The sequence below is a fragment of the Haloplanus sp. C73 genome, from assembly GCF_051195115.1.
Lineage (GTDB): Archaea > Halobacteriota > Halobacteria > Halobacteriales > Haloferacaceae > Haloplanus.
The window spans coordinates 162,898-215,698 of the sequence record NZ_JBNTJZ010000006.1 but is presented as its reverse complement, the minus strand read 5'-3'; the positions used below and the strand labels follow the sequence as shown (position 1 = coordinate 215,698).

The 52,801-nt window shown below is 66.9% G+C and carries 62 protein-coding genes and 1 tRNA gene (2 of these 63 running past the window's edge); 33 read left to right on the top strand and 30 right to left on the bottom strand.

Annotation, left to right across the window (positions count from 1 at the left end):
- The 3 genes from ACQUSQ_RS12320 to ACQUSQ_RS12310 all read right to left on the bottom strand — a co-directional run.
- Positions 1 to 531, bottom strand: the start of a protein-coding gene (locus tag ACQUSQ_RS12320; RefSeq protein ID WP_435069599.1) for a pyridoxal-phosphate-dependent aminotransferase family protein. 633 nt of this gene lie to the left of the window's left edge; only the first 531 of its 1,164 coding nucleotides appear in the window; it begins with the start codon at positions 529 to 531; its stop codon lies beyond the left edge, outside the window.
- A gap of 117 nt (positions 532 to 648) precedes the next feature.
- Positions 649 to 885, bottom strand: coding sequence for a hypothetical protein (locus ACQUSQ_RS12315; protein WP_435069597.1), 237 nt, complete (start codon positions 883 to 885; stop codon positions 649 to 651).
- Positions 886 to 929: 44 nt separating this feature from the next.
- Positions 930 to 1,121 carry a hypothetical protein gene (locus tag ACQUSQ_RS12310; protein ID WP_435069596.1) on the bottom strand — a complete coding sequence of 64 codons (192 nt, stop codon included), beginning with the start codon at positions 1,119 to 1,121 and terminating at the stop codon, positions 930 to 932.
- 267 nt (positions 1,122 to 1,388) lie between these two features.
- On the opposite strand from ACQUSQ_RS12310, the gene ACQUSQ_RS12305 reads away from it, so the two are divergent.
- Together ACQUSQ_RS12305 and ACQUSQ_RS12300 are read left to right on the top strand one after the other, a co-directional pair.
- Entirely contained in the window at positions 1,389 to 2,168 is a 780-nt protein-coding gene (locus ACQUSQ_RS12305; RefSeq protein WP_435069594.1) for a PGF-CTERM sorting domain-containing protein, read from the top strand.
- A 214-nt stretch (positions 2,169 to 2,382) separates the two neighbouring features.
- Entirely contained in the window at positions 2,383 to 3,390 is a 1,008-nt protein-coding gene (locus ACQUSQ_RS12300) for a hypothetical protein (RefSeq protein ID WP_435069592.1), read from the top strand.
- A 121-nt stretch (positions 3,391 to 3,511) separates the two neighbouring features.
- Here ACQUSQ_RS12300 and ACQUSQ_RS12295 read toward each other — a convergent pair.
- A tRNA-Trp gene (locus tag ACQUSQ_RS12295) sits at positions 3,512 to 3,688 on the bottom strand.
- Between the two features lie 45 nt (positions 3,689 to 3,733).
- Positions 3,734 to 3,955, bottom strand: a complete 222-nt coding sequence (locus tag ACQUSQ_RS12290; protein WP_435069591.1) for a DUF5795 family protein — start codon at positions 3,953 to 3,955, stop codon at positions 3,734 to 3,736.
- A gap of 157 nt (positions 3,956 to 4,112) precedes the next feature.
- On the opposite strand from ACQUSQ_RS12290, the gene ACQUSQ_RS12285 reads away from it, so the two are divergent.
- From ACQUSQ_RS12285 to ACQUSQ_RS12270, 4 genes are all read left to right on the top strand, one after another.
- A complete protein-coding gene (locus ACQUSQ_RS12285) occupies positions 4,113 to 4,277 on the top strand; it encodes a hypothetical protein (protein ID WP_435069589.1) in 165 nt (54 codons plus the stop codon).
- An 82-nt stretch (positions 4,278 to 4,359) separates the two neighbouring features.
- Positions 4,360 to 4,935 (top strand): response regulator, encoded by a 576-nt coding sequence (locus ACQUSQ_RS12280; RefSeq protein ID WP_435069588.1) that lies wholly within the window; start codon positions 4,360 to 4,362, stop codon positions 4,933 to 4,935.
- Between the two features lie 72 nt (positions 4,936 to 5,007).
- Entirely contained in the window at positions 5,008 to 5,433 is a 426-nt protein-coding gene (locus ACQUSQ_RS12275; protein WP_435069586.1) for a DUF7475 family protein, read from the top strand.
- A 113-nt stretch (positions 5,434 to 5,546) separates the two neighbouring features.
- Positions 5,547 to 7,019, top strand: a complete 1,473-nt coding sequence (locus tag ACQUSQ_RS12270) for a DUF7289 family protein (RefSeq protein WP_435069583.1) — start codon at positions 5,547 to 5,549, stop codon at positions 7,017 to 7,019.
- Between the two features lie 3 nt (positions 7,020 to 7,022).
- Here the strand turns inward: ACQUSQ_RS12270 and ACQUSQ_RS12265 are convergent, their stop codons facing one another.
- The 7 genes from ACQUSQ_RS12265 to ACQUSQ_RS12235 are packed head-to-tail and all read right to left on the bottom strand — an operon-like array spanning position 7,023 to position 15,454.
- A complete protein-coding gene (locus tag ACQUSQ_RS12265) occupies positions 7,023 to 7,790 on the bottom strand; it encodes a DUF7289 family protein (RefSeq protein ID WP_435069581.1) in 768 nt (255 codons plus the stop codon).
- On the bottom strand, positions 7,783 to 8,250 hold the full coding sequence (locus ACQUSQ_RS12260; RefSeq protein ID WP_435069578.1) for a DUF7266 family protein: 468 nt from the start codon (positions 8,248 to 8,250) through the stop codon (positions 7,783 to 7,785). Before ACQUSQ_RS12260 ends, ACQUSQ_RS12265 begins: the two co-directional genes overlap by 8 nt.
- The gene (locus tag ACQUSQ_RS12255; RefSeq protein ID WP_435069577.1) at positions 8,247 to 9,497 is read right to left on the bottom strand and encodes a DUF7261 family protein; all 1,251 of its coding nucleotides are present in this window, start codon (positions 9,495 to 9,497) and stop codon (positions 8,247 to 8,249) included. Before ACQUSQ_RS12255 ends, ACQUSQ_RS12260 begins: the two co-directional genes overlap by 4 nt.
- Positions 9,485 to 10,078: a DUF7288 family protein gene (locus ACQUSQ_RS12250; protein WP_435069575.1), complete on the bottom strand. Its 594-nt coding sequence runs from the start codon at positions 10,076 to 10,078 to the stop codon at positions 9,485 to 9,487. The genes ACQUSQ_RS12255 and ACQUSQ_RS12250 overlap by 13 nt, the downstream gene beginning before the upstream one ends.
- 3 nt (positions 10,079 to 10,081) lie before the next feature.
- Entirely contained in the window at positions 10,082 to 10,624 is a 543-nt protein-coding gene (locus ACQUSQ_RS12245; RefSeq protein ID WP_435069574.1) for a DUF7287 family protein, read from the bottom strand.
- On the bottom strand, positions 10,621 to 12,645 hold the full coding sequence (locus tag ACQUSQ_RS12240; protein WP_435069572.1) for a type II secretion system F family protein: 2,025 nt from the start codon (positions 12,643 to 12,645) through the stop codon (positions 10,621 to 10,623). Before ACQUSQ_RS12240 ends, ACQUSQ_RS12245 begins: the two co-directional genes overlap by 4 nt.
- Position 12,646: 1 nt before the next feature.
- The gene (locus ACQUSQ_RS12235; protein ID WP_435069570.1) at positions 12,647 to 15,454 is read right to left on the bottom strand and encodes a type II/IV secretion system ATPase subunit; all 2,808 of its coding nucleotides are present in this window, start codon (positions 15,452 to 15,454) and stop codon (positions 12,647 to 12,649) included.
- A 199-nt stretch (positions 15,455 to 15,653) separates the two neighbouring features.
- On the opposite strand from ACQUSQ_RS12235, the gene ACQUSQ_RS12230 reads away from it, so the two are divergent.
- Positions 15,654 to 16,115: a cupredoxin domain-containing protein gene (locus ACQUSQ_RS12230; protein ID WP_435069569.1), complete on the top strand. Its 462-nt coding sequence runs from the start codon at positions 15,654 to 15,656 to the stop codon at positions 16,113 to 16,115.
- A 9-nt stretch (positions 16,116 to 16,124) separates the two neighbouring features.
- On the opposite strand, the gene ACQUSQ_RS12225 is transcribed toward ACQUSQ_RS12230, so the two are convergent.
- From ACQUSQ_RS12225 to ACQUSQ_RS12215, 3 genes are all read right to left on the bottom strand, one after another.
- Entirely contained in the window at positions 16,125 to 16,487 is a 363-nt protein-coding gene (locus ACQUSQ_RS12225) for a fluoride efflux transporter FluC (protein WP_435069567.1), read from the bottom strand.
- Positions 16,484 to 16,855: a fluoride efflux transporter FluC gene (locus tag ACQUSQ_RS12220; protein WP_435069565.1), complete on the bottom strand. Its 372-nt coding sequence runs from the start codon at positions 16,853 to 16,855 to the stop codon at positions 16,484 to 16,486. The genes ACQUSQ_RS12225 and ACQUSQ_RS12220 overlap by 4 nt, the downstream gene beginning before the upstream one ends.
- 76 nt (positions 16,856 to 16,931) lie before the next feature.
- A complete protein-coding gene (locus ACQUSQ_RS12215) occupies positions 16,932 to 17,225 on the bottom strand; it encodes a Sec-independent protein translocase subunit TatA/TatB (RefSeq protein WP_435069563.1) in 294 nt (97 codons plus the stop codon).
- 181 nt (positions 17,226 to 17,406) lie between these two features.
- On the opposite strand from ACQUSQ_RS12215, the gene ACQUSQ_RS12210 reads away from it, so the two are divergent.
- Both ACQUSQ_RS12210 and ACQUSQ_RS12205 read left to right on the top strand, forming a co-directional pair.
- Positions 17,407 to 17,880 (top strand): redoxin domain-containing protein, encoded by a 474-nt coding sequence (locus ACQUSQ_RS12210; RefSeq protein ID WP_435069560.1) that lies wholly within the window; start codon positions 17,407 to 17,409, stop codon positions 17,878 to 17,880.
- Between the two features lie 39 nt (positions 17,881 to 17,919).
- A complete protein-coding gene (locus ACQUSQ_RS12205; protein WP_435069558.1) occupies positions 17,920 to 18,726 on the top strand; it encodes an HD domain-containing protein in 807 nt (268 codons plus the stop codon).
- Here ACQUSQ_RS12205 and ACQUSQ_RS12200 read toward each other — a convergent pair.
- The 3 genes from ACQUSQ_RS12200 to ACQUSQ_RS12190 all read right to left on the bottom strand — a co-directional run bounded on the left by ACQUSQ_RS12200 (position 18,723) and on the right by ACQUSQ_RS12190 (position 20,210).
- On the bottom strand, positions 18,723 to 19,625 hold the full coding sequence (locus ACQUSQ_RS12200; protein WP_435069556.1) for a mechanosensitive ion channel family protein: 903 nt from the start codon (positions 19,623 to 19,625) through the stop codon (positions 18,723 to 18,725). The genes ACQUSQ_RS12205 and ACQUSQ_RS12200 overlap by 4 nt on opposite strands.
- Positions 19,622 to 19,870 (bottom strand): YhbY family RNA-binding protein, encoded by a 249-nt coding sequence (locus ACQUSQ_RS12195; protein ID WP_435069553.1) that lies wholly within the window; start codon positions 19,868 to 19,870, stop codon positions 19,622 to 19,624. Before ACQUSQ_RS12195 ends, ACQUSQ_RS12200 begins: the two co-directional genes overlap by 4 nt.
- Before the next feature lie 64 nt (positions 19,871 to 19,934).
- Complete coding sequence (locus tag ACQUSQ_RS12190) at positions 19,935 to 20,210, bottom strand: ribonuclease P protein component 4 (protein WP_435069552.1); 276 nt, start codon at positions 20,208 to 20,210, stop codon at positions 19,935 to 19,937.
- A 91-nt stretch (positions 20,211 to 20,301) separates the two neighbouring features.
- Between ACQUSQ_RS12190 and ACQUSQ_RS12185 the strand changes: the two genes are divergently transcribed.
- Positions 20,302 to 21,375 (top strand): glycosyltransferase family 4 protein, encoded by a 1,074-nt coding sequence (locus ACQUSQ_RS12185; RefSeq protein ID WP_435069550.1) that lies wholly within the window; start codon positions 20,302 to 20,304, stop codon positions 21,373 to 21,375.
- Between the two features lie 24 nt (positions 21,376 to 21,399).
- Positions 21,400 to 22,509, top strand: coding sequence for a glycosyltransferase family 4 protein (locus ACQUSQ_RS12180; protein ID WP_435069548.1), 1,110 nt, complete (start codon positions 21,400 to 21,402; stop codon positions 22,507 to 22,509).
- Here ACQUSQ_RS12180 and ACQUSQ_RS12175 read toward each other — a convergent pair.
- Positions 22,506 to 22,916, bottom strand: a complete 411-nt coding sequence (locus ACQUSQ_RS12175; protein WP_435069545.1) for a hypothetical protein — start codon at positions 22,914 to 22,916, stop codon at positions 22,506 to 22,508. The genes ACQUSQ_RS12180 and ACQUSQ_RS12175 overlap by 4 nt on opposite strands.
- Before the next feature lie 97 nt (positions 22,917 to 23,013).
- On the opposite strand from ACQUSQ_RS12175, the gene ACQUSQ_RS12170 reads away from it, so the two are divergent.
- Complete coding sequence (locus tag ACQUSQ_RS12170; RefSeq protein WP_435069543.1) at positions 23,014 to 23,328, top strand: hypothetical protein; 315 nt, start codon at positions 23,014 to 23,016, stop codon at positions 23,326 to 23,328.
- A gap of 1 nt (position 23,329) precedes the next feature.
- Here ACQUSQ_RS12170 and ACQUSQ_RS12165 read toward each other — a convergent pair whose 3' ends face one another.
- Both ACQUSQ_RS12165 and ACQUSQ_RS12160 read right to left on the bottom strand, forming a co-directional pair.
- A complete protein-coding gene (locus ACQUSQ_RS12165; protein WP_435069541.1) occupies positions 23,330 to 24,082 on the bottom strand; it encodes a DUF2797 domain-containing protein in 753 nt (250 codons plus the stop codon).
- A gap of 35 nt (positions 24,083 to 24,117) precedes the next feature.
- Entirely contained in the window at positions 24,118 to 25,047 is a 930-nt protein-coding gene (locus tag ACQUSQ_RS12160; protein ID WP_435069539.1) for an NAD-dependent epimerase/dehydratase family protein, read from the bottom strand.
- An 85-nt stretch (positions 25,048 to 25,132) separates the two neighbouring features.
- On the opposite strand from ACQUSQ_RS12160, the gene ACQUSQ_RS12155 reads away from it, so the two are divergent.
- From ACQUSQ_RS12155 to ACQUSQ_RS12145, 3 genes are read left to right on the top strand one after another with little or no spacing between them, the layout of a single operon-like run.
- A complete protein-coding gene (locus tag ACQUSQ_RS12155) occupies positions 25,133 to 25,672 on the top strand; it encodes a tRNA (cytidine(56)-2'-O)-methyltransferase (protein WP_435069537.1) in 540 nt (179 codons plus the stop codon).
- A 56-nt stretch (positions 25,673 to 25,728) separates the two neighbouring features.
- The gene (locus ACQUSQ_RS12150; RefSeq protein WP_435069534.1) at positions 25,729 to 26,886 is read left to right on the top strand and encodes an SPFH domain-containing protein; all 1,158 of its coding nucleotides are present in this window, start codon (positions 25,729 to 25,731) and stop codon (positions 26,884 to 26,886) included.
- A 55-nt stretch (positions 26,887 to 26,941) separates the two neighbouring features.
- Entirely contained in the window at positions 26,942 to 27,571 is a 630-nt protein-coding gene (locus ACQUSQ_RS12145) for a winged helix-turn-helix transcriptional regulator (RefSeq protein ID WP_435069531.1), read from the top strand.
- On the opposite strand, the gene ACQUSQ_RS12140 is transcribed toward ACQUSQ_RS12145, so the two are convergent.
- Positions 27,559 to 27,804 carry a DUF7123 family protein gene (locus tag ACQUSQ_RS12140; RefSeq protein WP_435069528.1) on the bottom strand — a complete coding sequence of 82 codons (246 nt, stop codon included), beginning with the start codon at positions 27,802 to 27,804 and terminating at the stop codon, positions 27,559 to 27,561. The two genes, ACQUSQ_RS12145 and ACQUSQ_RS12140, sit on opposite strands and share 13 nt — an antisense overlap.
- A 212-nt stretch (positions 27,805 to 28,016) precedes the next feature.
- On the opposite strand from ACQUSQ_RS12140, the gene ACQUSQ_RS12135 reads away from it, so the two are divergent.
- Positions 28,017 to 29,369: an alkaline phosphatase family protein gene (locus ACQUSQ_RS12135; protein WP_435069527.1), complete on the top strand. Its 1,353-nt coding sequence runs from the start codon at positions 28,017 to 28,019 to the stop codon at positions 29,367 to 29,369.
- Position 29,370: 1 nt separating this feature from the next.
- Here the strand turns inward: ACQUSQ_RS12135 and ACQUSQ_RS12130 are convergent, their stop codons facing one another.
- Positions 29,371 to 30,444 carry a tubulin/FtsZ family protein gene (locus ACQUSQ_RS12130; protein WP_435069525.1) on the bottom strand — a complete coding sequence of 358 codons (1,074 nt, stop codon included), beginning with the start codon at positions 30,442 to 30,444 and terminating at the stop codon, positions 29,371 to 29,373.
- A gap of 87 nt (positions 30,445 to 30,531) precedes the next feature.
- Between ACQUSQ_RS12130 and ACQUSQ_RS12125 the strand changes: the two genes are divergently transcribed.
- The 13 genes from ACQUSQ_RS12125 to ACQUSQ_RS12065 all read left to right on the top strand — a co-directional run bounded on the left by ACQUSQ_RS12125 (position 30,532) and on the right by ACQUSQ_RS12065 (position 44,743).
- Positions 30,532 to 31,155, top strand: coding sequence for a DUF7310 family coiled-coil domain-containing protein (locus ACQUSQ_RS12125; protein ID WP_435069523.1), 624 nt, complete (start codon positions 30,532 to 30,534; stop codon positions 31,153 to 31,155).
- Positions 31,152 to 31,586, top strand: a complete 435-nt coding sequence (locus ACQUSQ_RS12120; protein WP_435069521.1) for a DUF7311 family protein — start codon at positions 31,152 to 31,154, stop codon at positions 31,584 to 31,586. The genes ACQUSQ_RS12125 and ACQUSQ_RS12120 overlap by 4 nt, the downstream gene beginning before the upstream one ends.
- A 32-nt stretch (positions 31,587 to 31,618) precedes the next feature.
- Positions 31,619 to 33,508, top strand: coding sequence for an ATPase, T2SS/T4P/T4SS family (locus tag ACQUSQ_RS12115; protein WP_435069519.1), 1,890 nt, complete (start codon positions 31,619 to 31,621; stop codon positions 33,506 to 33,508).
- Positions 33,505 to 35,217 carry a type II secretion system protein gene (locus ACQUSQ_RS12110; protein ID WP_435069516.1) on the top strand — a complete coding sequence of 571 codons (1,713 nt, stop codon included), beginning with the start codon at positions 33,505 to 33,507 and terminating at the stop codon, positions 35,215 to 35,217. The genes ACQUSQ_RS12115 and ACQUSQ_RS12110 overlap by 4 nt, the downstream gene beginning before the upstream one ends.
- Before the next feature lie 38 nt (positions 35,218 to 35,255).
- A complete protein-coding gene (locus ACQUSQ_RS12105; RefSeq protein WP_435069514.1) occupies positions 35,256 to 35,723 on the top strand; it encodes a DUF7283 family protein in 468 nt (155 codons plus the stop codon).
- Positions 35,704 to 36,102 carry a DUF7285 family protein gene (locus ACQUSQ_RS12100; RefSeq protein WP_435069512.1) on the top strand — a complete coding sequence of 133 codons (399 nt, stop codon included), beginning with the start codon at positions 35,704 to 35,706 and terminating at the stop codon, positions 36,100 to 36,102. Before ACQUSQ_RS12105 ends, ACQUSQ_RS12100 begins: the two co-directional genes overlap by 20 nt.
- The gene (locus ACQUSQ_RS12095) at positions 36,093 to 36,956 is read left to right on the top strand and encodes a DUF7284 family protein (protein ID WP_435069510.1); all 864 of its coding nucleotides are present in this window, start codon (positions 36,093 to 36,095) and stop codon (positions 36,954 to 36,956) included. Before ACQUSQ_RS12100 ends, ACQUSQ_RS12095 begins: the two co-directional genes overlap by 10 nt.
- A complete protein-coding gene (locus ACQUSQ_RS12090) occupies positions 36,953 to 40,000 on the top strand; it encodes a DUF7286 family protein (RefSeq protein WP_435069508.1) in 3,048 nt (1,015 codons plus the stop codon). Before ACQUSQ_RS12095 ends, ACQUSQ_RS12090 begins: the two co-directional genes overlap by 4 nt.
- Positions 40,001 to 40,031: 31 nt before the next feature.
- Positions 40,032 to 40,463 (top strand): DUF5791 family protein, encoded by a 432-nt coding sequence (locus tag ACQUSQ_RS12085; RefSeq protein WP_435069506.1) that lies wholly within the window; start codon positions 40,032 to 40,034, stop codon positions 40,461 to 40,463.
- Positions 40,463 to 41,326: an SDR family oxidoreductase gene (locus tag ACQUSQ_RS12080; protein ID WP_435069504.1), complete on the top strand. Its 864-nt coding sequence runs from the start codon at positions 40,463 to 40,465 to the stop codon at positions 41,324 to 41,326. Before ACQUSQ_RS12085 ends, ACQUSQ_RS12080 begins: the two co-directional genes overlap by 1 nt.
- Positions 41,327 to 41,392: 66 nt before the next feature.
- Entirely contained in the window at positions 41,393 to 42,550 is a 1,158-nt protein-coding gene (locus ACQUSQ_RS12075) for a DHH family phosphoesterase (RefSeq protein WP_435069502.1), read from the top strand.
- Between the two features lie 44 nt (positions 42,551 to 42,594).
- Positions 42,595 to 43,617 (top strand): hypothetical protein, encoded by a 1,023-nt coding sequence (locus ACQUSQ_RS12070; protein ID WP_435069500.1) that lies wholly within the window; start codon positions 42,595 to 42,597, stop codon positions 43,615 to 43,617.
- A gap of 37 nt (positions 43,618 to 43,654) precedes the next feature.
- The gene (locus ACQUSQ_RS12065; RefSeq protein ID WP_435069498.1) at positions 43,655 to 44,743 is read left to right on the top strand and encodes an aldo/keto reductase; all 1,089 of its coding nucleotides are present in this window, start codon (positions 43,655 to 43,657) and stop codon (positions 44,741 to 44,743) included.
- Here the strand turns inward: ACQUSQ_RS12065 and ACQUSQ_RS12060 are convergent, their stop codons facing one another.
- Positions 44,744 to 44,914, bottom strand: coding sequence for an HVO_0758 family zinc finger protein (locus ACQUSQ_RS12060; RefSeq protein ID WP_435069495.1), 171 nt, complete (start codon positions 44,912 to 44,914; stop codon positions 44,744 to 44,746). It abuts the gene before it with no gap.
- A 334-nt stretch (positions 44,915 to 45,248) separates the two neighbouring features.
- Between ACQUSQ_RS12060 and ACQUSQ_RS12055 the strand changes: the two genes are divergently transcribed.
- From ACQUSQ_RS12055 to ACQUSQ_RS12045, 3 genes are read left to right on the top strand one after another with little or no spacing between them, the layout of a single operon-like run.
- On the top strand, positions 45,249 to 46,343 hold the full coding sequence (locus tag ACQUSQ_RS12055; protein WP_435069493.1) for a glycosyl transferase family 2: 1,095 nt from the start codon (positions 45,249 to 45,251) through the stop codon (positions 46,341 to 46,343).
- Positions 46,340 to 46,822 (top strand): DUF7109 family protein, encoded by a 483-nt coding sequence (locus tag ACQUSQ_RS12050; protein WP_435069491.1) that lies wholly within the window; start codon positions 46,340 to 46,342, stop codon positions 46,820 to 46,822. Before ACQUSQ_RS12055 ends, ACQUSQ_RS12050 begins: the two co-directional genes overlap by 4 nt.
- Before the next feature lie 40 nt (positions 46,823 to 46,862).
- Positions 46,863 to 47,462, top strand: coding sequence for an NUDIX hydrolase (locus ACQUSQ_RS12045; RefSeq protein WP_435069651.1), 600 nt, complete (start codon positions 46,863 to 46,865; stop codon positions 47,460 to 47,462).
- Between the two features lie 17 nt (positions 47,463 to 47,479).
- On the opposite strand, the gene ACQUSQ_RS12040 is transcribed toward ACQUSQ_RS12045, so the two are convergent.
- From ACQUSQ_RS12040 to ACQUSQ_RS12030, 3 genes are read right to left on the bottom strand one after another with little or no spacing between them, the layout of a single operon-like run.
- A complete protein-coding gene (locus tag ACQUSQ_RS12040; RefSeq protein ID WP_435069489.1) occupies positions 47,480 to 47,911 on the bottom strand; it encodes an Hsp20/alpha crystallin family protein in 432 nt (143 codons plus the stop codon).
- Complete coding sequence (locus tag ACQUSQ_RS12035) at positions 47,908 to 48,066, bottom strand: DUF7559 family protein (RefSeq protein WP_435069487.1); 159 nt, start codon at positions 48,064 to 48,066, stop codon at positions 47,908 to 47,910. The genes ACQUSQ_RS12040 and ACQUSQ_RS12035 overlap by 4 nt, the downstream gene beginning before the upstream one ends.
- Before the next feature lie 47 nt (positions 48,067 to 48,113).
- Positions 48,114 to 49,448, bottom strand: a complete 1,335-nt coding sequence (locus ACQUSQ_RS12030) for a cytochrome P450 (protein WP_435069485.1) — start codon at positions 49,446 to 49,448, stop codon at positions 48,114 to 48,116.
- A 409-nt stretch (positions 49,449 to 49,857) separates the two neighbouring features.
- Here ACQUSQ_RS12030 and ACQUSQ_RS12025 point away from each other — a divergent pair, with 409 nt between their 5' ends.
- Complete coding sequence (locus tag ACQUSQ_RS12025) at positions 49,858 to 51,579, top strand: radical SAM protein (RefSeq protein WP_435069484.1); 1,722 nt, start codon at positions 49,858 to 49,860, stop codon at positions 51,577 to 51,579.
- Between the two features lie 56 nt (positions 51,580 to 51,635).
- Here the strand turns inward: ACQUSQ_RS12025 and ACQUSQ_RS12020 are convergent, their stop codons facing one another.
- The 3 genes in view from ACQUSQ_RS12020 to ACQUSQ_RS12010 are tightly spaced (at most 52 nt apart) and all read right to left on the bottom strand, a layout consistent with a single transcriptional unit that may run on beyond the window.
- Positions 51,636 to 52,037 carry a TRAM domain-containing protein gene (locus ACQUSQ_RS12020; protein WP_435069483.1) on the bottom strand — a complete coding sequence of 134 codons (402 nt, stop codon included), beginning with the start codon at positions 52,035 to 52,037 and terminating at the stop codon, positions 51,636 to 51,638.
- 52 nt (positions 52,038 to 52,089) lie between these two features.
- The gene (locus ACQUSQ_RS12015) at positions 52,090 to 52,749 is read right to left on the bottom strand and encodes a YkgJ family cysteine cluster protein (RefSeq protein ID WP_435069481.1); all 660 of its coding nucleotides are present in this window, start codon (positions 52,747 to 52,749) and stop codon (positions 52,090 to 52,092) included.
- Between the two features lie 37 nt (positions 52,750 to 52,786).
- Positions 52,787 to 52,801, bottom strand: the end of a protein-coding gene (locus ACQUSQ_RS12010; protein WP_435069479.1) for an MBL fold metallo-hydrolase. It continues 765 nt past the right edge of the window; 15 of the gene's 780 nt are visible here — the last part of the coding sequence; its start codon lies beyond the right edge, outside the window — the gene reads right to left on this strand; its stop codon occupies positions 52,787 to 52,789.

Genomic DNA, 52,801 nt, shown 5'->3' with positions numbered 1-52,801 from the left:
ACAGTCCGCGATGACGAGCGCGTCGTGGTCGTGTGCGATGTCGGTGAGTTCCGGCACGTCGGGCTGGCAGACGCCGGTACTCGTCTCGGCGTGGATGAACCCGAACACGTCGGGCTGGTGCTCGTCGAAGGCGTCTGCGACGTCGGCGGGGTCGAGCGGTTCGCCCCACGGCGCGTCGACGGTCACGACGTCACCGCCGGCGCGACGGGCGAGTTTCCCCATCCGGTCACCGAAGTAGCCGTTGGTGGGCACCAGCATCGTGTCGCCGGGTTCGACGATGTTGCCGATGGCCGTCTCCATGGCCGCGGTGCCCGTCCCACTCGTGGCGAGCGTCCACTCGTTGTCGGTCTGGAACGTGTATCGAAGCAGTTCCTGGATGTCGTCCATAATCTCCAGGAACGACGGGTCCATGTATCCGAGCGCCTGAGTCGACATCGCACGGAGAACGCGCGGGTCGATCATGCTCGGGCCGGGACCCATCAGAATTCGCGACGGTGTATCGAGTTCACTCGTCTCGGGTGGACTCCTCATATCTCGGGTGAAGGCCGAACGGAATAAAAACCTGCGTGTTGGTGGCAATATATTGTCGAAGCGGAGTTCGACGAGTGTCGTGTGTTACCGCGTATTGTGGGAGCAAGCGTCACGAACTCAGAGCAGTTTCGGGACCACGCGTCGCCAGACGACAGTTAGGACGACGACGACGAGATACGCGCCGGCGAGGGAGCCAACGAAATACAGCGCGAGTCGGTCGAGCGGCATCGAGGCGGCGGAGACGGCGGCGCTGACGCTGTAGGCGACGGCGAGTGCGTGGTGGTACCAGCTCAGGAATCGGTCCGACGGCTCGTCGTCGAGAACCGAATCGGGTGCGACCGGGTCAGACGTCATACGTTGCGTGGGGTCGCTGGCCTCAAAAGACACGGGGCGACACGCTATCCCGACTCAGTCGAGTCGTAACTGTCGAACACGCAAAACCCCAGCATCGACGCGACGAGAACGATAGCGAACGTACGAGCCACGAACACCGCGAACGAGGACGGGACGCCGAGGAGCAGCGTCGTCAGGATAAAGGCCGTGAGTCCGCAGCCACTCCCGACCAGATATCGAGCGGGCAACTCACTCATCGTCCGCCCGTCACTGATATCCAAGCCTAAGCTCGGGGGGTAATCAGTTAGGCGAGCGGCCGTCGGACGGCCTGCCAACGGCCGACACCGTTATTTATCGACAGTACCGGTCCCCTAGATGGGCCGACGTGGCCTCACTTCGATAGCGGTCTCCCCCCCGGAACCCCCTCCGCTATCGGAGTGTCGACGACAGACGCTTGTGTGACAGTGGCAGTCGGTATTGACAGGGTTTATCCTCGCGCCGACCCGGTCAATGACGTTCATAAGATGCTACGAACTCAGCGCAGTTGGCGACGAGCCGGGATGGTCGTCGGCGCCATCTTCCTCACGCTCGCGGTGATGAGCGCGTCGACGCTCGCCGTAAGCGGGCTGTCCGTCACGTCACTCACGAACGCGGAGGTCGAGAGCGGGCAGTCGGCGACCCACACCCTCGAATACGAGGCCGACGGCATCAGCGCCGACGGGACGACCGACGTTCTGTTCGTCCAGTTCCCCGACGAGTACGCCGGTAACATCTCCGTCTCGGGCGCCGAGTTCGTCAACCGGACGAGCGGTCAGACCGTCGCCGTCAGTTCGAGTACGAGCATCGTCGACGGCCCCGACGACGACGGCGTGCAAGAGACGCTCCGGACCGGCATCAGCAACGACGCCGACTACGCAACCGATAATATCCGGGCGACCTACGAGTTCGGCCTGAGCCACCCCGCAGTCGAGGAGACCACCTCCTACGACGTGACGATTGTCGCCGAGGACTCCTCGACGAGCGGCGCGCGGACGACGGCCACCGACGCCATCACCGTCGTCGCCGGTAGTACGTCGACGAGTACCTCGACAGCAACGAGTACGGCTACCGCGACGAGCACGGCCACTGCAACGAGTACGGCTACCGCAACGAGCGCAATGACTGACACGGCCACCGCAACGAGTGCGATGACTGAAACCGACACGGCGACGGCCACCGAAACCAGCGGGAGCGGTCCCGGCTTCGGCGCCGTCACCGCTCTCGTCGCCGTCGTGGCGTCGCTTCTTCTGCTCCGTCGAGACTGAATCGGGCGGTCGCCACCAGTAACGTATTTTGAAGATGCGGAATCCGAGACTACGGATGATGAACTGCAGGGTGACGATTGAATTCGCCGATTTCGGGGAGAACGTTCACCGCCCTCTTTGGTATGTCTTGAAAGAAGCCGTTCGACTCCTCTTGGTTGGTCACATACCCCGATTTTCCGAAGATTGATCCTCTATGCTTACAATCTGCCGATGAATGGACTCTCCACAGACCTCGAACGGGGGTGATGTCGACGGCCCTCCGTCCTACTTCTTCGTCGCCGTCTCCACAAAGCAGAATTTAGACCTCTGTCGGGAGTACGGATTAGCTGGCTTTCCCGGCAGTCAAAACGGTGCATGGACATTCGCAGACATAGAGGTTGGCGATTACGTGTCGTTCGTATATGGCGCGAACGCGTACGATCTGTACGAAGTGGGCGACAAGCGAGCAGTTCTGAATGCTGAAGACCTTCCCCCATGGCCACCGCTGGAATTGACACGCGGTGGTACCTATCATTTCCCGTTCCGTCTCGATCTACAGCCAAAGAGGACACTGGAGGAGAATCTGGTTCGGAGTGAATTTCGATACATTGCAGAGAATCTTCTACTCCGGGGCGGATATTCACGGAGCCATTTCCAAGCCGACAAGACGACGCTACAGCAGGTGTCGCAAATGGGGAGAATCGAAACGACACGTGAAATCTCCGCTGATTGGTCGTCTGAGGAAGGAACTACTCATTGGGTGCGTCGGAGAGGCGACTTCCATCCCCCAGAGGTGAATAAGTTCATCGAGGAGATACTGCACGTCCTGCTCCGACGGCGCCTTTCGACGCAAACTGGACTTGCAGAATTTGCGCAGTTGACTGGCTTTAGCGAGGTACAAGACCAAGAGATGGAAGTTCTCGGTGAGCGTGCGCTCCCTGAAGGGCACTTGGATATTCTACTGAAGGACTCCGAACCAGTCGGCCGTTCCGTACGATTGCCGATAGAGGTGAAACTGAACAGGTGCGACGACGATGACCTCCAGCAGTTACGTAATTATATGACTCAACTCCAACCAGAGTGTCCGGGCGGCGTACTCTTAGCGGAGACAATTCCCCGTGACTTCGACGTTCCCGATGACGTTGCTCTCCTACGAGCGACGTTTTCCGGAGTCGATATGGGAGAACCCCGAACGATACCTGAGATGGAAAAGGCGCTGACCCTCGAGCGGGTCGAACGATAGGACACACTGGAGTCGGATATGCATCCAGTTGGAGGTCTCACTGACGGTAGTGCGTTCCATCCAGAATCTTCTTTTCAAAGTGAATACTCCTACCGCTCACGACGTTGGTGGCACCAGAAAGTGGGGTCGGAGGGATTTGAACCCCCGATCGACTGATATCTCCGGTTTCGCCTCGGTACTCCAGTGGGTCGTCATCGCGCGACGATGATCAGTCGCGCGCTCGGAATATCAGTCTGGAGTGTCGTCACCGAGCGTTACCTCTGGAGTCAGTCGCCATGCCGGGCTTGGCCACGACCCCTCGACAACCCCTTATTCGAAAGACTGTAAAGGGATTTCGATTCGGCTATCTATCGGTGGTCGACCAGTCACACTCTTGGCATTTGTAGCCCGTCACCAGTTCCGTCACCGACGGCATGTAGTCGACGGTGATGACGTCGCCGCCGCAGTCGGGACACTCCCGGTCGGCGTCCTCGATGTCGTCGGCCTCCATGGGCGACTCTCCTTCTATCAGTTCGGCCAAGCGCTCGGCGGTCACCATCCGCCCCTGCACGACGCGATTCGTCATGCTCCGAGGGTGGATGCGGAAACAGGTAAGCCCTGCGTCCGTGACCGGGAGTAGACGACCGGTAGATTTTGATACTATGGAGTGGTATGGACGGGTACGGATAGTTCACTATGTATGGTGGCGTACGCGGCCAATACGGTGGAAGGGTGTGGCTCCGATGACCGCACCGTATAGCTACGACGGGATGCTCCCGGTCGGACCGGAGAACGGCTCGGAGTACGTCTGCTCCCAGTGTGAGTCGACGTTCGACGACGACCACTATCTCTGTCCCGTCTGTGGAACGTTGACCATCGAGCGTCGGTCACCCTCGCTGGAGTCCTGACGAACCGAATCGAGCGACGGCGAGCACAAATATATCACGCTGCCGCCACAAGAGCGTGCCGCCGGGTGGACTCGGCGTTGCCATGACCTCGTCATCACCTTGCGTCCTCGTCGTCGAAGACGAGACTGAACTGGCCGAACTGTTCGCCGAGTGGCTCTCCGGGGAGTACGACGTGAGAGTCGCGACGACCGGGGAAGAGGCGCTCGACAAAATCGACGACAGCGTCGACGTCGTGTTGCTCGACCGCCTGATGCCCGGTATCTCGGGTGACGAGGTGCTCGAAACGATACGTGACGAGGGGTACGACTGCCGAGTCGCGATGGTGACGGCCGTCGAACCCGATTTCGACGTACTCGAGATGGGGTTCGACGACTACGTGGTCAAGCCGCTCTTTCGCGAGGATATCCACCAACTCGTCCGTGGTCTGGTCGAGCGAAACGCGTACGACAAGCGGCTCTCGGAACTGTTCGCGTCGGCGTCGAAACTCGCCGCACTCGAATCCCACAAACAACCGCAAGAACTCGAAGGGAGCGAGGAGTACCAGCGCGCCCGAGCGTCGTTCGAGCGCGCGAGCGAGCGCATCGAGGAACTCGAAGACGAGATGAGCGAGGAGGACTTCGAAGCGGTCTTTTACGATTTCGACCGAATCGACCTATAATTGCCGGGCTCGGCGCGATTTTCGAGAGTCGTACCAATCGACATTTATTTCGGGGCGTTGACAGTCTTGGATATGGCACGTGCCGAATCCAGCGCGGCAGGCGGTACCGCGAACTCGATTGTGAGCCTTCCGACGAGTCTGGTGGGCATCATCGCGAACGACTTGGCGGTGATTACGGGCGTGATACACCTGCTGTTGGCGCCACAGGTCATCGGCTTCAGCCAGACGCTCGGCATCCTCTTTGCCCTCAACGGGTTGGGCTTCCTCGGCGGTGTCGCAATCTACATGACGAGTTACTGGCGCCGCGAACTGTATCTCGTCGCCGCCGGCTACGCCCTCGTAACCTTCCTCGCCTTCTTCTTCTACGGCGGGTTCGAGGGCTTCATGTCGGCGTTCTACATGCAGGGGAGTCTCAACTGGAACGCCGTCGGCGCGAAAGTCGCGGAGGTACTGCTGGTGGTCTGTGCGCTCGTCCGGTTCTCGAACGCGGAGTCCTGAGCCGTCAGCCGGTTGGCGGCGATGGCGTGACCGCCCTACACGCCGTCGTCGTCGGCTCTCACCCCCGATAATCGGCCAGTCGGCTTTTACGTCTCGCTCACCTCTAAACGACAATGTCGCGGTCACGCGCCCCCTGGTTGTACCGGTTCGTGAGCGACCGGAGCGCCCAGGCCGAACCGGTGGGTGTCATTCTCGTTCTCGGCCTCGTCATCGTCTCGACGACGGCCGTGCTCATGTTCGGGTCGGCGGCCATCGGAGACATACAGTCACAGTCCGAAATCGACCGGGCCGAAAACGGCATGACGCTTCTCGACTCCCGACTCTCGACGGTGGCCCTCGGCGACTCCGAGAGCCAGCGCGTCGAGTTGCCCACGACGAGCGGTGGGTACACCGTCGACCCGGACGCGGGCACCATCCGCATCGTCCACCGGAACTACAACGGCGCCAACGACACGGAACTCGTTTCGAACACGTCGCTCGGCGCCATCGTCTACCGACAGGGCGACCAGTCCATCGCGTATCAAGCCGGCGGCGTCTGGAAAGCGAGCGGGAGCGGGTCGGCACAGATGGTCTCGCCGCCCGAGTTCCACTACCGCGAAGGGACGCTCACCTTCCCGCTCGTTCGAGTTCAGGGCTCGGGGAGCGCCACCGGGCAGGCGGCGGTGACCGCTCGCTCGTCCGGGCAGGGGAACCAACTCTACCCGTCGAACAAGACCTACCCCGACGACACCGAGTACACGAACCCTGTCGAGAACGGAACGGTCGAAGTCATCATCGAAAGCGAGTACGCCACGGGGTGGGGGTCGTACTTCGAGGAGCGCACCGACGGCAACGTGTCGTACCCGGCGCCGAACACGGTGGCAGTCGAACTCGTCAGCATCGGGACGCTGGGCACCTTCCAGATGCCACCGGAGACGCAGGGACTCACCGTCCGGGGGATGGACAGTGGCCACTCGCTAGAGGATTTCTCGTTCACGATTCGCCCACAGGACACCGAATCCTCCTCGTTCTCGAATCTGGACTGGTCGCTGTACGCCGAACAGGGCCAGCAACAGTTCGAGATTCACGTCGGCGGCAACGGCGCCAACTCGTGTGGTGAGGACGTCGCGCTGGCGATTTACTACAGCGACGACGGCGGTGACACACACCACGGGTGGTACAGCGACACCTACCTCCAGACCGAGTGTGGGGAGGTGAACGGCAAGCCCGCCGACGGCGACGAAATTTGGGTCGACGTCGACCTCACGCCGTCCAGCGGAACCGCGCCGATGGACTTCCAGAAGGTGAAAAACGACATGACCCACTTCAACTCGGGGTCGAAGACCCTCGCCAGCGACGCGCGGTTCGAGGAGCACAGTCCCGACCCGAACGTCACGTACAGTGGCGGCGACACGGAGGACCTCGCGCTCATCACGCGACACTACTTCGCACAGATGGGTCCCGGCTTCGACCTCGTCGTCGCGGACGGCAACAACGCCGGCATCGGCGAATCCGGCTCCTCGGGCTACATCTACTACGACGGGAGCGGCAAAGTCGTCACGTATCTTCACGTCACGGAGCACAACGTGACCGCGCGAGTCGACTGACCCTCAGCCGATGTTGGTGCGGATGGTCGTCCGCGTGATGAGGAGGTCGTCGGTTTCGAACGAACACGTGACCTCCCCGGAACCATCCAGCGGCTGACAGGGCGTCCCGTCCGACATCCCCGCGAGTTCGTCCTCGAAGTACCGCTTCCACGCGGCCGCTCGCCGCGGTTCGGTGTTGACGGAGATGGTCACTTCGTCCGATGGCTCGGTGTGTGAGAGCACCGCCGTCGTGCCGTGTTCGGTTCGGACGAGGATCGTCGTCGACCCACTCTGGCGCTGGACTGCGCCGGTCCGGGATTCGAGCGTAAGATAGTGGATGACAGTCCGGTTCTCGTCGAATTGGAACGGGGGCGTTCGCTGCATCACGGCGCCACCGGGGTCGACACGCAGGATGGCACCCATCTCGTAGACGACGCCCCGTGAGAGGTCCCCTTGGTCGGTAGCCAGCCGGAAGGTGATAGGCCTGGACTCGGTGCTGCCGACCTGCGTTCCGTCCGAAAGCGTGACCGACGAATCCAGCGGTTCGTCGAGCGTGAGCGTCGTCTCCGCGAGCTTGATTTCCGTCGCACGCGACGGCGCGCCGCCGTGGGCGATGTCGCGCTGGTTGTCCGCGAGGACGTCGAACGCGCGTTCGCCGTTGTTGATGCGCTCCGCGTTGCGGGCGTCCTGCAGACTGCCGAGGCCGAACACCGACACCGTGCCGACCGAGAGGGTGATGAGTGAGAACACGAGGACGAAACTCACCACGTCGCTGACGGCGCGGTCAGGCATTGCGCACCTCCAGCGTTCCCGCTCCCGAATCGTACTCGACGAGCAGCGACCCGCCGGCGACGCTCGTCTCGGTGACGGGGAGCCGCGTCCGGACGCTCACCGACGCCTGCACGTCGGAGCGACCGGTGCGGAGGTCGAGCCGGTAGGTGTGCTGGGGGTCCGCTGGGTCGACCTCGACCACCTCCAGAAGGTACGACTCACCGGCCACGCGTTCGGGGATGTCGATGCGCATACTGACTTCACAGGAGTCACAGTCCGCGAGACGGGCGGCACTCGCCAAGTCGTCGGCGACGGTCTGGCCGATGACCTCCAGTTCGGTTCGGGCGGACTGCTCGCGCTGATTCTGCATCACGCCACCGCCCGCGACGATGAGGCCGGTGATGAGGATGGCAGAGATGCCGAGCGAGAGCACGTAGCCGAGGGCCGTCGACGACCCGCGGCGGTCACGAGCGAGCGTCACGGCGGACACCCCCCCGTGTCGTGAAGCGTCGTCACCCGTCGGGGCGTCGTCCCGTCGGTCACGGTTCCCCGGACGTAGTACGCCGTATCGTTCGGCACGCCGGTGAACGTCGTCGAATCGGCGGTCACGGAGGTGTACGACTGGGTGTCGAACGTCGTCCCGTTGATGGCGTATTCGAGTTCGATAGTGACGGAGTCGATGTCGTCGTTCGGGTCGCTCGCCGCCCAGTCGATGGTGAACGTCTCGCCCGGCGTGACGTTGAACTCGGAGAACGTCGGCCCCGTCGCCGGCGGACCGGGTTCGTCGGGGGCCGCACGGACCGAACGCGAAAAGTCGAGGTTCTTCGTTCCGGTGTCAATCTCGGCCGTCGTGGCGTAAATCGCGGGCGCCGTGTACGGGTCGTCTCCCCGCGACGTGCCGTAAGTCGGCGGACTCGGTGGCGTACACGCGCCGGGGAAGTTCTCGATGTCGACGGCGGTCCGCAGGCCGGCCTGCTGTCGGTCGACGACGAGCGAGTACGTGGCGAGCATCTCCCCGCCGTTGACGACGGAGACGTTGACCGGTTCGTCGGGGCGGCTGTCGGCCAGCCCGCGGCAGTACTCCCCGTCGATGGACCCAGAGGTGATGTCGATACGCCCGGCGTTCAGCGCGCAGGTCGTCGTGGTTCCCGCTCGCTCGATGCGGACGCGCGCATCGCCGCTGACGCGTTCGACGATTATCTCTCGGGTCGTTCCGTTATCGATTTTGAACCGGACGGGGTCGTCGCCCGACTCGACCGATGAGACGTTGACCTGCAGCCGGAACGCCCGAACTCTGGAGTCGTTCACGAGCGTCCAGTTGCGAGCGCCGTCGCGGTTGACCACCGCCGTCGACTCGTTGGCGTCGACGATACGGGTCCCCTCGTGGATATCCTGTCGCTCGACGCCCGCGGCGACCCCGTCGGTCGCGGAGTAGTTGGCGAGCGACAGTATCAGCGCGTCCGTCGAGTTGCGATAGGCGTCGCGCCGGTCGGCGAGCGTCGTCGTGTTGCGCCGGTTGGCGTACTCGATGGCGCCGCCGAGGCCGTCGACGACGGCCGTGTGGAACGAGTTAGCCTTCTCGGCGTCCGCGTGTGTCTGTCGCGTCGCCAAGTTCTCCGTGTAGATGACGGAGTTGAGGAGCAGGCTAAGGGAGAGGAAGACGACGGCGAGCGCGAGCGCGCCCACGAGGAGCAACTGCGCCCGGTCGCGGTCGGTCACATCCGCCATACCACCACCTCCACGCGGACGGTGTTGTACAGGCCGGTGTCCGAATCCGGCGGGACGTACGTCGCGTACGACGCCGACTCGTTGACCGTCGTGTCCGTCGGATGGCCGTCGGCGTCGTAGAGCGGGTGGTCGTCGTAGAGCGCCACCGTCGTCGACGCCGTCGCGGCGTTGTCGCTGGGTTCGCCGCGGTAGATGAACGACCGGCTGACGAGCGTCCCCGTGTCAGTCGTGTACGTGAAGTAGACGTTGAACGCGACGCCGCGCGATTCGAAGGTGTCGAGCAACATGGCGCCGAACGCCGTCCGGTTGACGTCCGCGTCCGAGGTGTAGGCGCCGGCGGAGATGCCGTGGAGCGACCCGTTCGTATCGTCCCAGTAGGCGATGGCGGTGTCGAGGTCACCGGTCTCGCGGGCGGCGTCGAGGACGCCCGCCGCCGACGCCTGCTGCTGGTTCTCGATATGCTGGCTGGACGTACTCGCCGACAGCGGCGTGACCGCCGTCACCTGCAGCGCGAAGACGACACTCGCCAAGATGACGATGCTCGCGGTGATTGCCTCCAGCGTGTGAGCCTGTGCGCGCATCGGTTACCACATCCTCACGACGACTGTTGCCGTCGTCCCGTCGACGTAGATGACGCGCCGACCGATGACCGACGCCCCATCGGGCGGGAGCGATTCGCCGGTGGTGAGAGCGACACCGCTCGAACACGTCGCGTCGTCGCTAACGGTGATTCGTCCGCCGTCGGCACAGACGGCGTTCGGACCGCCACCGGGGGCGTTCGGCTCACCCGCGACGACGGTCACGTTCGCGTGTTGGCCCGTCGTGAGTGCCACCTGCTCGGAGAGCGGGTCGCTGCCGTCGAAGGGACAGCCAGCGTCGGAGCCGCCGGCAAAGAGGGCTATCGTACACTCGCGGTCGACCGTCGCCCGCCCGTTGGCGGTGCCGTCGTCGAGGAGGTCATAGACCACGGTGTCAGCGACCCGGTCGACGCCGGCGAGTTCCTCCTGTGGCCCACCGGTAAAGGGTTGGAAGATGCCGGGGATGAACGCGACGACGAACGCGACGACGATGAGGAAGACGCTCGTCCCGATGGCGAAGTCGATGGTCGTCTGGGCGCGGCGACTCATCCAACCACCAACCACACGGCGAGTGCGATGGTCTGGAGAATCACGACGAACTTGACACCCGACATGATTTTGGCCGTCCGGATGTAGCCGCTGATGACACCCGAAAGGATGGCCTGCAGCGTCACGGCGTGGAAAAACAGCAGCGACAGGAGCTGTGTATCGATGTTGCCGCCGAACTGCGAGGAGCCACCGCCGCCCCCGCCCGACGCCTGCTGGGTCAGACCGCCCATCACGTCGAGGAACTGCGTTTTCAGGATGGCCATGACACCCAGCAGGGTGAGATACGTCATCAGGATAATCGCCACCTGCATCCGGGTCCGGGACCGCCGCTCGCGCTCGATGTCGTCCTGATTCTCGCTGGCTTGGGCGGCAGTCGTCAGCACTTGCGTAATCTGGCTCGACGCCTCCTGTGCCTTGCCGATGAGTTTGACCGTCCGCGCCAGTCGCGGGACGTGGTACTTGTTGTTGAACTCGATGAGGGCGTTCCGCAGGCTCATCCCGTAGTTCACCTTGGCGTAGATGACGTCGAACTCGTCGGCGAGTTTCCCCGACGACGTGTCGGCGACGGTCTGGACGGATTCGAGCAGGGTCTGGCCCGTGTCGTTCGCGCTCGACAGTTTGCGGAGGTTGTCGGAGAGTTTGCCCGTGATTGCGGCGCGGGCGCGGACGTTCCACTCGTGGAAGACTGCGAGGGGAATGAGCGTGAGATAGAGCGGGACGTACAGCCAGATGAAGGTTCCCCAGACGGGTGCCTGAACCATGCCGTCCCACGTCGTCGGTGCCGCCCCGCTCAGCCCCGCGAAGCCGACGAGGACGAGCGCCGCGGGCGCCGTCAGTGCGAGCGTGAACAAGGGGTGGTCGCGGAAGAACAGATGCGGGTTGCGAAGCAGTTGCTTGGTCTGGAAGGTGCCTTCGCGGGATTTGATGCGGTCGAAGACGCCGAACTCGCCGATGTAGTTCTCTATCAGCCCGAGGCTGAACAGCCCCTGCGACGTCGTCTGCGTGCGGTCGCTCGTCCCCGGAGTTTCGAGGTAGCCGTCGCCGGGTTCGTCCTTTTTCACCGTCGACACCAGCACCAAGAACATCACGCCAGTGATGGGGATGAGACCGTACACCGTCGCGTACAGCATGAACGACTGCGCCTCGCCGAGCATGCTCATGATGACGAGGATGATGATGAGCAGCAGTGGGAACAGCGAGAGCGTCATGTACATCTCGCCGAACAGCTCCAGCGTGTCGAGGGTGACCTCCTGTTGCTGTTTGGCGGTCCGCATGTGCTTGTCCTTCTTGTCGGAGAGAAACGCCTGCATGTTCCCGCCGGAGTTGACGATAGAGAGCATGTCCGTCAGGAACTGCGAGAGGTCGTCGCTCGGCGTCTCGACGGCCTGTTGCTGAATCGCGTTCCGGTAGTCGGTCCCGAAGTACTCCGTCTCCTGCACGATGCTCTGGAACTCTCGGGCCACCTCGCCGTAGGTGTCGTCGGCCCGCGCCATCGCCTCCAAGATTTCGAGTTGGTTGAGCCCCCCGACCGACAGCGCGTACATGAAGGAGATGGAGTCGGAGAGAAGCATATTGATTTCGCGCTCTCGCGACGACGCGCGAGAGTACGGGATGGCGACGAGCGTCCCGAACCCCGTCGTGAACCCGATAGACCCCATGACGAGGCCGAGGATGGCGATAGCGGCCGGCACCTTGATAATCTCGATGAGGGAGACGACCGTCTCGTTGGGGATGCGAGCGCCCGTCGAGAACATCTCGGGGGAGAGCACGCCGAACGCAAAGAGGCTGTAGCCGAGGAGCGTCCCGGTTATCCAGAGGACAGCGCCGAGGAGGACGCCGACCGCCAACGCTCGCGAGAGGTAGAGTTCGACCGTCGTCGCCATCCGCGCCTGCACGAGTTTGGTCTCGACGTCGCTCACGAAGTCGCCGTCGTCGTTGAACAGCAGCTTGTAGAGCGGGTAGAACAGGTCGCCGAGGCTGTCGACGCTTCGGTCCAGTCCACTAGCTGAGTCGAGGCTCACGTCAGTCCTCCTCGGCGTCCGCGTCGGTTACGTCGCCGAATCCCCATTCGTCGACGCCCGCGTCGTCCGATTCGTCGTCCGCCGCGTCGTCGTCGGACGTGCCGTCGATGATATCGGCCGACGCGTCGTCGCCGTCAGCGGCATCGACCGGCGTGTCGTCGACCGACGACTCGCCGGCAGTGTCGTCTGGCTCGCCGAAGGAGATACCGTAGTCGTCCGTCTCACCGACGGCCCCACCGTCGTCGAAGGAAATGCCGTCGTCGACGTCGACATTGCCGGCGTCGGTGTCCGGCTCGGCACCGAGCGTCGTCGCGTCCGTCTCCGTATCTGGCCCGTCGTCGAGCGTCGTTTCGTCGGTACTCTCCGATTCGGCCTCGCCGTCGTCCCGTGTCGTCGCCGATTCGGTCTGACTGACGTCGGGCGTCACGTCGGGTTCGGGCGTCACGTTCGAGAGCGCCGTGTCGATGCCCGACACCGACTCGTTGCGGTAGTCTTCGAGGAGTTCCGTCTCCGCACGGTCGAGGATGTCGGCACACCGCGCCAGTTCCTCCTCGGTGGGGTCCGGACGCGGCACCATCGCCTCCTTCTCGGGGTCGATATCGATGAGGACGGATTCCATCTCGCGGAGGTCTTCGAGGCTCCGTTCGAGGTGGTCGTTGGCCATCAGCCCGAGGATGGTCTCCTCGTCGTTGATGAACGCCTGCACCGTCGCAGCGACCTGCGTGTAGGTGTTGAGCCCGTTCTCGATGAGGTAGGCGAGGACGGCCTGTCGCTTGAACAGTTCCTCCTCGAGCGTGGCGCGGGTCCACCCGCGGTCGAACCGAATCTCCTCCAAGGTGTTCGAGTTGCTCATCCGGAGGAACTCGTCGGTCTCGGCCTGCCACTGGTAGACGTCCTGAACGTTGATTTCGTCGTTCTCGGCGTCGTAGAAGTTGATTTCGGTGAGGTTCTTGTTCCGGCGCACCTTCCGCCCGCCGACCCGCGTCTGAGTCTGGATAGACACCAAGTCCAGCGCCGAGAACATCGTCTTCGAGACGTTTATCGGCTCCGTGGTGAAGCGCTTGAGCACCTCGCCCACGGAGTCGGCGTGGAACGTCGTCAGCGTGGTGTGCCCGGTCGACATGACCTGGAAGAGCGTCCGCCCCTCCTCGCCTCGAATCTCGCCCATGACGATGTATTCGGGACGCTGACGGAGCGCGGCCTCCAGCAGGTCGAACTCGTCGACTTCGCCCTGTTCGTCGTCGGAGAAGGAGGGACGCGTGACCGACGCCACCCAGTTGCGCTGGGGGAGTTCGACCTCCCGGGTGTCCTCGATGGAGACGATTTTGGAGTTCGAGGGGATAAACAGGGAGACAGCGTTCAGGCTGGTCGTCTTCCCGGATGCCGTCCCGCCGGCGAAGATGAGCGACTTGTTGTTCTCGATGGCGAGCCACAGGTACGCCATCTCCTCCAGCGAGAACGTCTTCCAGTTGATGAGGTCGACGGGCGTGAACGGGACGTCCTTGAACTGCCGGATGGTGTAGTTGGTCCCGTGGTCGGACACTTCCTTCCCGAGCGTGAGCTGGGCACGAGAGCCGTCGGGGAGGGTGGCGTCCACCTGCGGACGGCGCTTGCTGATACCTTTCCCCGAGCGTTGGGCGAGTTTGACGACGAAGTCGTCGAGTTCGTCGTCGCCGTGGTAGATGTTGGAGATAATCTGCTCGTAGTCGCTGTGGTAGACGAAGACGGGCGAGTGGTAGCCGTCACACGAGATGTCCTCGACGTTGATGTCGTGTTTGATGCCGTCGATGCGCTCGTACCCGATGAAATCGCGCTTGAGGTAGTAGAGCAGCTTCTCGACTTGGTACTCGGAGAGGTCGGCAGGGTCTTCCTCGATGATGGCGGGTTCGGGACGGACGCTCAGCCCGGACAGGGCTCCGTCCGAGTCCGTCGTCGTCTCCGCCGGCCGCCAGCCGAGCCGCGAGAGGAGTTTCCCGACCGTCCCGTCCGCGTCCTCGGCGCCGACGCTGCTGGCGATGGTGTCGAGGAGGCTCCGGCCCGACGTCCGGGAGTAGAGGTCGTACCGCTCCAGTAGGTCGTAGGTTTCGTCCTGAATGACGCGCTCGCGCTCGTCGAGTCCGCCCGCGACTTCGACATCGGCGTATTTGATGGCGTTCTGGAGTTTGGCCGTGAGGAACTCGAGAAGGTCGTCCTCGATGGGCGTCGTGTGGGGCTGGATGACGTAGTACTTCTTCTCGTTTTCCTTGCGCGACTGGAAGATGACAACACAGGCGTAGGGTTTGTTCACCCAGTAGCGGTCGATTTCGCGGAAGTGGCTCTTTTTCTCCAGCGGCACCGTCTTCTCCAAGTCGTAGCGGTTGGTGACCGTCGGAGTGCCGAACTCCGTCCGGAAAAAGGCGTCCTCGTCGAGGTTCTCGTCGACGTCGACCGTTCGCTCGTCGACGATATCGTCGAGTTCCGACGCGAGGTCGTTCCCGAACGACAGCACGTTCTCGGTCTGTTCGGGGTCGAATCCGAGGGCGTCGCTCGGGTCGAACGGCACCGGCTCCCCAGAGCCGTCGGTCGGGGGCGTGCCGTCGTCGTCGTAGTAGAACTCGGTCTTGTAGTCTTCCCACGTCCAGAGGTCCTTGACGACGGGAGTGCCGTCGTCGAGTTCCGGCGAGACAGCGGCGTCGAGACGTGTCGCTGCCGCCTCGCCCGCCGCGAGAAGCGTCGCGAGGTCGGCGTCGCTCTCCTCGCGACCCTCGCTGTCGACGACTGTGCCGTCGAACTCCGAAACGGGGGAGTTCTCGGCGTCGTCAATAGCCATTGCACGAATCACGGCCTTCACGAGTATAAATTCTGTTGGCCGATCTAGCCGGGTGATAATCGGACGTACGTGCGTCGTTCTACCTCGAATGATTTTTGAGGGGGAACCGCTAAGCGCCTTGCACGACCGAACCATGACATTTACTCGCAGGAAAGTCGTCGCGGCGGCAGCTGGACTCGCTGGATCACTCGCTGGTTGTATGGGCGGCTCCGAAAACGGGAACGGAGACGGCGAGGCGACCGCAACGGCGACCGAGACGGCAGAGCCGACGGCGACAGCGACGGCGACGCCCTCCGGTCCGCCAGAAGACGCGCCGACGTTCACCGTCACCAACGAGAACAAGACGTTCATCCCCATGGTCGCGGAGGTCGACCCGGGGACGGTCGTGGAGTGGACGACGGAGAGTCTCAGTTCACACAGCGTCACCTCGATGTATCCGGCGGCCGAGGAGAGCGGTCGAATGGCGTGGAACCCCGAGATTGCGTCGAACTGGGAGATGGACCAAGACCTCGGCGCCGAGCCGGTGACCCACTACTTCCCCGACCCGGGCGTCTACGAGTACAAGTGTGACTACGACTTCGGTCACATCGGCGGCTGTGCCGCCGTCGTCGTCGGCGACCAAGACTACGACCAAGAGATGCTGCCCTGCGAGCCGCAGTAAGGGCCACACTCAGCCGACGAGCGCAAACACCAACCAGATAGCCCCAACGGCGCCCGCGAGGTTGCTCACGGCGTACCACGCGGCGAGCCGTCGGGACCCCGTCTCCCACAGTCGAACGACATCGACCGAGAACGACGAGAACGTCGTGTACGAGCCACACGCACCGGTGCCGAGCAGATAGAGGGCGTCCTCGCCCGCACCGAGCGCCGTCACGAGCGCGAGTACGAACGCGCCGACGACGTTGACGGTGAAGGTGCCGTACGGGAAGCGCCGGTCGGCGAGGATACCCAGACGACCGACGTACTGGCCCGTGGCGTGGCGCAAGACGGCGCCGACGGCCGCACCCACACCAATCAGGGCGGCCGGATTCATCTTATCACCTGCGCCAGTCGGCGCCCGACGACGACGCCGGCGAAGCCGAGTACGTACGTCACGCCGACGTAGGCGAGACCGACCGCCGTCGGTGACTGGACGACTTCAAGTGCGAACGTGCTGTAGGTGGTAAAGGAGGCGAGAAACCCCGTCGCGACGACGTACCGCAGCTCGCGTGAGAGCCGGTCAGCCTCGTAGACGACGGCACCGAGTCCGACACAGCCGAGGACGTTGGCGGCAAGGGTCCCGCCGAGTCCGGGCACCGCGAGCGAGACGGCGTATCTGAGGTTGGCGCCCGCGAAGCCGCCGAGGGCGACGAGACAGCCCACCACCAGCATCCGGCGCGGGGCGGGTAGCGACTCGCTCATCGGTCGCGCGCCTCGCCAGTGTGACTACGAAGTGAAAAACGGGGAGAAAGCCGGAGAGTCGGGGCCGCGGGTGGGGTCAGTTCGATTTCTCGGTGTCGGCCGTCGTCTCGGTGTCGGTCGTCGTTTCGGACTCGGTGGCCGACTCCGTACTCGACGCGTCGGTGTCGGAACTGCCGTCCTCGGAACCCTCCTGCAGTTCTTGTTCGAGCTCCTCGCGGCCGCGTTTGAACTCACCCATGGCCTGCCCGGTCGAGCGGGCGAGCTTGGGGATTTTGTTCGCCCCGAACAGCAGGACGAGGACGAAGAGGACGATGAGCAACTCCGGCCCGCCGGGCAACCCGGGGAACAGTGGCACGATTGCGTTTTGCATCACTACCACCTGCTAACCGGTTCGCAATTATAGGCTTTTTGCTGTCCTGACTTTCGCAGAAACCGAGCCTGACGGGGCCTGCAGACGACACAGTAACCGGACGAGAAATCGACGCTCGCCTTCGTACTCGAATCGATTTCCGACAGCCGAGAGTATATACGCCGCGGGACGAAGGCCCGGTATGGTCGATATCGGCGACGACGCTCCCGACTTCACCGCCCCGCTCGCGAATGGCACCGTCGAGACGTTCACTCTGTCCGACCACCTCGACGAGGCACCCATCGTTCTCGCCTTTTTTCCCGCGGCGTTCACCGGCACCTGCACGACGGAGATGTGTACGTTCCGCGACCAGTTGGCGCAGTTCGAGGACGTGGGCGCGACGGTGTACGGCGTCAGCGTCGACCTCCCGTTCACGCTCAACGAGTTCCGCCGGCAGAACGACCTGAACTTCGGCCTCATCAGCGACGAGCGGCGGGAACTGATAGCCGCCTACGACGTTGCAGACACCTTCTCGCCGTGCGAGATGCGCGTCGCACAGCGCTCCGTGTTCGTCGTCGACGGCGACGGCACGGTGACCTACACGTGGCGCGGCAGTCCGAAAGACCAGCCGGATTACGAGGCGGTGCGCGAGGCGGCCGCCGAAGCGCACTCCTGAAGGCAGCGCACTTTTTTCTGCCGGCACGAAACGACTCGTATGAGCACCGATGACGACGACGGCCTCCGCATGTACGACCCCGAGGCGGACCACGCCTTCCCCGACGAGCGGCTGAATCGCGTCCTCGCGACGCTGGTCGAGGACCCCGAAGTGACCGCGTATCTCAGCGCGCAGAACGTCAACGCCGTCACGCGCAAGGAGTACAACGACCACGGCCCGAAACACATCAGTATCGTTCGCAACCGCGCGCTCCGACTGTACGAACTGCTGAAGCGAGCGGGCGTGTCGTTCAACGGCGCGAGCGACCAAGGCCTCGACGAGGCCGACGAACCCGTCATCGTCGCGCTCGCGGCCACGCTCCACGACGTGGGCCACGTCGTCCACCGTGACAACCACGCCTACTACTCCATCCCGCTCGCGGCTGACCTCCTCGACCGACTCCTCCCCGAGTTCTACGACACGGGCGACGTAGTGCGGGTGAAAGCCGAGACGCTGCACGCCATCCTCTGTCATCACACGGAGGAGGACCCGCTGACCCGCGAGGCGGGCGTCATCCGCGTCGCCGACGCCCTCGACATGGAGCGCGGGCGCTCGCGCATCCCCTACGAGAAAGGTGGCCGCGGCATCAACACCCTGTCGAGTCAGGCGATTCGAAACGTCACGCTGGCGGAAGGCGATGACAGGCCGGTGCTGGTCGAAATCGAGATGGTGAACGCCGCCGGCGTCTATCAGGTCGACAACCTGCTGAAAGAGAAACTCGAAGACTCGATGCTGGAGGAGTACGTCCGCATCGTCGCCATCAACACGAAAGAGGAGAGCGGGCTGGTCGAGCGAATCGAACTCTAGTCGTCTGCGGTGATGCTCTCTTCGGTGACGCCACCGAGTTCGATGGAGCCGCCGAGCGTCCGGTTGGGGTACGGGATGTTGATTCCCGCCTCGTCGAAGCGCTCTTTGACCGAGGTGACGTACTCGCCACGGGTCTTCACGAAGTCGGAGCGACTGGGGTCGTCAATCCAGACGCGGGACTTGAGGACGACCGACGAGTCGCCGAGTTCGGTCAGTCGGACCGACGGCGCGGGGTCCTCGAGGATGCCGGGGTGGTCGCGGGCTTCTTCGAGGATAATCTCGTTCGCGCGCTCGATGTCGTCGTCGTAGCCGATGCCGAAGGGTACCTGCAGTCGAAGCTGTCCCTTCGCGACGGGGTTCTTGATGACGCCGTCCGTGAGGTGGGAGTTAGGCACCGTCAGCAGTTCGTTGTCGAAGGTGCGAACTCGCGTCACGCGGAAGCTGATGTCCTCGACGATACCCGAGTTGCCGTCCCACTCTATCCAGTCGCCGATGCGGAACGGCTTGTCGGTGAAGATGAAGACGCCAGCGACGAAGTTGGCGATGACGTCCTGCATGGCGAAGCCGATGGCGAGTGTCGCCGCGGCGGCCACCGTCGCCAGCGACTGCAGGAAGTTGCCGTAGCCCGCGAACCCGAAGGCAACGGCGATGCCGACGAAGATGACGATGACCAGAACGAGTTTGCGAAGCGGGCGGCGGGCGTGGACCTCCAGCCCGCGCGAGTCCATCACCCGGTCTGCGAGCGGGATGAGGACGAGACGGCCGACGGCGTAGACGATGCCGAGCGCGACGAAGAAGGCGATGGCCGAGCCGAGAGCGTCGGCGTAGGGGACGCCGTTCCGGGCGAGCAACTGCGAAATCGCGCCACCACCCCCGGTCTGGAGCAGCGCGCCGCTCATCGATACAGGACCGCGGTGTTGCCGCGCGTCTCGACGACCGACGCGTCAGTCTGGTCCGCCAAGTCGGCGGCCAGCGTCTCCACGTCCGTCCCGCCACGCGCCGAGCGCAGGAACTTCACTTTCACCAGCTCGCGGTCTTTCAGCTGGTCGTCGCATTCGTCGACGACTGCATCGAGCCCGCTCTTGCCGACCCACACCGTCACGTCGAGGTCGTGGGCGCGCTTGCGCAGCGCTTGCGTATCCATACGCCGGAACTGGGGCCGAACCGGTTTGAAACTTTATACTACCGCGTTCGCGTGTCAGCCCGACTCAGTCGTAGGGGTAGCGGGCTGTCGCGCCGCAGTCACACCGGACGACGACGTGGCCGTCTTGGAGGCGGACGCGAGCGTTGCGACCCGGTCGGAGGTAGGCGTCGCAGGCGTCACAGGTGAATCGGCGGAACGAACGGGGGAGGGTGAGGCGGTTGCGCTCGGCGATGCGGCGGGCGAGGCGGACGTACTCGCGGGCACGGTCCTCGCGGCCCTCGGCGACGGCGGCGCGGGCGAGCGCCGCCAATCGGTCGATGCGCTCCGCGGCGATGCCCATACACGACGCGGGCCGCGCGGTGGCAAAGGCCTTCCGACCGCGAGTCGCGCTATCGGTAGCGTCAAGAGCGTCACCGCGCAATCGCCGTCCCGTGCGGGTGCTGAACTACCTCGAACTGGCGGACAGACTCGACCGGAGCGGCATCGGTACCGCCGCCGACCAGCAACGCGCCGCGCTGGCGACGACGGACGTGTCCGTCCTCACGTCGCCGTGGCGGGGCGGGTCGCCGACCGGTGCCGTCGCCGGCGCGCTCCGGGGCCGAGGCGCCATGCGCGACTACGACGTCGCCCACTGCAACATGATTGGACCGGGAACGGTCGCCGTCGCCCGCCACGCCAAGCGAACGGGGACGCCGCTGGTGTTGCACGCCCACGTCACCGCTGAGGACTTCGCCGAGAGCTTTCGGGGGTCGACCTACCTCGCCGGCCCCCTCGGTCGCTACCTCCGCTGGTTCTACTCGCAGGCCGACCTCGTCCTCTGTCCGAGCGCGTACACGAAGCGCGTCCTAGAGTCGTATCCCATCGACGCGCCGATCCAGCCGATAACCAACGGCGTCGACACCGCGTCGCTGGCGGGGTTCGAGGACCTCCGCGACGAGTACCGGGAGCGGTTCGACCTCGACGGACTGGTGGTCTTCTCCGTCGGCAACGTCTTCGAGCGCAAGGGCCTGACGACGTTCTGCCGACTCGCCCAAACGACCGGCTACGAGTTCGCGTGGTTCGGCCCCTACGACTCGGGGCCACAGGCCTCGGAGACGGTCCGGCGCTGGACGTCGAACCCGCCCGAGAACGTCACCTTCACCGGCTGGGTCGACGACAAGCGCGGCGCCTTCGCCGCCGGCGACGTCTACTGCTTCCCGACCAAAGCGGAGAATCAGGGCATCGCCGTCCTCGAAGCGATGGCCTGTGGCAAGCCCGTCGTCCTCCGCGACATCCCCGTTTTCGAGGAGTTCTACACCCACGGCCACGACTGCCTGAAATGCGAGACGGAGGCGGAGTTCCGCGAGGCGCTGGACCGACTCGCCGACGACCCGGCGCTCCGGGAGCGACTGGGCGCAAACGCGATGGAGACGGCGGCGGAGCACTCGCTGGAGCGGGTCGGCGAGAAACTCGTCGACGCCTACCGGCGGGTGCTCGACGGCGACGCGGAAGTCACAAGCGATTAACCCCTCCTCGCCGAAGCGCAGCCAATGCGTTCGGTCGCCGTCTTCACCGACACCTATCTGCCCACGGTCAACGGCGTCACCTACACGGTCAAGGCGTGGCGCGACTGCTGGGCCGAGCGCGGCGGCCGGATGGACGTCGTCTATCCCCGGACCGACGGCTACGCGCCCCGAGCGGGCGAGTACCCGGTGTCGAGTCTCCCCTTCCCCTTCTACCCCGGGTTCCGCCTTGGGGCGCCGCTGATACCCCAGCGAGTGCGCGACGCCGATATCGTTCATGCGCACACGCCCTTCGCTGTCGGACTCGCGGGGCTCCGGCTGGCACGAAAGCGTGACCGACCGCTCGTGGCCTCCTACCACACGCCGACGGCGGAGTACGCCGATTACGTGGCGCCCATCGAGAGCGTCGAAACCGGTATCGAGCGCGTCAGCGAGCGCTACGAGCGGTGGTTCCTCGACCACGCCGACGCCGTCCTCGCGCCGAGCGAGGCGACGGCGACGCATCTCACCGACACCGTCGGCGTCTCGACGCCCGTGACTGTCATCCCGAACGGCATCGACCTGACGCAGTTTCGGCCCGTCGACACCGCGGCCTTCCGGGCGCGCCACGGTCTCGACGACGCCGAGACGCTCGTCGGCTACACGGGGCGGCACGGCTACGAGAAGCGCCTGCAGGACATCGTCGACGCCGCCGCCGACCTCGACGTGACCGTCGTCTTCGGGGGCGACGGACCCGCTCGCGAGGACCTAGAGCGTCGGGCGACCGAGCGCGGCGTCGACGCGCGCTTCCTCGGCTTCCTCGACCGGGAGGAGCTACCAGCCTTCTACAGCGCGCTCGATGCCTTCGTCTTCCCCAGCCCGGTCGAGACGCAGGGGTTGGTCGCGCTGGAGGCAAACGCCTGTGGGACGCCCGTCGTCGGTGCCGACGAGGGCGCACTCGAAGACACCGTCGAGGACGGCGTCACGGGGTATCACTTCGAGACGGGGGACGTGGCGTCGTTCCGCGAGTCGATTCGGCGGACGCTCGACGAGCGTGAGCGGCTCCGGGAGACGTGTCTCGAACAGCGAGAGCAACACGGGGTCGACCAATCGGTCGACCGCCTGTCGGACGTCTACGACCGCGTCAGTCGAGATTAGTCGTCTTCGAGCGCCTGCGCGATGCGCTGGAGCTGGCGCGTGGCGTCGCGAACCTCGTCACGAAGCTGTCGCACCTCGCGGACGAGCTCCTCGTTGCCGGCCGACTCCTCCTCGCGACCGCCACCCATGCCCGGCGGGCCGCCACCGCCGCCCATACCCGGCGGACCGCCGTCCATGCCACCGGGGCCGCCGCCGCCCATCATGCCGCTCATCATCTGCGCGAAGGGGTTGCCGCCGGGGCCACCCTCGCCGCCGCCCATCATCTCCTCGGGGTCGGGGCGCTCGCCCTCTTCGCGCTCCTCGGCGCGACGCTCGCGAATCTCCTCGACGCGCTCGCGGAAGGACTTCTCCTCGCCGTCGGTGTCGCCACCCTCTGCGCCGTCGTCGCTAGGTTCGTCGTCTGCCATGCCAGCGGGTTCACGAGCCACGCCGAAAAGGGTTGTCGTCTTCCGGGTCGCGCGCCGAATCGGATGGGTTTTGTGTCGACGCCGCGCGACGTGTGGTATGGCCACACGCGATACAGGGAACGGTGGGGCGAGACTCCCGGACGCCGTGCCGTTCGACGCTTCCTCGGTGAGTCGGCTGAGTTGGGAACTCGGCGCTCGCGTGGTCGCCGACGACGAGTCGACGCGGGTTGGTCGGTGGGACCACGTCCGGTCGGCGCGGTCGCTCGCTGTCTTTCGCGTGACCGGCGAGACGGTCGTCGTCCGGGTCCGAACTCCAATCGGTCGCGAGCGGTTCTACGGCGTCGCTTGCATGGATATTCGCGACGCCCTCCCGCGCCTCGACGACGCGCCGTCGTGGGAGCGGGCCGCCTGACTCATCCGAACGCGCCGAGACTCGACTGGAGCCGTCTGTCCGTGCCGCCCTCGCGAACCTCGTACCCCACGAGGTCACGCAGGTCGACGGCGTACGTGCTGCCGGCGTGCTCCAAGACGAGCAAGCGGCCCTTCGTCCCGCGGACCGTCCCCGTTGCCAGCGTCTCCGCGACCGGTCGCTCCGAGAGGTCGAGTCCGTAGTCGAACGTGAACCGCTCGATGGGGTCGAAGTCGTCACAGAGGGCGTCCCACGCCGATTCGTCGACTGAGTCGGCGAGGCCGGCCCGCTTCGTCGGCACCCGCACCCGGTCGGAAATCTCCGTCGCCAGTTCGGCCTCGATTTTGCGGGCGATGCGCCCGTTCTCGACGGTGCGGATGTGGGCGCCGCGGTCCGCACCCTGCTCGCGGAGCCGCGTCTCCAGCCGCCACTCCTTCGTGACTCCCACCTTGAACGTGTCCGGTGCGAACGCCGCGAGGTAGATGGCGTGGTCGTCGAAACAGTCCATCTCGTCTTTGAGACAGGTGCCCGTACATCGCGCACAGACCCACGTCGAGGTGTGTTGGGGACAGCGAGGGGCGTCGTCGGCGTCGCAGGGGCGGTGGCCGGCGTCGGTCACGACGCCCGCACAGTGGCGCTCGCCGAGGCGGTAGGCGAGCGTCTCACCGGGGTCGAGGGAGACGTACTCGACGGCTGACTCCGAGCCGTCGCTCAGGAGGAGGCCGCCGTCGCCCGCGTCGTAGCCGACGAACTGCACGTCGAACGGATGGGCCGCGACGAGTAAAGGGGTGTCTATGCGAGTTCGTCGAGCAACTGCCGAGCGGCGCGTCGGACGGCGTCGTCGCTCGATTCGGGCGGCTCCCAGCCCAGCGCCGAGAGCTTCTCGACCGAGAGCCGCATCTTCGGCACGTCGCCCGTCCACCCGCGGTCACCGCCCGTGTACTCGTAGTCGGGGTCCAGTCCCATCTCGTCGCTCACGATGTCGGCGATGCGGTTGACGGAGGTGGTCGTCCGCGACCCCAGATTGTAGGTGTTGAGCGGGGCGTCGGCGTGAGTGACGACGTGACAGATAGCGTCGACACAGTCCTCGACGTGGAGATACGACTTCTCCTGCCGGCCGTCGCCGAGGATGGTGAGCGAGTCGGGGTTATCGAGGAGTTTCTCGATGAAGTCGGGGACGACGTTCCCGCGCTGGTGCGGGCCGACGATGTTGGCAAAGCGGAATGTCCACGCCTGCAGGTCGTAGGAGTGGGCATAGGTCGACACCAGCCCCTCGTCGGCGAGTTTGCTCGCGCCGTACTCGCTGATGGGTTCGAGCGGAGCGTAATCCTCCGGTGTCGGGCGGGGGGCCTCGCCGTAGACGGTCGACGACGAGGTGAAGACGAAGCCGTCGACGCCCACCTCGTCGGCGCGTTCGAGGAGGGTGTAGGTCATCTCGGTGTTCTCCTCGAACAGCTGTCGCGGGTCGGCGTAGTTCGTGTCGGTGTACGCCGCGAGGTGGAAGATAACGTCGACGTCCTCGGTGACGACGTCGGCCACGTCGTCGGGGTCGGTCACGTCGGCGACGACGAGTCGGGCGTCGTCGGGGAGGCGGTCGGCGTCGCCTTTCGACAGGTCGTCGGCGACGATGACCTCGTTGTCGGGCGCGAGGCGAGCGGCGAGATGCGAGCCGATGAGGCCCGCGCCGCCGGTTATCACCACCGTTCGGTCGGTGAGGTCCATAGCGACGCATCCCGCGGCCGGCGCAAGTGCCTTCCGGTCCGGTCGATTCGAAAACCGTTACCCCCTCGGCCGTCTGGACTGGAGTATGCAGGACTCCCCGGAGGTCGTCGTGTTGCGACTGGGCCATCGCCCCGGCCGCGACGACCGCATGACCACGCACGTCGCCCTGACGGCGCGGGCGCTCGGCGCCGACCGGGCCATCCTCGTCGGCAACACCACACAGGCCGCGGAGACGGTCGAAGACATCACCGACCGCTTCGGCGGCCCCTTCGACGTGACGGTCACCGACTCCTATCGCCCGACGCTCGAAAACTGGGAGGGGCCGGTCGTCCACCTCACGATGTACGGCGAACCCGTCGAGGAGGTGACGCCGACCATCAGGGAGCGCCACCGCGACGACCCGCTCTTGCTCGTCGTCGGCGCGGGCAAAGTCGACTTCGAGGTGTACGACCGCGCCGACTGGAACGTGGGCGTGACGAACCAGCCCCACTCCGAGGTGGCGGCGCTGGCGGTGTTTCTGGACCGCCTGTTCGACGGCGACGAACTCGACCGGGAGTGGGAGGACGCCGACCGGCGCGTGATTCCGAAGGCGACTGGCAAGCGGGTCGAAGAAGTCGACGAGTAGCGGTTCACAGTCGTCAGCGGGCGAACCCTTTTGCCGGACACAACCCAATGCCCGCCATGGACCCCGTTACCTTACAACTCGGTGTCGGCGTCGGCCCGCTGGTCGTCGGCATCCTCGTCCTGCTTCTCGCCATCGTAACCGTCTATCAGATGGTCGAAATCGTCGACGCCTACGAGAAGAAGGCGCTGACGGTGTTCGGCGAGTACCGTCGCCTGCTCGAACCGGGGATTACGTTCATCCCGCCATTTGTCTCGCGAACGTACGCCTTCGACATGCGGACACAGACCCTCGACGTCCCGCGGCAGGAGGCAATCACCCGTGACAACTCGCCGGTGACGGCGGACGCCGTCGTCTACATCAAGGTGATGGACGCCCGGAAGGCGTTTCTCGAAGTCGACAACTACAAGATGGCTGTCTCGAACCTCGCCCAGACCACGCTCCGAGCCGTGCTGGGGGACATGGAACTCGACGACACGCTGAACAAGCGCCAAGAGATTAACGCGCGCATCCGGAAGGAACTCGACGAACCGACCGACGAGTGGGGCGTCCGCGTCGAATCGGTCGAGGTTCGCGAGGTCAACCCCTCGAAAGACGTCCAGCAAGCGATGGAGCAACAGACGTCGGCCGAGCGTCGCCGCCGAGCCATGATTCTCGAAGCGCAGGGTGAGCGACGGAGCGCCGTCGAGACGGCACAGGGTGAGAAGCAGTCGAACATCATCCGCGCGCAGGGTGAGAAACAGAGTCAGATTCTCGAAGCGCAGGGTGACGCCATCTCGACCGTCCTCCGCGCGAAATCCGCGGAGTCGATGGGTGAACGCGCCGTCATCGACAAGGGGATGGAGACACTGGAGCGCATGGGTCAGGGCGAATCGACGACCTTTGTCCTCCCGCAGGAACTCACCTCGCTGGTCGGCCGCTACGGCAAGCAGTTGACCGGGAGCGACATCCAAGAGATGGACGGACTGGACTCGCTGGAGTTCGACGACGAGACGCGCGAACTCATCGGCCTCGACGACATCGAGGAGATTCTCGGGCAGATAGACGAGGCGGCAGAGATGGACATCGAAGAACTCGAACAGGAAGCGGAAGCCATCAAGTCGGGGTCGGGGTCGGGAACGAGCATCAAGAGCGCCGGCGACGTCATCGAAGACGCCGACGAGCCACCGGAGGCGGTCGGCGAGGGCGAACCAGAGCCGGAGACGGACTCCGAGTAGCGCTCACGCGTCGGCGACACCCTTTTGCCAGCCCGACGCCAGAGAGTATATGTCAATGCCGGATGGGGACCGGGGGCAGGGAGTCGACACGGAGAAACGGGCAACGCTCCGACGCTTCGCCGCACTGGGAGCGGCGACGCCGCTCGCCGGGCTGAGTACGGGTGAGGCGCGCGCGGCGACCGACGGCACCGACGCCCGCGACGCCATCCTCGGCTACGTGAACACGACACCGGGGGCGCACTTCTCGAAACTCCGTGACGACCTGAAACTCGGCACGGGCGAAACCCAACACCACCTCCGGCGTCTCCTCGACGACGGCGCGCTCGTGTCGCGTCGAGACGGCGACTACCGCCGGTTTTTCATCGCAGACCGCTTCTCGACGTTCGAACAGGTCGCGCTCGGCTACCTCCGCCGCGAGACGCCGCGAGGGATGGTGCTGACGCTGCTCCGGCGCCCGACTGCGACGGGGAGCGAGATTGCGAAGGCGCTCGGCGTCTCGCGAGCGACGGTGAGTACGTACGCCTCAGAACTCGACGACGCTGGCCTTCTCGACCGGACGGACGGCTACGCGATAACCCGACCCGAGACGGTCATCACGCTGCTGGTGCAGTACGCGGACTCCTTCGACGACGAGACGCGGGCCTTCGCCGCCGACGCCGCCTCTCTGCTCAGTTACGACCCCTGAACGTCGACTTTCCACGTCGTCCCCGAGGAGTACCCCCACTTCTCGACATCGACGTCGAACTCGCCGGTTCGAATGGCGGTCATATTTGCTCCTACCTCTTTGGCAGTCATTCCGAGTTCCTGTGCGATGAGCCGGGATTTGAAATACGTCTTCGTCGGCGCCTGTTCCCGCAGGTATCCGAGGATGCGTCGCTGTTTCTCGTTGAGGTCGCTGCCCGCGGCACTCGTGCTCATACACGAACCGTGGGACGAAGAGATAATAGGGGGTTTGGTACGTGAGATTAACACGCCGCTGTCTCGCGATTATGGTGGTCGGATGGGAGCTGACGGCGGTCGAACCCGGCCCACGAGGTACGGTTCCCTAACAGGATTCGCCGCGTGTCGTGGCTTGCGTCCGTATGAGTCGGGAAACGAAGATACTTATTCCGAGACGGGCATGCCATGGTATGGGTCTGTTCGATCGACTGCGTGGAGAGGACCATCCGCGCGTCGCGTTTATCGGCATCGACGGGGTGCCGTTTAGTCTTCTCGAGAATCATCCAGAGGAGTTTCCGAATTTCGCAGAACTCGCCGACGAGGGGAGTTCCGGTGCCATCGATAGCATCGTCCCGCCGGAGTCGAGCGCCTGTTGGCCGGCGCTCACGACCGGCGTCAATCCCGGTGAGACGGGTGTCTACGGCTTTCAGGACCGCGAGGCCGGCTCCTACGACACCTACGTCCCGATGGGACAGGACGTCCAGGCGCCCCGCATCTGGGACCGGCTAGCCGAGGCCGACCGAACCGCGACGGTGATGAACGTTCCCGTCACGTTCCCGCCCCAGCGCAACGTCTCGCGGATGGTCTCTGGCTTCCTGTCGCCCGGCGTCGACAAGGCCGCCACGCCCGACGAACTCCGCGACTACCTCCAGTCCATCGACTACGCCATCGACGTCAACGCCAAACTCGGGCACAAAGACGACAAGAGCGAATTCGTCGAAGACGCTCACGAGACCCTCGACACCCGCTTCGAGGCGTTTTCGCATTACCTTCAGGAAGACGACTGGGACCTGTTTTTCGGCGTCTTCATGACGACCGACCGGGTCAACCACTTCCTGTTCAAAGATTACGAGCGCGACGGGGAGAACAAGGAGGCGTTCATGGACTTTTACCGCACGGTCGACGACTACATCGGCCAGATTCGGTCCATGCTCCCGGACGACGTGACACTCGTCATCGCCAGCGACCACGGGTTCACCTCCCTCGATTACGAAGTCCACTGCAACGCGTGGCTCCAGCAGGAGGGCTGGCTCTCCTTCGAGGACGACGACCACGACGACCTGACCGACATCGCCGAGGAGTCACGCGCTTACTCGCTCATCCCCGGTCGCTTCTACATCAACCTCGAAGGCCGCGAACCACGGGGGTCGGTGCCACAGGACGAGTACGAGGCGACGCGCGACGAACTGAAGGCGGCGCTCGAAGCGCTCGAAGGCCCCGACGGCAACCCGGTGTGTGAGCGGGTCGTCGAGAAGGAAGAGGCCTTCCGGGGCGCTCACGACGACATCGCGCCGGACCTCATCGCAATCCCGAACCACGGCTTCGACCTCAAATCGGGGTTCAAGGGTCACGAAGACGTGTTCGGTATCGGCCCGCGAAACGGGATGCACAGCTTCGACAACGCGACGCTGTTCGTCGACGACCCGGACGTCAGCATCACGGACGCAGACCTGTTCGACATCGCGCCGACCATCCTCGACCTGATGGACGTCGACTACGGACGGACCGACTTCGACGGTGGCAGCCTCGTCAAGTCGAAGTAGCTCAGAGCAGCCCGTCGATTCGGTCGTCTGCGAGCGACGTTTCGGACTCCTCTTTCTCGGCCTTGCGAGCCGCCTGCTTCGCCCGTTCGAGGAACTCGTCGAGACGGTCCGAATCGGCGACACCCCCGAGCAGAACCACGGACGCGATTCGGTCCTGACGGAGCGGGAAGTCGCCGCCGCGGACCTCCATCGAATCTATCTCGGTCTCCAGCCACGAGCGAGCCTTCTCGACGCCCTTGCGTGAGATGGCGTTCGGGCGGCCGGCGACGACGAGGAGGCCGCGCTCCGCCCGCGTCGTATCGGGGAGGCTCAGCCCCGAGCGCACCGCGCGGCGGGTGGTGCTCGTGACGACGTTGACGTTCGCCGCGGCGTCGGACGAGGCGTCGGCGGCGGCGTAGCCGAGCGTCGCGACGCCGCTACCGCGGAGGGTGTTCATCACCTCTGAACTGTCGACGACGGACTCGCCGACGCCCTCGACGGCCTCGCCGGCGGCGAGGAGGAGGCCGACGCGCCGGGCGATGCGCTCGTTGATGGCCTCGAACCCGGATTCGAGGCTCTCGCCCGACGACCGCCACGCGTCGTTGTCGACGAGCAAGGTGGCGTCGGCCTCGCGGATGAGCGTCTTCAGCGAGCGTCCGGCGTTCACCTGATAGAGCGCGCCCTCGTCGCGTCCGGGGAGGATACCCAGCCCGTAAATCGGGATGTCGTATATCCGCTGGAGTTCCTTGACGAGATACGGGGCGCCGCCGCTCCCGGTTCCGCCGCCGAGGCCCGCGACGACGAAGATGGCCTCGGCTTCGGCCGTCGTCCGGCCGTCGATAGCGCCGAGGACCTCCTGTACGTCGTCTCGCATCACCTCCGTACCGAGTTCGTTGTCGCCGCCGACGCCGTGACCGTTCACCTGTGCGCCGCCGATGAGGACGGTGTCGAGCGGGAGGGACTGCAGGTCGGAGCGGGCGCTGTTGACCGCGAGCGACCCGACGACCGCACCGAAGCCGTTGCGCGTGTCGAACTCGGAGAGCGCGGCGGTCACCTTGCCGCCAGCCTGTCCGACACCAATCAGGACGGACTTCATACGTCAGACGTGTGTCGTGCGACCCCTTCAACGCACCGCCGCGAACGGGGCGAACTTTTAGGTGCGATAGCGAGGCCACCGCGTGGCATGGCCGACGACACGCTGACCGAACGCGTCGCCGCACTCGAACGCGCCGTGACCGACGGACACGCCGACGACGGCCTCCCGGACACCGCCCGAATGGCGACACGCCTCGACGACGCGGAGTCGGCGGTGGCGGAACTCGACGACCGGGTGGCGGAACTGGAGGCGACGGTACAGGCGCTCCGTGGCTTCGCGGGCGGCGTCCGCGCCGTCGACGAAGCGGTCGAGCGCCGGGCGAACGACGCCGTCGCGCGGGTGGAGCGACTCGAAACCGAACTCCGGGACGTCGAGGAGCGAATCGAGCGCGATACCGGACGTACGCCGGAGTTCGACGCCGACGGACCCGCTCCTGTCGACGACGGCGAATCGAGACAGGACACACCGACCGGCGCCGACTCCGGCAGACAGTCTCGAACGGCCACCGACACGGGACGACCGGAGGCAAGACGGCGAGACGTGACGACCACCAGCGCGGGCGCGCATGACGACCCGGACGGACTGGGTGAAACCGTCGAAGCACGGAGCGACGCGGCGCTCGCGGAGATGGCGGCAGAGACCGAGGAGCCGGAGCCAGTCGAGGACTCCGAATCGGCGTCGCTCGGCGAGCGGCTCCGGCGACTGCTGTGATTCGGGTCGTCCTCGCGGTGCTGTTGGCAGTCGCACTCTTGGCGGCGGCGACACCCGCTATCGACGAGAGCCGGACGGCGCGAACGGCGATTCACCTCGACCGCGTCACTGAGCGGGTGGAGCGAGCGGCGCACTCGCTCACCGCCCACGAGGACCCGACGCGGCCGAGCGTGGGCGGCGCCCGCCGCCTCGTCGAATTCCGGCTCCTCGAACGGTCGTGGACCGCCGCCGACGCGAGTCTGTGGCTCGACGGCGACGACGACGAAGTCGGCTACCGGCTCGCGGGCGAATCGCCACACCGGACGACGCTCCGCGGGGTCGACCTCCGGACGCCGAACGGTCGGATAACCTTCGACGCCGGGGGCCGGTATCGGCTCGACCTCTCGCTCGTCCGCTCGGACGGCGTCGGCGTCGTCGTCACCCGGGGCTGAGGTTCAAAAGCGATAGCGCGGCAAGCCGGTGCATGAGACTGCTCGAACGACTGCGCGACGGCGACGAGGGGACGCGGTGTCGGTGCGAGCCGACGGTTCGCGACGCGACCGGTCCGAGCGGGGAGGCGACGCTCGTCGTCGAGGCGAGCGACTGCCCCGGCGGCGGTGACCTCGTCGACTCACCGGACTGTCGGGCGACGGTCGTCGACGCGCTCGCACGCCACGAGGCCGATTCCCTCCGTATCCGACGGGCCGGCCGTGAGCGCGTCTACGACGACGGCGCGGTCGGCCTCCTGGTTGCAGCGGGCCGGTTCGCGGCGCGTGTGGCCGTCCACGACGAGACGCTGGCCGAGCGAGCGCGGCGCGACCCGCTGGGTGCCGCTCGCGAGGCGACGGGACGCGCCGGGCCGGTCGAGCGACTGGCGGCCTCGTCGGGGCTGGCGGCGGGCCGGGACCGGGTCGACGGCTACGCGGACGCGCTTCGTGCGACCGTCGGGCCGATGATAGCGAACTCGCGACTCGTGGACGGGCCACCGGCGGGCGCGACGCTTCTCGATAGTCGGGACCTCGACACCGGCGCGACGGCGCGGCGTTACCGGACCGAGCGCGGCGACCGCTACGTGCTCGACCCGCTCGGCTGGCGGCTGGACGACGCGGCGTTGGAGGCGCTGTCGACCGCCTACGAGCGACTCTCGGACGGTGACGCGATCGACGACCGGGCGCTCGCCCGCGCCGTCAGGGGCGTCGATACCGACGGCGCGTCGGCCGCGGCGGTCGAGCGCGTCCTCCGGAAGCACACGCAGGGCCACGGCGTGCTCGACGACCTCTTTGCCGACCCGCAGGTCTCCGAAGTCACGGTCACGGCGCCGGTGAGCGACGGCCCGGTCCGGGTGGCTATCGACGGCGAGCGCCTGCCGACGAACGTCCACCTGACGCGCGAGGGAGCCGCCGCTCTCGCCGCCCGATTCCGTCGGGAGAGCGGGCGCGGGTTCTCGCGAGCGGCGCCGACACTCGACGCCACGACGGAGGGGCCGTTCGGCGAGCGGGTTCGCGTCGCGGGCGTCACCGACCCTGCCAGCACCGGCACCGGGTTCGTGTTTCGGTGTCACGGAACCTCGGCGTGGACGCTACCGGCGCTCGTGGCCAACGGCACGCTATCGGTCGAGGCGGCGGCACTCTGTTCGCTCGCCGTCGACCGCGCCGCGGCGGGGCTCATCGCCGGCCCGCGCGGCGCAGGCAAGACCACCTTTCTCTCCGCGCTCCTGTGGGAACTCCCGCCGGCGACGCGGACCGTCGTCGTCGAAGACACGCCGGAACTCCCCGTCACGGTGCTTCGAGACGCAGGGCGCGACGTGCAAGCTATCCGAACCGAATCGACCGATGGCCCGGCACTGTCGGCGACCGAGGCGCTGCGCACGGCGCTCCGACTGGGCGACGGTGCGCTCGTCGTCGGCGAGGTTCGCGGGGAGGAGGCAGGGACGCTCTACGAGGCCATGCGCGTCGGCGCCGCGTCGAGCGCCGTCCTCGGGACGATTCACGGTGACGGCGCGGACGCGGTGGTCGAACGCGTCGTGACCGACCTCGGCGTGCCGGCGTCGTCGTTCGGCGCCACGGACCTCCTCGTCACTCTCGCCGACGACGGGCGTCGTCGCGTGGCGTCCATCGAGGAAGTTCGAACCGCCGACGGCACCGTCACGTTCGAGACGCTGTTCGAACTCGGGAGCGACGGACCCGAATCGACGGGTGTCGTCCGACGGGGGAACAGCCACCTCGTCGCGTCGCTCGCCCGGCCGGACGAGTCCTACGCGGACGTACTGGACGCGCTCGACGAGCGCGAATCGCTCCTGTCGCGTCTCGTCGACACCGAGCGGACGGCGCCCGACGCGGTCGATACGGCCCATCGCCGCCGGGTGAATGGATGACGGGTCTCTCGATGAGCGACGTGGCGTCGTGGTGGCCGTGGCAACCAGAACCGGCGCCGGAACTCGACCGGGCGCTCGCGTATCTCGACGCCGGAGTCGACGCCGAAACGCTGGAGCGAGCGGCGCGGGTCGTCGCGTCGGCCGTCCTCGCCCTCGGTGTCGTCGTCGCGACGGTGCTGACCGTCGTCTCGACTTCGCGTATCGGCATCGGCGTCGGTGCGGGAATCGGTGCAGTCGGGCTCGCCATCCCAGTCGTCGCTCGCCACGGGCCGCCGTTTCTGGCGACGATGGCTCGGACGCGAGCGCTGGGGTCGGCAGCGTCGCTCGTCGGCCGGGCGGCCCTCCGGCTACGAATCGACCCGACGGTCGAACGCGCCGCGGCGTTCGCCGCCGAAACGGGGACGGGAGCCCTCGCCCGAAGCCTGACCATTCACGTCAAGCGGGCGGCGGGGACGCCGCGGAGTGGCTTCGAGCGATTCGCTCAGGAGTGGAGTGTCGAGTTTCCAGCGCTGGAGCGGTCGGTCGCGCGACTGAACGCCGCGGCATCCGCATCGCCGGCGGAGCGTGACCGACAGCTCGACCGGGCCGTCGAGGCGTCGCTCGACGGCGTTCGAGACGAACTGGCGTCGTTCACGAGCGAAATCAGGGGCGCAGTCACTGGGCTCTACGCGTTCGGCGTCCTCCTTCCGCTCGCGCTGGTGGGCGTCCTTCCCGCCGCCCGGGCGACGGGCGTCCGGCTCTCCTTGCCGCTGCTCGCCGTGCTGTACGACGGCGTGCTCCCAGTCGGCGTGCTGGTGGCGGGCGCGTGGCTACTGGCCCGCCGCCCCGTCGCCTTTCCACCGCCACACGTCGCTCGCACCCACCCGGACGTACCGAGCAGCCGGTGGAAAAGTGTCGCCAGCGGCGCCGTCGCCGCAGTCGGCAGCGCCGTCGTCGCCGCTCGCGTGGTCGCACCGTGGGCCGCACCGATTGCGGCGGTCGGTCTCGGATGCGGGGTGGCGCTCGTCGTCGACGCCCGCGCGGCGAAGCGAGTGTCCGAACGGGTCGAGGCGGTCGAAGCCGAGTTACACGACGCGTGCTATCTCGTCGGCCGGCGAGTCGCGGCCGGTGATGCCGTCGAGACGGCGATTGCCGACGCCGCCGAGCGGGTTCCGGGCGCGACTGGCTCGCTCCTCGACGACGTGGCGCGCCGACAGCGACGCCTCGGAATCCCCGTCAGCGAGGCGTGTTCGGACGCGGTCGGGGCGGTTCCGAGCCGGCGACTCCGCGAGGTGGCGTCGCTGTTCGACCTCGCGGCGGTCGAGGGTCGACCGGCCGGAGACGCGCTGGTCGCGACGGCGACACACCTCGAAGAACTCGAACGCGTCGAGCGCGAGGCCCGTCGCGACCTCTCGCGACTCACGGATACCCTGTCGAACACGGCCGCCATCTTCGGGCCGGTGGTGGGCGGGACCACCGTCGCGCTGTCCGCGCGCGTCGCACAGGCCGGGACGGCGACCCAGTTCGGCGCGGGGGCGTTGCCGACCCCCCAACTCGGCCTCGTGGTCGGGGCGTACGTCCTCTGGCTAGCGGGGGCGCTCACCGTCCTCTCGGTCGGGTTAACGCGCGGCCTCGACTGGACGCTCGTCCGCCACCGCGTCGGGGTTGCCCTCTCGCTCGCGACCCTCTGCTATCTGGCGGCCTATGTCGGCGCGGGGCTCTTTCTCTAACCCCGAGTTCAAGTAGGGAAACGAGGCCACCCCCGTCCATGCTCGGAGTTCCAGTCGACGCGTGGTACGTCTGGCTCGGCCTATCGCTCGCGGGCGTCGCCCTAGTCGGCGTCGGTGCGACGCTCCCGACGGCACCGCCGCCCGCCGCGACGGCGGCCGCGGACACGGTCGACCGAACGATGGCGACGGAGCGACCGGCCACCGCCGAACACCCGCTCGACGCGACGGCGATGCGACTCGGGCCGCGGCGTATCGGCCTCCGAAACGACGCCGGGACGACACACGCGGCCTTCGTGTTCGGGCCGGTGACGCCGGCCACGGCGTCGCGCGCACTACAGGCCGTCCTCCGGGGAGCGCCGCCGGACTCGCGGTTCGAGACGGCCGACGCCCTCTGTGACGCGAGCGCCGACGCCCGCTCGCAAGCGCCGCGATGGCGGCCCGTGGACAGCCCGCTACTCGTTCGCCACGTCGTCTGGGGGGAGTGTGATGTCACGCTCGTCGGATAGGGGGCAGGTCGAGCCGACGGCCGCGCTCGTCGTCCTCCTCGCGGTCTGTGGCGCCGTCTCGACGTACGCAGTCGCGCTCGGAAACGCCGACGTGGATTCGACGAGAGACCTCGCGTCGCCGACGCTGGACCGCGTCGCCGACCGCATCGAGCGAGGTGGTGTCGTTCGGCCGACCCGACTGAATCGGACAGGAGGGGCGATACCCGATGGCTATCACGGTAACGTGACGGTTGCGGCGGCGGGCGAACACTGGACGGCGGGGCCGATGCCACCCGGTCGGCGCGGCGACTCGGTCGATACGGCGACCCGCCGGCTGAGCGTTCGGCTGGCGCCCGGCCGGATTCGACCGGGACGCGTTCGGGTGGTGGTGTGGCCGTGACGAGCACCGTCCTCGACGGCGTGCTCTGTCTCCTCCTCGTCAGCGCGGCCGTCGTGACGGTCGCGACGGCGACGCCGAACGAGTCGGTCGGAGCGGGGCGCGCACCCGCGACTGCCTCGACGCTCGCGACGACGACGGCGTCGGTGAACTACACGCTCACGCCCAGCACCGAGACGACGGACGTGAACGTGCCCGCCGAGGCGCGTGACTTCGAGCGGACGGCCCACGGGACGCTCGCCGAACTGCTGGCGCGGGCCGCCGTCGGCCGAACGACGGTAGGCAACGACAGACTCTCGTACGCGAGCGAGGGCTTCGAGCGCGCCGTCGTCGGGGTGGTCCGCGGCGCCGTCCGCACCAACCACACCCAGATTGTCGTGACGTGGCGCCCCCATCCGGGGTCGTCGATAGCGGGACGACTCGTCGTCGGCGACCCGCCGCCACGGGGACGCCCCGTCCACGCGGCGACGCTCGACGCGTCGAGCGGTCTTCCCCAGACACGTCCGGCGGCGATGCGCGCCGCGCGGACGGGCGGACGAGCCGACGTGGCAGCCGCCATCGCACAGCGCGTCGTGGACGGGTTATTCCCCCCGACACGGACTCGGCTCGCGGCGAGCGACTCATCGGCGTCGGCACTCTTGGTTCGCCACCGATACCGCCGCGCCGAGCGCATCCTCGGCGTCACGCGTTCGACGACGCTCGTCGACGGCGGCGTCGACACCGGGAACGGCCGACTCACCGCCGCGCTGGCGAAGCGCGTCGCACACGATTTGCGCTCGCGAAACGCCTCGGCGACGAGCGTCGCCGAGACGGTGCGCGTCGGTCGCGTTCGAATCGTCGTGAGGACGTGGCCGTGACCCGTCTCGCCGACGACCGGCGGGCGCGCGTCCCCTTCGCGCTGGTCGGTGCGCTGTTGCTGGTCGGCGCGGCGACGTTCGGTGCGGCGCTCTCGACGCAGGGACCAGCGCGGGTCGACCGCGACGTCGACGCGGCGATGGACCGCACCACGGCGGCGACAACCACGGCGTTGCGGTCGGCGATTGACGAGGCGGCACACGAGGCGGCGAGCGAACCGGTGACCGAACCCGCCAACACGCCGTACGGGCGGCTACTGAGCGACGACACGCCCTTTCGGGACGCGCTCCGACTTCGAATCTACCGGAGCGTCGAGGAGCGGTTGTCGACGACGCAGTACCGCCGTGGCGACGTGACCGCAGTCGCCTCGCTACCGGCCGCGACGACGCCACCCGAACTCCGGACGGAGATGGGCCGAATCGAGGTTCGGGGCGTCGAGAACGGAACGGCGCTCCGCGTGACCGTGCGGAACATCTCGATTACGGCTCGGGAATCGGGTCGGGTCGTCGCCAGCGAGGAGCGCACCCGGACGGTGACGGTGTCGACACCCGTCCTCGCGTTACACGACCGCGCGACGACGTTCGAGACGCGGCTGAACCGCGGCCCGCTCGACGGCCCCGGACTCGGGCGGCGATTGACCGCGCGGCTCTACCCGGTCGCGTGGGCGCGCGGCTGGGGGCAGTTCTACGGCGCGCCAATCGCCAACGTCGTCTCGAACCGGCACGTGGAGACGTCGACGAACGGCGCCGTCCTCGAAGCGCAACGGGAGATGTTCGGCCGGAGCGACCCCGCGGGAAGACGGGGGATGGAGCGGGCGATAGCCGAACTCGGGGTTCGCGATTTCACGGCGGCGACACCCGTCGACAGCGCGTGGGCGGACCGGGTACTCGTGCGCCCGAACCCACGCCGAAACGATACGGGGACACTTCCCGGTCGACGCGAGACGGAGGGACCGACGGAAAACCGCACCATCTCGGTGGACGTGGACCCGCTCGCCAGCCACGCCGCGGCGGGGCTGCGAGCCGAGTCGCTCCAATCGAATCGCTCGCTCAAGGAGGTGCTTCGGGCCGCCTACCGGGTCGAGACGGAACTGCGGACGGCCCGCAGACAGACGTACGACGAACCGCGCCCCGAACCGGAAGAACCGGGCGAGCAGTGGTCGCTCACCGACGTCAGCGAGACGACGACGGCGACGGTCACTCCCGGCACCGGCTCGACGCCGTCGGTCCGAGAAGACGAACACCGACTCGACGGGTTCGTGCGCAACGTGGCGCTCGACCGCCGCGTGACGTGGCGATGGACCCACGAGAACGACACGACGACCACGTCGGCCGAGTGGACCGAGCGCTACCGTATCGGCGTGACGGTGGTCGGGACGTACGCCCCGAACGGGACGGCGCCGGACCGGCCGACCCGACCCCAGTTCGAGCGGGGCGGCCCACTCAACGGCCCGAACCTCGCCGACGTGGCGGGGAAGGCGGAGCGAGTCTTAGTCGAGCGCCGGGGCGGACGCGACACGGTGGCGACTAGGGTGGCGAGCGGCGAGTTGAACGAAACCGGTCGCGTCGTCTACGGCGACCGACCGGCCGACCTCCGCCCGTGGACGAACCAGAACCTGTCGGCGTTCAGCGAACGTCTCGACGCGACGAACGTCTCGGTCGAGGCGAGAGGCGTTGCGACGTACGCGGTGAACCCCCCGAAACGGCTCGCGACCCACCTTCGAGAGCGGCGGTCGAAACTCGTCGATGCCCCGCACCGATACCGGGGCGCCGCCGACCGGGCGCGCGTCGGGGCACGGGTGGCACTACTGAACGCGACTATCAGGCGGTTGGAGCGGCGGTCGGCGGCACACAACGAAACGCGAGACCGGTTCGAGGCGGTGCTCGACGGCGTCGGCGTCGATTCCACGGCGAGGCTCCGGCGCATCCTCGACAAGCGAGAGACGAGGGCGCCGTCGAGTCGGTCGACGCTACCCGGGTCACCGCCCGGCGGGTCCGTGGGCATCGTCCCGCGCGGGTCACCGTCGTATCTCACGGTGGCCTCGGTCGGTCACGACCGGGCGACGGGCGTCCCGCCGTCGCGTTCGTACCACCCGCTCTCGGCGAAAAACGTCAACCTGTTCGCGGCGCCGTACGGCGACGCCGCGGACACGGTCGCCGGGTCGGCGGACGAATCGTCGGGCGTTCGGCTACGGTCCGGGGCGCAGACGCTGCGCGCGTCGTCAGCCGACGAGTCGTCGGCGTCGCGGCGGCGGCTCCGCCAGTCGGTCGCCGAAGGCGTCGACGTGATTCGGTCGCGGTCACGACGGGCCATCAGGGACGAGACGAGTCTCGGCCGGCGAGAGGCGGAGGCGGCGGTCGCCGAGGGAGTCAGTCGGTGGGATAGGCCGGCAAATAGAGCGATAGCGGCCAGTAACGGCTCGCTCGCCGAAGCAATCGCTATCGCCGCGGACGAGCGGGCATCGGGAACCGAGGCCGGGCGTGCCGACCGACTGGAGGCACGTCTCGACGCGACCATCACGGCGGCGCGGCGCTCGTCGGCCACGCGGGTCGGCGAAGAGCAGACGGCCGATATTCGCCGTGAGGTGCAACGACGGATTACACGGCGGGCGACGGAGCGGGCCGGGAAGCGCGTCGGCGAGCGGATGAACGAGACGCTGGAGGTCACGCCCGCAGGACTCCCGGTCGCACCGGTGCCGGGACACTGGTACGCGACGGTGAACGTCTGGACCATCGAGGTCAAGGGCGCGTACGCCCGCTTCACGCTCCGGACGAGACGCGGGGGACCGGGGGAGCGACCGGGGTCGGAGGTTCAGTACGTCCGCGACGGCTCGCCGGTTCGGTTCGACGTGGACGGCGACGGCGACGCCGAACACCTGGGTCGCGACGAGCGAGTCGCCTTCGAGACGGGGACGGTCGTCACGGTCGCTGTGCCGGCGTATCGGAGCGGTGTGGGCGACGTGGACGGGAACGCCGACGAACGGTCGGGGACGTGGCCGCGACCTGAATGCACGTCGTGGTCGGGGGCGTGTCGCGACACAGAGTGACACTTTTGTCGGCGGGACGCTGAACCCACGTATGCTCCACAACGTCACCGACGAGCCGGCGACGCTGACGCCGGCCGAACTCCACGAGGCGTACGAAGCCGAGGTACGGGCCGTACTCGAAGACCGTGATATCGACGCCGTCGCCGCCGAGACGGGGCTCTCCCCGGAGACGCTGGTCGCACTCGCCGAGGGCGAGTCGCCCCCACTCACGCTGTCGGAGGCAGCGGCGGTTCTCGCCCTCGACGCGCCGAACCTCGACGCCGACACCATCGTCCGCGAGGTACGCGACCACCTGCTGATGGGGATGACGACCGGCGTCCTCGACGTCGACACCATCGCCTCGAACGTCGACCTCGACCTCTCTGGACAGGAAATCCAGCAGGCTATCGAGGGGCGCACACGGATGACGCTCGCCGAACTCGCCGCGATTCAGAACTACGTGGCCGGGCGGAACGACCGCTGATGGCCGCACAGGTCGCGATTCTCGGCTGTGGCTACGTCGGCCTCGAACTCGGCAGGCAGTTGGTCGAGGCGGGCCACGACGTGGTCGGCGTTCGCCGGTCGGACGCCGGTCTCGCCGCCATCGAAGCCGCGGGGTTCGACGCCGTCCGCGCCGACGTGACGGACGCGGAATCGCTCGCGGCCGTCCCCGACGTCGACTGGGTGGTGTACGCCGCGAGCGCGGGCGGACGTGGCGCCGAGGCGGCACGCAGCGCGTACGTCGACGGTCTGCGAACCGCCGCCGAGACGTTCGCCGCCCGGGAGTCGCCGCCGGACCGCCTCGTCTACACGTCGAGTACGGGCGTCTACGGCGACCACGACGGCGACTGGGTCGACGAGACGACGACGCTGGAGCCAGCGACCGAGCGGCAGCGCATCCTCGTGGCGGCGGAAGAAGTCGCGCTCGACGGACCGCTCAACGGGACCGTCGTCCGGTTCGGCGGCCTCTACGGCCCGGAGCGTTACCGGCTGGATTACTATCTCGATGGGCCGGTGACCGAGGGGTATCTCAACTCGATTCACCGCGACGACGCCGCGGGCGTCGTGGCACATCTCCTCACGACTGACCGCGGCCGCGACGAGGTGGTACTCGCTGTCGACGACGAACCCGTCTCGAAGTGGGAACTCGCCGACTGGCTGGCCGACGAGTGTGGCGTCGAGCGCCCCTCGAAACAGACGGTCGAGGAGCGCGAGAACCCGAGTCGACGGGTGCGGGCGAACAAACGCTGTCGCAACGACCGACTCCACGCCCTCGGCTACGAGCTTCGGTATCCGACGGTGTGGGAGGGGTATCGCCCCGCAATCGAGGCGTTTCGGGCGGGCTGATTTCCGTCGGGCAGTCGAGGACAGAACAGGAGAATACTCTTCTCCCTCCATTGAGTCGGGACGGATATGCTGGTCGCGGCCGGCGACGTCGCCCAGCGGGCAGTGACGTTCGCCCAGTCACATCCGGAGTTACTGGCGGCGTTACTGGTCACGCTGGTCGTTCTCGTCGGGGGCGGCTACGTCATGCATCGGTTCTCGCGGCCGCTCGGGGTGCGGTTCGCGTCGATGCTGGCCGAGTACGAACACGTCTCGGTCCTGACCCACCCCAACCCCGACCCGGACGCGATGGCGGCGGCGATGGGCGTCGCCTCGCTGGCCGAACAGGTGGGGACGGAGGCGACCATCCAGTTTCCGGGCCAGATTCGACATCAGGAGAACCGGGCGTTTCGGAACGTCCTCGAAGTCGACCTCGACCCCATCGAGCGAGCGGCGGAGCTGGCATCTGAGACGGTTATTCTCGTCGACCACAACGTGCCACGAGGATTCTCCGAATCGGAGACAATACGGCCCGCCGCCGTCGTCGACCACCACCCCGGCGAGGGACGAGGCGAGACGTTTACGGACGTTCGAACCGAATACGGTGCCTGTTCGAGCATCATCGCGGAGTACTTCGAGGACATCGACGCGACGCCGGTGCCGCCGGAGAACCACGAGAGCGAAATCGAGACGCCCTACGTCGTCCCGTCGCGGGTGTCGACCGGACTGTTTTTCGGCATCCTCACCGACACGAACCGGCTCACGGCGGGTGTGCACGCCGCCGATTTCGACGCGAGCGGCTACCTCTCGCCCGGCGTCGACGAGAACCTGCTCGACCGCATCGCCAACCCGCAGGTGAGCGCGGAGACGCTGGAAATCAAAGCGACCGCGATTCGGGAACGCGAAGTCGACGGCCCCTTCGCCATCAGCGACGTCGGCGCGGTGTCGAACGTGGACGCGATTCCACAGGCGGCGGACGAACTCATCCTGCTCGAAGGCGTCACCGCGGCCATCGTCTACGGCACCCGGAACGGCGTGCTCTATCTCTCGGGGCGCTCCCGAGACGACCGGGTCCACATGGGCCGAGCCATCGAATCCGCGCTCGACGACGTGCCGAACGCAAGTGGCGGCGGTCACGCCCGCATGGGTGGCGGACAGGTACCACTCGACGACGACGACTTCGTCTGGCCGGCCCGCCGAACGACGCTGACCGACCGCCTCTGGCAGGCGCTTGCGGGTGACCTGTAACCGCTACGCAATCACTAAGTCCTCGGGGGCGGCAGTCCCGGTAGATGCTAGGCCCGGTCGCCCCAGACTGGAGACGAAGCGACTCGGCTCTCGGGCGGCTGTACCGCTGGTTCCTCCTCGACGGGAACCGCGCCGTCGTCGCGGGAGTGGGTCTCGTGGGCGGCTTCCTACTCGTCGGCGGCGTCGGCTACCTCGTCGACGGCGTGTTTCCGTCGCCGCCGCCCCACGAGTACGGCCAGACGACAGTCCCGCTGGTCAGTGCCTTGCTGAGCGGCAACTTCCTCCTGTTTTCCATCGTCGTCTCCGTCAACTCGTTGTTCGTCACACAGGAGGTGTCGGCGCTGGACCGGGAGTTCCGGCGCATCCAGAGCGTCGTCGAGTACCGCCGGCAACTCGAAGACATTCTCGACGTGGACCACGTGCCTGCAGAACCCGTACACTTTGTCCGCCTGCTGTCCGCAGAGATTCTATCCCGCGCACAGGCCATCGACGACGACCTGCACACCTCGGAGGTCGACCTGCGAGCCGACTTGGACAGCTACCTCACCTCGCTCGCGACGGAGACGGGCGAGATGAACCGCCAACTGGCGGCGGCAGCGTCGAACGCCGACCTCGTGATTGCGATGATGGACTACAATCACGACCGGCAGATACACGACCTCAGACGCCTCCAATCGACCCACAGCGACACGCTTCCCGAGCGGACCAACGAGTCGATTGACGACCTGCTCCAACTCCTCCAGTACGTCGCCACGGGCCGAGCGTACTTCAAGTCGCTCTACATCCGACAGGAGTTTGCGAACCTCTCACGGAACCTCGTGTTCACGTCGGTCGTGTCGGTGGCGACGACGGCGTCGTTCCTGCACTTTCTCGAGACGATTCCGGCACCGACCCTGCTCGTCACGGGCGTCGAGGCCATCGCGCTGGCGCCGTTCATCCTCGTGGGGAGTTACGTCCTCCGGGTGTCGGCGGTGAGTCGCCGCACGCAAGCCGCCGGCCAGTTCGTCGTCAGCGACAGCGTGACCGGCGACGTCGAGGGAATATCGCCGCCGGAGCGCGACGACTAACCGCCGACCCTATGGGGCCGACACGCGTAGCGAGCGCATGGCGACCAGTCGCGGCACGTGGGCGTACCGGGACCGCTTCGGCGACGCCTTCGGCCGGACGTACTTCCGCCGGTTCGGCCCCGGCGTCGTCTCCAGCGTCGGCCTCGGCACCTACCTCGGCGACCCGACCGACGCCGTCGACACCGACTACGAACGCGCGCTGATTGCCGGCCTCGATGGCGGCTGTAACCTCGTCGACACCGCCGTCAACTACCGATGCGGGCGGAGCGAGCGCGTCGTCGGCCGCGCGCTCGCGAACGCCGACGTGGACCGCGAGGCAGTCGTCGTCGCCACCAAAGGCGGCTTCCTCCCCTTCGACGGTGAGCGGCCCGAGAACCCCGCGCGCTACATCCGCGAGCGCTTCGTCGAGAACGGCCCCGTCGACCCCGCGGACCTCGTGGCGGGCTATCACTGCATCGCACCCGACGCCATCGAGGCGTCGCTCGACCGCTCGCTCGACGCCCTCGGCGTCGACACCATCGACTGTTACTACGTCCACAACCCCGAGACACAGCTTCGCGAGCGGTCGCGAGCGACCGTGTACGACGCCCTCGAAGCGACGTTCGAGCGCCTTGAGCGCCGGGTCGCCGCCGGCGATATCGGGCGGTACGGCGTGGCGACGTGGGAGGGGTTCCGGGTGCCGCCCGAGGACGACGCCCACCTGTCGCTCCCAGCAGTGGTGACGCGGGCGCGTGCCGCCGCCGAGACGGTCGGACACGAGGAGACGGGCTTCGAGGCGATTCAACTCCCCTTCAACGTCCACATGGCCGACGCGTTCAGCGTCCCGGCCCACGAGTTCGAGGGTGAGCGCCGGTCGGCGCTGGCCGTCGCGCAGGCGCTCGATATCGACGTCGTCGCGAGCGCGACTCTCGGACAGGGTGACCTCGTCTCCGGACTGCCGGCGTCGGTCGACGCCGAACTGTCGGGTGAGACCCCCGCCCAGCGGGCCATCAACTTCGCCCGTAGTGCGCCCGCCGTCACGTGCGCGCTCGTGGGGTCGAGCGACCCCGACCACGTCGCCGAAAACGTCGCTGCGGGGACCTTCGACCCCCTCGGCGCGCGGGCGTTCGATGCCGTCTTCGAATAGTCAGCGGAGGTCCTTCCACTCCCGCCCGCACTCGGGGCAGGTTCGAACCGCGAAGACTTCGTCGGGGTCGTCGCGCTTCTTGAGCACCTTCTCACACTCCGCGCAGGTGAGCCGCTCGTAGGTGTCCTTCTCGAGCTCGCCGTCACGGAGCCCCTTCCGCGTCGATTTCATGCCCGAACCTTGTACGTCCCTGTTTAAAAAACGGACCGGCCGCTCAAATCGGGTAGTGTTCAGATAAGCCGGTACAACCAGAGCCACCTCGAAAGCCCCGACTCGCTGGAGGAAGGAAGCCGACACAAGCACCGCAGGCCGAAGGCCGAGGAGCGCAGCGAGGGGCACGCACGGCAAGCCGTGCGCGGCTTCGAGGCGGCAGAGCCGCCTCGCTACTCCCGACTCCAGCGAGTCGCCCCTTTCGAGGAGTCTTCAGTTCGAGCGCACTAATCTGAACAGTATCGCTCGAATCGGACCCGCGGGCTTTTGTCCACCCCGACCACAGGGAGACGTGATGGAGTACGTCCAGGAACGCGTGACGACGCTCCACGACCTGACCGACCCGACGCCGTCGGCGCCGACGGACCGCGCCGCCGTCGTCGTCCCGATGACCGAACGGGAGTACGCGGGGCTGGCGCCGGACCGCGTCCTCTCGGAACTCGAACGCCTCGACCCGGGACGGGTCGTCGTCCCACTCCGCGCCGGGGCAGAGCGCGTCGGCCCCTTCTGTGACTGGCTCGACGAGTTCGACCTCTCGCTGACGGTGCTGTGGTGTAACGGCCCGCGTCTCGAATCGCTCTTGGCCGACCACGGCCTCGACGGCGCGTTCGGCAAGGGCCGAGACGTCTGGCTCGGCCTCGGGCAGGCGCTCGACCGGGAGTACGTCGTCGTCCACGACGCCGACACCAAGAGCTACTCCCGCGCGGACGTCTCGCGCCTGCTCTTTCCGCTCGCCCACGGCTTCGACTTCTCGAAGGGCTACTACGCGCGGGTCGAGAACGACCGGCTCTACGGACGCCTGTTCCGCCTGTTTTTCGTCCCGCTCGTCCGGGCGCTGAGCGAGGGCCGAGACGACGCGCCCGTGCTTCGGTATCTGGAGGCGTTTCGCTACGCCCTCGCCGGCGAGTTCGCGGCGACGACCGACCTCGTCGAGCGGTTTCGCCCCCAGCGGTCGTGGGGGCTCGAAGTCGGGACGCTCGGCGACGCCTTCGACGCCGCTGGCTTCGACGGGAGCGCGCAGGTCGACCTCGGAACCTACGAACACGACCACCGCGCGGTGAGCGGGCCGACCGGACTCTCCGACATGAGCGAACACGTCGGCGCCGCGCTGTTTCGCGTCGTCAGCGAAGCCGGCGTCGACCCCGACTACGAGACGCTGCCCGACCGCTACCGGGCGGCGGCGCGCTCGCTCGTCCGCAGTTACGAACTCGACGCCGCGTTCAACGGACTGGAGTACGACCGGAGCGACGAACTCGACCAAGTCGAGACGTACGTCGAGGCCATCGAACCGCCGGGACCGGACCGACGACTGCCCGCGTGGGCCGACGCCCCGCTCTCGCCGGCGGCCGTCGCCGACGTCGCCGCCACCGACTTGGAGGCGGTGCGATGAGCATCCCGTCGGCGACGGGCGACGAACTCGCGGGCGTGGTCGACCTCTTTGGCGCGCTGACCCGCGCAGAACTCGAATCCGCGCTCGGCGAACTCGCGTTCAAGCGAGGGGAAGACACCGACGAGGCGGCCATCGAATCCGCCGTCGCCGACGCCATCGAAGCGTACTACCTCGTCAGCGTCGACCACGACGGCGAGTCCGTCCTCGTGCCGGGACCCGTGGCGTTTCCCACGCTCGCCGACGGCGCGGAGGACCTCCCGCACATCATGGACGTGCCCGACCGGACCGTAGACCGCGAGCGACTGGTCGAGGCGGTGGAGCGACGACTGCGGGCCGACGCCGCCCGCGCCGTCAGCGACGGCGACACGGAGCGCATCGACCACCTCCTCGACGTGAGCTACGACCTCGAGACGTGGGGCGCGACCGACGTGAGCGAGATACGCGACCGGCTGGACGACGCCCTCGAAAACCGCAACTGAAACCACCCCTCGGTGCCTACGGCCACCACCGGCTATGCGTCTGGACCTCGCCGCACTCGCCCGCCATTCGCCCCAGAGCGTCGACGACGCGGAGCGTGAGGCGGCCGTCATCGCGCCCGTCGTCGACTGCGGGGACGGCGACGCGCTTCTCTTTACGAAGCGAGCGGACCACCTCGGCCAGCATCCCGGCCAGATGAGTTTCCCGGGTGGCGGACGCGAACCCAGCGACGCCGACCTGACGGCGACGGCGTGTCGCGAGGCCGACGAGGAAATCGGGCTTCGGGCCGACGAAATCGACATCGTGGGGCGACTCGACGACATCCCCACCGTCAGCGAGTACGCGGTGCGCCCCTTCGTCTCCCGAGTCCCCGACCGGACGTACGTCCCCGACGAGCGCGAGGTGGCGGAAATCGCCGTCCTCGACGTCGCGGCCCTGACCGACTACTCGAACTACGAGTCCGAGCGGCGCGACCACCCCCACTACGGCGAGGTGCGCCTCCACTTCTTCCACGTCGACGGCTACACCGTCTGGGGCGCGACCGGACGGATGCTCGTCCAGTTGCTCGAACTGACGACCGACTGGGAGATGCCGCCGGAGGTCGACCGTGTCGTCGACCCCGATGCCGACTATCCGGCGTAGACGGCCCGCAAAATGGGTTATTCGTCGTCTTCGTCGTCGTCTTCCGCTCGCACCTCGACGTCGGTGCCCGAAGCGCGTTTCGGCACCTCGATGCGGAGCGTCCCGTTGTCGCTCAGCGTGGCCGACGCCTCGCCGGCGTCCACGTCGGCGTCCGGCGGGAGGCGGGCGCGCCCGTCGAGCGAGAGGCCGCGACCCGGGAACCGCATCTCGAAGTCCTCGTGCAGGTCGCGAAAGCGGTCGAGTCGCACCTGCACCTCGCCCTCGACGTAGCGCACCTGCACGTCGCTCCGGGTGACGCCCGGCGCGTCGAAGACGACGAGGTAGGCGTCGTCGGATTCGAGGACGTCGTACGGCAGGGGCTTTCGCTCCTGTACCTTGCTCACCCCGCGACCGACGCGTTCGAGCACCGCGTTCGCCGCCGACTTGCCGAACTCCTTGAACCCGGTCATAGCTCTATCTCTTCGAGGCAGTCCGTGCCGCCACAGAGCGGACAGGAGAGGTCGCTCACCGAGTGGTCGTCGGCGATATCGTACGTGTAGTGATTCTCGAACATGTCGAGCTCGCAGTCGTCGCTCGTACACGTGATTTCCTTCGTTGCGGGCATACCCGAAGGTAGGGCCGCGACCGGCATAAGTGGCGTGGAGGCGGGTTTCAGTCGGCGGCTCGTATCGTCGCCGGGACGCCATCTGCGGGCCGGAGCGTCGGCGTAACCCGCAGGTCGTCGAGGGCGTTCTCGGGGATGGAGATGTCGAAGTCGCGGACGAGACGCGCGAGCGTGAGCGTCGCACCCGAGAGCGCGAAGTTGCGGCCGACGCAGGCGTGTGGTCCGGTCGAGAACGGGAAATACGCCGGCGTATCAGAGGGCGAGCGACGCTCCCAGCGGTCCGGGTCGAACGCCTCCGGCGCGTCGAAGTAGCGGTCGGAGCGGTGAATCGACCACTGGGGCATGACGACTGCCGCCCCCTCGGGGATGCGGTACTCTCCCAGCCGGACCGTCTGACTGGCGCGGCGGAAGGTCGCCCACGCGGGCGGATAGAGGCGAAGCGCCTCGCGGTAGACGCGCTGGGTGTAGGGCAGCGCCGACAGGTCGTCGTGGGTCGGCGACCCCGACCCGAGGGCGTCGGCCGCCTCCGCTCGCACCCGGTCGCGGCTCTCGGGGTGCCACGACAACAGTGCCAGCGTGTACGTGAGACTCAGCGCCGTCGTCTCGTGGCCGGCGATGAGGAAAGTCGCCACCTCGTCGCGAATCTGGTTGGGCGGGTAGTCCACGTCGGGGTCGTCCGCCGCTCGGAGCAGCATCGTCACCAGATTCATATCGTCGTCGCCCTCGGCCAACAGTCGGCGCCGGCGCTCGATGATGTCCTCGCTCAGCCCTCGAATCCCCTCGGCGGCCTCGCGGAACTCGGGCGAGATGCGGTCGGGAAGCCAGTCCGGGGCGACGCTGTCGAGGCCGAACTCGAACTCCTCGCCCGCCGTCTGCATCCACTCGTGGAACTGCGCGGCCCGGTCGGGGCCGATGTCCTCGCCCAGCAGAATCTCGCTCGCGACCCGGACCGTCAGTTGCGTCATCGCGCGATGGACGTTGGTCTCGAAGGTGCCACGCCCCCGCCAGTCGTCGGCGAGGGCCTCGACCCGCCGCCCCACCTCGTTGGCGTAGGCCTGCACCCGCCGACTGTCGAACGCGGGGTTCATGATGCCGCGTTGCTGGCGCCAGAGCGCGCCGTCACTCTGGACGAGGCCGTGTTCGGCGATGAGCGCCGCGGCGGCCTGCGCGGGGACGCGTCGGAACGCCGCCGGTTGCGCGAGCGCCTCGTGAACGAGTTCGGGGTTCGTCACCACGACGAGCGGCGGCCGGCCGGGGATGGGGATGGCGACGCCGTCGCGGTATCGCGCCTGCACGCCGTCGAGAAAGCGAAACGTGTCGGTCCCGAATCGAACGGCGTTCAGCACGCCGGCCTCCGGCGGTTCCGGGAGTGGGCGAGACATGTCGCCACGTAGGGGCAGACCGACTTGTACCCTTGGACGACACGAACGATACTGTTCAGAGTAGCGTGTTTGAACAGATATCACCTCGAAAGCCCCCAGCGTCTCGGCTCCCGGGACTCGCTGCGCTCCTCACTACGTTGCGGTGCTTGCGTCGTCCGGGTGCGCCGAGACGCCGGCCCCTTTCAGTCCCACCCGCATCGGCTGACCAGCCGGCTGACGCAGGGTGGGACTGAAAGGGGCGACTCGCTGGAGGAAGGTGGACGACGCAAGCACGCGAGCGAAGCGAGCGCGCGCAGCGAGTCCCCTGACTCCAGCGAGTCGGGGCTTTCGAGGAGGTCCCAATTCTACCATCTTATCCAAACACGTCCACACGAACACGGTTTTACGCGTTGACCGCGAACGACTGGGCATGACTGACCCCGCGACTCTCACCGTGACGATTGTCGACGGCTACGTCGACGAACCCGCACACTTCGGGGTCCCGCCGTACGTCTCGACGTATCCGCGCTTCACCGCCGGCGCCCTCGTCGACGCCGGCGTCCCCGAGTCCCGAATCACCTACCACACCATCGACGAACTCCGCGACGAGCGCTCGAAGTGGGGCGACGTCGCCGACGCCGACCTCGTCATCTATCTCGGGGGCATGACCGTCCCCGGAAAGTACGTCGGCGGCACGCCCGCCGAACCGGACGAGGTGCGCGAACTCGCGTGGACCGCCGACGGCACGACGCTCATGGGCGGCCCCGTCCGCTTCGGCGTCGGCGACGAGAACGCCGGCGGGCAGGAGATGGAGCGCAAGGACCTCGACTACGACTTCGTCGCGAAAGGCGACGTCGAGGCGGCGGCCCACGACCTCGTCGCGAGCGGTCTGGAGGGCTTCAGCGACCGCATGCGCGACAACGAGGAACTCGACCGCTGGGCGGCGAAGGGCGCGTTCGTCGTCGAAGACCATCCAAATCACCCCGACTACCTGATTGCCGAACTCGAAACGTCGCGGGGCTGTGCCTACCGGTGTTCGTTCTGTACCGAACCCCTCTACGGCAACCCGGCCTTCCGCTCTGCCGAGTCCGTCGTCCGCGAAGTCGAGGCGCTCTACGAGCGGGGCGTTCGGCACTTCCGACTGGGGCGACAGGCCGACATCCTCGCCTTCGGCGGCGACGGCGAGGCGCCCAATCCCGACGCGCTCAGGCGGCTCTACGCCGGCATCCGCGAGGTGGCGCCCGACCTCCGGACGCTCCATCTCGACAACATGAACCCGGTCACTATCGTCGACTACCCGGAGGCCTCGCGGGAGGCGATTCGCATCATCGCCGAACACAACACGGCGGGCGACACGGCCGCCTTCGGCCTCGAATCCGCCGACCCCGTCGTCCGCGAGGAGAACAACCTGCTCGTCTCCGCCGACGAGTGTCTCGAAGCCGTCCGCATCGTCAACGAGGAAGCGGGGTGGCGCCCCGGCGACGACCCTGCGGACGCGCCGACGACGGGCGCTGACGCGGCGAATCGCCTCCCGAAACTCCTCCCCGGTATCAACCTCGTCCACGGCCTCGCGGGGGAGCGCGAGGAGACGTTCGAGCACAACAAGCGCTTCCTCCAGCGGGTGTACGACGAGGGGCTGATGCTCCGCCGCATCAACATCCGACAGGTGATGGCCTTCGCGGGGACGGAGATGAACGACACCGGCGCCGACATCGCCCGCGAACACAAAAAGCAGTTCAAGCAGTACAAAAGCGAGGTGCGCGAGGAAATCGACCAGCCGATGCTTCGCCGGGTCGCGCCGCAGGGTACCGTCCTGCCCGACGTGCATCTGGAGTATCACGAGGGCGGCAAGACCTTCGGCCGACAGCTGGGCACCTACCCCCTGTTGGTCGCCATCCCCGGCGAGCGAGAACTGGGAACGACACTCGACGTGGCGCTCGTCGACCACGGCTACCGGTCGGTGACGGGCGTGCCTCACCCGCTCGATTTGAACGCGGCGTCGATGGACGAACTCGCCGCGCTCCCGGGCGTGGGACAGTCGACAGCGGGCGATATCGTGGTGAACCGGCCCTACGGCTCGTTGGGTGAAGTCGATGTCGACGCCGACCTCTCGCGGTTCGCGCGGGTCGAGTCGATGGGGACGGCGGACTAGGCGGCGCTCACGGGAGAGATTCGCAGGGACGAAAATCGGTCGTGGGGAGGGCGCGCTCAGAGGTCTTCGTCGATGATTTCGCCGACCGCGAAGTTGGATTTGACCTCCGTCACTTCGATTTTGACGCGTTCGCCGATTTCGGCGTCGGGGACGATGATGACGTAGCCACGCTCGACGCGGGCGATGCCGTCGCCCTGCTTGCCGATGTCCTCGATTTCGACGTAGCGAATCTCGCCCGCCTCGACGGGGGGTTGCGGTTCCGACGTCGGTGACTCCGACTCGGTCGTTTCAGTCGTCGACTCCGCCCGCTCCCGAGAGATGAGTGCGACCCGATAGGTTTCGTCGGCGTCGATAGACCCAGTCTCGATTTCGCGTTGCGGGACCTCGATGACGTACGACCCATCCTCCGACTGCACGCGCGCGCTGAACAGACACAACAGGTTATCTGAGATCTCCATAGTGTAAACCTCCATGTCAACCTGTGTCGCGATAGTTAAATGAGTACCGACGTTATCGGGGTCGCCCGTCCGGGGTTTTCGGTCCCTCCGAGTCGTAGACGACCACGCCGTCGGCGTCGACTGGCTCGTAGTTGTCGCGGACGCCGATTGCTTCCTCCAGTTCGCGGACGGCACGCTCCTTGAGGGCGTCTGCCAGTTCCTCCGCATCGGCCCGCGAGATGTCCCGTCCCAGCCCCTCGCACTCGTGAGCGCGGACCATCCCCGCCTCGTCCACCGCCTCGCCCATCGGTTGGCTCGTCCCACCGAGGGCGACGCTGAAGGGGTACGTCTCACAGATGAGCGGGCGGTCCTCGTGAACGGTACATTTGCCCTCGCCGTCTGTCTCCTCGTAGAACGTGCAATCGCCGCAGGCGTCGGTCTGAAGCGCCCACTCGAAGGTCGTCCCCTCGGGACCGTCGTCGCCCTCGGAGAGACCGTAAGGCATCGGCCGCGCCACGTCCCGCCAGTCGTAGTCCGTGGTCGCCTGTAACTCCCGAATCTCGTCCGGGAAGACGGTCGCCGTGTGCGGGTCGCCGTCGCCCTCGTCGCCCTCGTTCGCCTTGCAACAGGCGCCACAGCGCGTACACTCGAAGCCGATGGACTCGATGGCGTCGGCGAGGTCACTCACGTCGAGGGCCTGCGCCCGTTCGAGTTCGGCTTCGAGTGACTCCATACCTCCGCTGGACGGGCGAGGCTCAAAACGCCGTCGGCTACGAGGGGGCGAC

Bases quoted from the DNA above. Each gene is read 5' to 3' on its own strand.
- ACQUSQ_RS12315 (WP_435069597.1), bottom strand. From the start codon at position 885: ATGACGTCTGACCCGGTCGCACCCGATTCGGTTCTCGACGACGAGCCG.
- ACQUSQ_RS12310 (WP_435069596.1), bottom strand. From the start codon at position 1,121: ATGAGTGAGTTGCCCGCTCGATATCTGGTCGGGAGTGGCTGCGGACTC.
- ACQUSQ_RS12305 (WP_435069594.1), top strand. From the start codon at position 1,389: ATGCTACGAACTCAGCGCAGTTGGCGACGAGCCGGGATGGTCGTCGGC.
- ACQUSQ_RS12300 (WP_435069592.1), top strand. From the start codon at position 2,383: ATGGACTCTCCACAGACCTCGAACGGGGGTGATGTCGACGGCCCTCCG.
- ACQUSQ_RS12290 (WP_435069591.1), bottom strand. From the start codon at position 3,955: ATGACGAATCGCGTCGTGCAGGGGCGGATGGTGACCGCCGAGCGCTTG.
- ACQUSQ_RS12285 (WP_435069589.1), top strand. From the start codon at position 4,113: ATGACCGCACCGTATAGCTACGACGGGATGCTCCCGGTCGGACCGGAG.
- ACQUSQ_RS12280 (WP_435069588.1), top strand. From the start codon at position 4,360: ATGACCTCGTCATCACCTTGCGTCCTCGTCGTCGAAGACGAGACTGAA.
- ACQUSQ_RS12275 (WP_435069586.1), top strand. From the start codon at position 5,008: ATGGCACGTGCCGAATCCAGCGCGGCAGGCGGTACCGCGAACTCGATT.
- ACQUSQ_RS12270 (WP_435069583.1), top strand. From the start codon at position 5,547: ATGTCGCGGTCACGCGCCCCCTGGTTGTACCGGTTCGTGAGCGACCGG.
- ACQUSQ_RS12265 (WP_435069581.1), bottom strand. From the start codon at position 7,790: ATGCCTGACCGCGCCGTCAGCGACGTGGTGAGTTTCGTCCTCGTGTTC.
- ACQUSQ_RS12255 (WP_435069577.1), bottom strand. From the start codon at position 9,497: ATGGCGGATGTGACCGACCGCGACCGGGCGCAGTTGCTCCTCGTGGGC.
- ACQUSQ_RS12250 (WP_435069575.1), bottom strand. From the start codon at position 10,078: ATGCGCGCACAGGCTCACACGCTGGAGGCAATCACCGCGAGCATCGTC.
- ACQUSQ_RS12245 (WP_435069574.1), bottom strand. From the start codon at position 10,624: ATGAGTCGCCGCGCCCAGACGACCATCGACTTCGCCATCGGGACGAGC.
- ACQUSQ_RS12235 (WP_435069570.1), bottom strand. From the start codon at position 15,454: ATGGCTATTGACGACGCCGAGAACTCCCCCGTTTCGGAGTTCGACGGC.
- ACQUSQ_RS12230 (WP_435069569.1), top strand. From the start codon at position 15,654: ATGGGCGGCTCCGAAAACGGGAACGGAGACGGCGAGGCGACCGCAACG.
- ACQUSQ_RS12225 (WP_435069567.1), bottom strand. From the start codon at position 16,487: ATGAATCCGGCCGCCCTGATTGGTGTGGGTGCGGCCGTCGGCGCCGTC.
- ACQUSQ_RS12220 (WP_435069565.1), bottom strand. From the start codon at position 16,855: ATGAGCGAGTCGCTACCCGCCCCGCGCCGGATGCTGGTGGTGGGCTGT.
- ACQUSQ_RS12215 (WP_435069563.1), bottom strand. From the start codon at position 17,225: ATGCAAAACGCAATCGTGCCACTGTTCCCCGGGTTGCCCGGCGGGCCG.
- ACQUSQ_RS12210 (WP_435069560.1), top strand. From the start codon at position 17,407: ATGGTCGATATCGGCGACGACGCTCCCGACTTCACCGCCCCGCTCGCG.
- ACQUSQ_RS12205 (WP_435069558.1), top strand. From the start codon at position 17,920: ATGAGCACCGATGACGACGACGGCCTCCGCATGTACGACCCCGAGGCG.
- ACQUSQ_RS12200 (WP_435069556.1), bottom strand. From the start codon at position 19,625: ATGAGCGGCGCGCTGCTCCAGACCGGGGGTGGTGGCGCGATTTCGCAG.
- ACQUSQ_RS12195 (WP_435069553.1), bottom strand. From the start codon at position 19,870: ATGGATACGCAAGCGCTGCGCAAGCGCGCCCACGACCTCGACGTGACG.
- ACQUSQ_RS12190 (WP_435069552.1), bottom strand. From the start codon at position 20,210: ATGGGCATCGCCGCGGAGCGCATCGACCGATTGGCGGCGCTCGCCCGC.
- ACQUSQ_RS12180 (WP_435069548.1), top strand. From the start codon at position 21,400: ATGCGTTCGGTCGCCGTCTTCACCGACACCTATCTGCCCACGGTCAAC.
- ACQUSQ_RS12175 (WP_435069545.1), bottom strand. From the start codon at position 22,916: ATGGCAGACGACGAACCTAGCGACGACGGCGCAGAGGGTGGCGACACC.
- ACQUSQ_RS12170 (WP_435069543.1), top strand. From the start codon at position 23,014: ATGGCCACACGCGATACAGGGAACGGTGGGGCGAGACTCCCGGACGCC.
- ACQUSQ_RS12160 (WP_435069539.1), bottom strand. From the start codon at position 25,047: ATGGACCTCACCGACCGAACGGTGGTGATAACCGGCGGCGCGGGCCTC.
- ACQUSQ_RS12155 (WP_435069537.1), top strand. From the start codon at position 25,133: ATGCAGGACTCCCCGGAGGTCGTCGTGTTGCGACTGGGCCATCGCCCC.
- ACQUSQ_RS12150 (WP_435069534.1), top strand. From the start codon at position 25,729: ATGGACCCCGTTACCTTACAACTCGGTGTCGGCGTCGGCCCGCTGGTC.
- ACQUSQ_RS12145 (WP_435069531.1), top strand. From the start codon at position 26,942: ATGCCGGATGGGGACCGGGGGCAGGGAGTCGACACGGAGAAACGGGCA.
- ACQUSQ_RS12140 (WP_435069528.1), bottom strand. From the start codon at position 27,804: ATGAGCACGAGTGCCGCGGGCAGCGACCTCAACGAGAAACAGCGACGC.
- ACQUSQ_RS12135 (WP_435069527.1), top strand. From the start codon at position 28,017: ATGGGTCTGTTCGATCGACTGCGTGGAGAGGACCATCCGCGCGTCGCG.
- ACQUSQ_RS12130 (WP_435069525.1), bottom strand. From the start codon at position 30,444: ATGAAGTCCGTCCTGATTGGTGTCGGACAGGCTGGCGGCAAGGTGACC.
- ACQUSQ_RS12125 (WP_435069523.1), top strand. From the start codon at position 30,532: ATGGCCGACGACACGCTGACCGAACGCGTCGCCGCACTCGAACGCGCC.
- ACQUSQ_RS12115 (WP_435069519.1), top strand. From the start codon at position 31,619: ATGAGACTGCTCGAACGACTGCGCGACGGCGACGAGGGGACGCGGTGT.
- ACQUSQ_RS12110 (WP_435069516.1), top strand. From the start codon at position 33,505: ATGACGGGTCTCTCGATGAGCGACGTGGCGTCGTGGTGGCCGTGGCAA.
- ACQUSQ_RS12105 (WP_435069514.1), top strand. From the start codon at position 35,256: ATGCTCGGAGTTCCAGTCGACGCGTGGTACGTCTGGCTCGGCCTATCG.
- ACQUSQ_RS12100 (WP_435069512.1), top strand. From the start codon at position 35,704: ATGTCACGCTCGTCGGATAGGGGGCAGGTCGAGCCGACGGCCGCGCTC.
- ACQUSQ_RS12085 (WP_435069506.1), top strand. From the start codon at position 40,032: ATGCTCCACAACGTCACCGACGAGCCGGCGACGCTGACGCCGGCCGAA.
- ACQUSQ_RS12080 (WP_435069504.1), top strand. From the start codon at position 40,463: ATGGCCGCACAGGTCGCGATTCTCGGCTGTGGCTACGTCGGCCTCGAA.
- ACQUSQ_RS12075 (WP_435069502.1), top strand. From the start codon at position 41,393: ATGCTGGTCGCGGCCGGCGACGTCGCCCAGCGGGCAGTGACGTTCGCC.
- ACQUSQ_RS12070 (WP_435069500.1), top strand. From the start codon at position 42,595: ATGCTAGGCCCGGTCGCCCCAGACTGGAGACGAAGCGACTCGGCTCTC.
- ACQUSQ_RS12065 (WP_435069498.1), top strand. From the start codon at position 43,655: ATGGCGACCAGTCGCGGCACGTGGGCGTACCGGGACCGCTTCGGCGAC.
- ACQUSQ_RS12060 (WP_435069495.1), bottom strand. From the start codon at position 44,914: ATGAAATCGACGCGGAAGGGGCTCCGTGACGGCGAGCTCGAGAAGGAC.
- ACQUSQ_RS12055 (WP_435069493.1), top strand. From the start codon at position 45,249: ATGGAGTACGTCCAGGAACGCGTGACGACGCTCCACGACCTGACCGAC.
- ACQUSQ_RS12050 (WP_435069491.1), top strand. From the start codon at position 46,340: ATGAGCATCCCGTCGGCGACGGGCGACGAACTCGCGGGCGTGGTCGAC.
- ACQUSQ_RS12040 (WP_435069489.1), bottom strand. From the start codon at position 47,911: ATGACCGGGTTCAAGGAGTTCGGCAAGTCGGCGGCGAACGCGGTGCTC.
- ACQUSQ_RS12035 (WP_435069487.1), bottom strand. From the start codon at position 48,066: ATGCCCGCAACGAAGGAAATCACGTGTACGAGCGACGACTGCGAGCTC.
- ACQUSQ_RS12030 (WP_435069485.1), bottom strand. From the start codon at position 49,448: ATGTCTCGCCCACTCCCGGAACCGCCGGAGGCCGGCGTGCTGAACGCC.
- ACQUSQ_RS12025 (WP_435069484.1), top strand. From the start codon at position 49,858: ATGACTGACCCCGCGACTCTCACCGTGACGATTGTCGACGGCTACGTC.
- ACQUSQ_RS12020 (WP_435069483.1), bottom strand. From the start codon at position 52,037: ATGGAGATCTCAGATAACCTGTTGTGTCTGTTCAGCGCGCGCGTGCAG.
- ACQUSQ_RS12015 (WP_435069481.1), bottom strand. From the start codon at position 52,749: ATGGAGTCACTCGAAGCCGAACTCGAACGGGCGCAGGCCCTCGACGTG.